The sequence below is a fragment of the Deltaproteobacteria bacterium genome (assembly GCA_003696105.1).
In the GTDB taxonomy this organism is placed as follows: Bacteria; Myxococcota_A; Polyangia; order Haliangiales; family J016; genus J016.
Genome location: RFGE01000190.1, coordinates 1 through 47,540 on the forward strand (window position 1 = coordinate 1; position 47,540 = coordinate 47,540).

The following is a 47,540-nucleotide window of genomic DNA, read 5'->3' on the forward strand; positions in this document are numbered from 1 at the left end:
ACGACTTCCACTGCATCGCGCCCGATCTGATGGGTCTGGGCGACACCGAGGTCGATCCGAAGACCACGCGGTTCGACATGGCGAGCCAGGCCGAGATGCTGATCGAGGTGATGGCCACGCTCGGCTACGACGAGTTCGCGATCGTGTGTCACGACCAGGGCGGCGCGGCGGCGCAGCACATCGCCGCCAACGTGCCGCAGCGGATCACTGCGCTCGTGCTCACCGACTGCGTGTGTTACGACAACTGGCCGGTGCCGGTGATCCGCAGGCTGCAGAGCCGGATGCGCAGCCGGTTCGTGTCCGAGTTGATCGCGCGAGGTCATCTCGGGGAGTGGGTCGAGACGCGCACGCGACTGTCGGCGTTCCGGCGCGGCGTATACGAACCCCGCAAGCTCTCCGACGACGCGATCCGCGAGTACCTGCGGCCGCTGCGCACGCACGCCGGACGCGAGCGATTCCGCCAGTTCCTCCTCGCCGGCGACTCCCGCTATACGCAGCTCGCCGTCGACGGGTTGCGCCGGTTCGAAAAGCCCACGTTCGTGATCTGGGCCGCCGAAGACCGATACCTGTCGCCGTCGTGGGGGCAGACGCTGGCCGACGACATCCCCGGGGCCGTCGGAGTGCGCCTGGTGCCGTTTTGCGGCCACTTCTGGCAGGAGGAGCGCCCGGCCGAGTTCGCGTCGCACATCGGCGCGTTCTTGACCGAGCACCTCGCCGACCGAGTCGTCGAAGGCGACGGCGCCGTGCGTCGAGGCAAACCGGTGTGCGCCGGCGCCACCGGCTACAAGAAACCGCCGGTGACGGTCTGACGGAGGACGCGATGCTCGCCAACCAGATCCTGTTCACGACGCCCGCGTACCCGTACCCGACGCTGCCGGCCAACGACTCGCTCACCGACGCGACACGCGATCGACCGCGACGCGGCCAACGGCGTCATGCGCCGGCGCGCGTGCTCGAGTGAAGCCGGAGACACCGGCGATGGGACGCGACCGGCGCGCGCCCGCGCGCGGAGGACCGGCGCCGGCGATCGGCTGGTGGATGTCCCCGGCGCGGCGATGTGGGTCGGCGAGGACGGCGATGCCGCGGTCGGGCCGCCGGCCGCCGCGCCGATTGCTTCCGGCGCGCCCGGGCCGACGTCGCTGCCACCGCGGGCGCGCGCGGTCGTCCCGATGGGGCCCCACGGCGGCGCGCCGGAAGCGCGCCCTGGGGAGGCCATCTGCTGATACAGTGGCGTGCGCCGTGCTCGACCGGGCGATATCGCGCAAATCCGAGCAGCGCCGCATGCTCCCAGCGACGGCGCGTGCGACCGAGGCGCAACGTGGCGACCGAACGCGAGCGCGCGCGGTCGACACGAACCGTGCACCTCGTGGGGATCGACGGGCGAAGCGATGAGGCTCACGCGGTGGCCGGTCGCGGTGCTGGTCGGCGCGGCGGTCGCCGGGGGGACGGCGACCGCCGACATCGACGGCGACCGGTTCTCGGCGGACCGCTACGGTCAGACGATCGAAGTCACGGCACCGCGCAACTGGACGCCGAGCCAACGGCGCGGGTACCCGAGCGTACTGCTGTGGCTCACCCGGCGCGATCCGCCCGGCCGCATGTTGCTGTCCGCCGAACGGCTCGCGCGCCGCACCGATGCCGCGCGCTACGCGGCGCGCGCGAAAACCGCGCTCGAAGCGCTGGGCTTCGCGGTGCGGCCGCCGCAGCTGCACGCCCAGACGGGCGCGTACTGGTTCGACTTCGACAACGGCAAGACGTTCCTCCGGCAAGCGGTGCTCGTCGTCGGCGACGTCGGCTACGCGCTGACCCTGGCGGCGCCCGACAGCCGCACCCGCGGCCAGCATTTACGCGCATTCGATGCCGCGTTGCGCAGCGTGCGGGTGCGCCGCAGTTCGACCGCGTCGGCCGGGGCCGGGCCGGTCGACCGCGACGCCGGCGTGCCGCCGCGCGACGCCGGCGCGCCGCCGTGATCGCCCTCCCCCTCGGTCGCCGCGTGCGCGTCGCCGGCGCGTTGTGTACGGTAGCGGCATGTTCGACAGCATCGACGCGGTCACCCACGCACTTCGCCAGACCGGCTACATCGCTGACCGGGCGCTGGCGACGACCGTGTTCCTCGCCGGGCGGCTCGGCAAGCCGATCCTGGCGGAAGGTCCGGCGGGTGTCGGCAAGACCGAGTTGGCCAAAGCCGTCGCATCGGCGCTGGGGACCGACCTGATTCGCCTCCAGTGCTACGAGGGGCTGGACGAAGCCAAGACCTTGTACGAGTGGAAGTACGCGAAGCAGCTACTGTATACGCAACTTCTTCGCGACCACATCGACGCCGTCATCGGCGGGGCGACTTCCCTTGCCGACGCGGTGGAGCGGATCGCCAGCGAGCAAGACGCATTCTTTTCCGACCGCTTTCTCCAGGAGCGCCCGCTGCTGCAGGCGATCCGAGCCGATCGCCAGACCGTGCTGCTCATCGACGAGGTCGACCGTGCCGAGGACGAACTCGAGGCATTCTTCTTGGAGGTGTTGGCCGAGTTCCAGGTGACCGTGCCCGAACTCGGCACGCTACGCGCGCGCCACCGCCCGTTCGTCGTGCTCACGTCGAACAACACGCGCGAGCTGTCGGACGCGCTGCGGCGGCGCTGCCTGCACCTGTGGATGGACTATCCGTCGGCCGCGCGCGAAGCGGAGATCCTGCAGGCGCGCGTTCCCGAGATCGGCGCTCAGCTCGCCGGCCAGGTCGCCGACTTCGTTCACAAGCTGCGCGCGCTCGATCTGAAGAAGGCGCCGAGCATCTCGGAGACGATCGACTGGGCGCGGGCCTTGACCGTCCTCGCGACCGAGCAACTCGGCGAGGACGTCGTACGCGACACGCTCAACGTGCTGCTGAAGTACGAGGGGGACCGGGAAGCGGCGGAGGAAAAGCTAGGCTCCATGCTCGAGTGAGCCGGCCGAACGCAAATCCGACCGGGGCGCCGGCCGCCGGGCGCCGGACCGCGCGGCCGTGCGCGCCGGCGGGCGCGGGCTCGGCGGCGACGAGTTCATACTTGTACAGCTTCTTCTTCCACCGCAGCGGACCGCGGTCCGAACAGCCCAGCGGCCGATCCGACGGCGCGCAATAGATCCGCACGTGAAAGTGATCGTCGTGGGGCGCGGCGTCGCTCGGTTGGCGCAGCAGCGCGGCGGCGCGCGCCACGCGGTCGGGCGGTTCGCCGGCCGCGCGAGCGTGGTCCAACAGCAGCAGCCTCAACGGCTCGGCGACGAAGATGTATTGCACGTCGGCGGCGGGGTCGTCGATCAGCGCGCGAACGAGCGCCCAGTTGCGCGCGGTGTCGAACCGCAGGCCGTCGCGCGTGTGGCCGTCGGCGTCGACGGGACGCATCTCGCCGTTGCGGACGGGGCGACCGGTCGCATCGACCAGATAGAACAACAGGTCGATGTCGCGGCCGCTCTGGTGGGACCGGTGGAACCGGCTCGGCCCGCCGCCGCGCGGCGACAGGTCGGCGACTCCGAGCGGCGGCCCGTTCGGCTGCTCGCGACGGAGCCGCCTGGCCACCCGCACGACGAGCGCGACCGCCTCGTCGGTGCCGTACAGCGCGCCGCGGTCGACCCAGCGCGGCGGCACCCAGTAGCCGTCGCCGCGCGGCGGCAGCCGGACCCCGCGCGTGAGCATACCGGCGTTGCCGCGGCCGAACGACACCGACGTCCCGTCGTCGACGAGGCCGTACTGCGCACAGCCCATGGCCGCCGCGCACACGAGGCACCACGCGCGCACGTCGTCGATTGTACCGCACGCGCGCGCCGAGGCCGAAACCGCACCGAGGGTGCGGCGGTGTGCCACACCCTCGGTGGGACGGCGCGCCTGGCGCCGCGGCCTGGTTCGGCGTCAGTTGGTCTCCTCGAACTCCGCGTCGATGACGTCGCCGTCGCCGGAACTCGACGCCGAATCCGCAGGCGGCTGATCCTGGGGCGCGTGGCCGTTGCCGCCGTCACCGGCCTGACTGCTCCGGTACATCGCCTCGGCCACCTTGTGTGCCGCCTGCTGCAGCGACTCGAGCGCCGCCTTCAGCTCGGTCGGGTCCGTCGGCTCCTTGTTGCGCTCGAGCACCGCCTCCGCGTTCTTGAACTCCTCCTCGACGCGGAGCTTGTCCTCGGCCGGGATCTTGTCGGAGTTTTCGTCGACCAGCTTGCGCGTGTTGTACAGCAGCGAGTCGAGTTGGTTGCGCGCCTCGATCGCCTCGCGCCGCGCCTTGTCCTCGGCCTCGTGCTGCTCGGCCTCCTTGACCATCCGCTCGATCTCGGCCTCGGACAGGCCGGACGACGCCGTGATCGTGATGTGCTGCTCCTTGCCGGTCGCCTTGTCCTTGGCGCTCACGTTGAGGATGCCGTTGGCGTCGATGTCGAACGTGACCTCGATCTGAGGCACGCCGCGCGGCGCCGGCGGAATGCCGTCGAGATGGAACTTGCCGAGCATGCGGTTGTCCTTCGCCAGCGGCCGCTCGCCCTGCAGCACGTGCACCTCGACGGACGTCTGGTTGTCGGCCGCGGTCGAGAAGATCTCGGACTTGCGGGTCGGAATGGTCGTATTGCGCGGGATCAGCACCGTGCTCACGCCGCCGAGCGTCTCGATCGACAAAGACAGCGGGGTGACGTCGAGCAGCAGGATGTCCTTGACGTCGCCGGCGAGCACGCCGCCCTGCACCGCCGCGCCGAGCGCGACGACCTCGTCCGGGTTGACGCCCTTGTGCGGCTCGCGGCCGAAGAACTCGGCGACCTTGCGCTGCACCAGCGGCATGCGCGTCATCCCGCCGACGAGCACGACCTCGCCGATGTCCGACGGCTTCTTGCCCGCGTCAGCGAGCGCCTTCTTGCACGGCTCGATCGTCCGCTCGACGAGGTGCGCGACCATCTGCTCGAGCTTCGACCGCGACAGCTTCATGACCAGGTGCTTGGGCCCGGAGGCGTCCGCGGTGAGGAACGGCAGGTTGATCTCCGTCTCCTGCGCGGTGGACAGCTCGATCTTGGCCTTCTCCGCGGCCTCCTTGAGCCGCTGGAGCACCATCTTGTCGTTGGACACGTCGATGCCGGTGTCCTTGCGGAACTCGTCGATCAGCCACTTCATCACCACCTGGTCGAAGTCGTCGCCGCCCAGGTGGGTGTCGCCGTTGGTCGACACGACCTCCACGACCTTGTCGCCCACCTCGAGAATCGAAATGTCGAAGGTACCGCCACCGAGGTCGTACACCGCGACGAGGTGATCCTTGGACTTGTCGAGCCCGTACGCCAGAGCGGCAGCCGTTGGCTCGTTGACGATGCGCTTGACGTCCAGTCCGGCGATGCGCCCCGCGTCCTTCGTCGCCTGTCGCTGCGAGTCGTTGAAGTACGCCGGGACGGTGATCACCGCCTCCTTCACCTCCTCGCCGAGGTATTCCTCGGCCGCCCGCTTGAGCTTCATCAGCACCCGCGCCGAGATCTCCTGCGGCGAGTACTTTTTGCCTCGCACCTCGATCGCGCAGTCTCCGTTGGGCGCGCGAACCACCTTGTAGGGCAGCCGCTTGATCTCGTCTTGCGTCTCGGGCTCGTCGAAGCGGCGCCCGATGAGCCGTTTGACCGAGAAGATCGTGTTCTCGGGGTTGGTGATCGCCTGCCGGCGCGCAATCTGGCCGACGAGCACGTCGCCCTTGTCGTCGAACGCGACGACGGACGGCGTGAGGCGGCCGCCCTCCTCGTTGGTAATGATCTTGGGCTCTTTGCCCTCCATCACCGCGACGGCACTGTTGGTGGTACCGAGGTCGATGCCGATGATCTTGCCCATGGCGGAATTCCCTCTCTCTCTTGCGTGGTCTCGGGGGTAGGTCGCGAAAATCGCGAGGATGTGATTACGGTTTGTAACGGACGCCACAGAACGTAATCACGCCCCCCCGCACCGTCAATAGCGCGCGGCGCCGCTACGCCGGAGGTTGCGTGGTCGGCTCCGACCCGCCGGGGCCGCGGGCCTTGCCCGATGCGTCGATCACGACCGGCGACGGCGCCTTGTCCGCCAGCCCCTTGAGCGCGTCGGGCAGTTCCGTGAGCGCCAGCGGCAGCACCTCGTCCATGTGCTTGATCGGGATGATCTCCAGCTCCTCCCGCGCCTGTTCCGGGACGTCGACCAGGTCCTTGACGTTGCGCTCCGGGATGAGCACGCGCTTGATCCCCGCCCGGTGTGCGGCGAGCAGCTTCTCCTTGATGCCGCCGACCTGAAGCACGTTGCCGCGCAGCGTGATCTCGCCCGTCATCGCGGTGTCCGGGCGCACCGTCTTGCCCGTGAGCAGAGACACCAGCGCGGTGTACATGGTCACGCCCGCCGACGGACCGTCCTTCGGCACGCTGCCCGCGGGCACGTGGACGTGCAGGTCGGTCTTCTCGAGGAAATTGCCGTCCCCGAGGCCGAGCTCCTTGGCGCGGCTGCGGATGAACGACAGCGCCGCGGTCGCGGACTCCTTCATCACCTCGCCGAGCTGTCCGGTCAACGTGAGCTTGCCGGTGCCCGGCATCCGCGTGGCCTCGATGAACAGGATGTCGCCGCCGACGGCCGTCCAGGCCAGTCCGGTGGCGACGCCCGGCGTGGACGTTCGGTCCGCGACCTCGCTCACGAACTTGATCGGGCCGAGGTACTCCTCGACGGCCGCCGCATCGATCACCTGTTTGCCGGTGACGGTCCCGTCGGCCACCTTGACGGCGACGCCGCGGCACACGTTCGCGATCTCGCGCGACAGGTTGCGCACGCCGGCCTCGCGCGTGTAGTTGTCGATGATCCGGTCGATCGCTTCGTCGGTGAACTCGACCTGGTCCGGCGACAGCCCGTGCTCCTCGAGCTGCTTGGGCACGAGGAACGACCGCGCGATGTGCAGCTTCTCCACCGGCGTGTAGCCGGGCAACTCGATGATCTCGAGCCGGTCGCGCAGCGCCCAGGGGATCGGGTCGAGCTGGTTCGCCGTCGCGATGAACATCACCTTCGACAGATCGAACGTGACCTCGAGGTAGTGGTCGCTGAACGTGCTGTTCTGTTCGGGGTCGAGCACCTCGAGCAGCGCCGACGCCGGGTCGCCGCGGAAGTCGTGCCCGAGCTTGTCGATTTCGTCGAGCACGAACACCGGGTTGTTCGTGCCGGCCTTCTTGATGCCCTGGATGATCCGGCCCGGCAACGAGCCGACGTACGTGCGCCGGTGACCGCGAATCTCGGCCTCGTCGCGGACGCCGCCGAGCGACACGCGCACGAATTCGCGCCCGATCGCGCGCGCGATCGACCGGCCGAGCGAGGTCTTGCCGACGCCGGGCGGACCGGACAGGCACAGGATGGGGCCCTTCTTGTCCGCCTTGAGCTTGCGCACCGCCATGTACTCGACGATGCGCTTTTTGACCTTGTCGAGATCGTAGTGGTCCTCGTCGAGCACCTGGCGGACCGTCGCCAGGTCGATGCGATCCTCGGTGCTCTTGGACCACGGCAACTCGACCAGCCACTCGAGGTACGTGCGCGTGACCGTGTACTCGGCCGACGACGGCTGCATGCCCTTGAGCCGGTCGAGCTGCTTGAGCGCCATCTTCTCGGCTTCCTCGGGCATCTTGGCGGCGGCGATCTTCTCGCGGAAGTCGTCGATGTCGCCGCCGGCGTCGTCGAGTTCGCCGAGTTCCTCCTTGATCGCCTTGAGCTGTTGCCGCAGCACGTACTCGCGCTGATTGCGGCCCATCTCCTCCTGGACCTGGGTGTTGATGCGCTCGCGGACCTTCAGCACCTCGAGCTGCCGCGACAGGAACTGCAGCACGGCGCGCATGCGGTCCTTGAGGTCGAACGTCTCGAGGATCTGCTGCTTCTCGGCGACCTCGAGTTCGAGGTTCGACGTGATGAGGTCCGCGAGGTGGCCGGGCTCCGTGACGCTGTCGACCAGCGCGCCCGCCTCCTTGGGCAGCTCGGGCATCAGCTTGACGACCCGCTTGGCGATGTCCTTGAGGTTCATCACCAGCGCGTCGAGTTCGACGTCGGAGGTCTGCGGGTCGGGAACCGGCTTCACCCGCGCCGTGATGAACGGCTCGGTGCTCTCGAGGCGCTCGACCTGGACGCGCGCGACCCCCTGCAGGATCACGCTGAAGTTGTCCTTGGCGAGCTTGATGACCTTCAGGATGCGGGCGGCGCAGCCGACGCCGTACAGGTCGTCCTCCCCGGGGTCTTCCGTGCGCGCGTCCTTCTGCGTGAGGATGCCGATGACCGGGCGCTCCCGCGAGATCGCGTCCTCGATGAGCCGGACCGATTTGCGGCGGCCCACGTCGATCGGAATGATGGACCCGGGGAACAGAACCGAGTTCCGCAGCGGGAGGACCGGAATGACCTCCGGGATTTCCACGGAGGATTCGCCACCGGATTTCGCAGTCTTCGTCATGTCGGGTCAACGTATTGCGCGCCCGAGCCGCCGTCAACGTCACCCGCCACGTTCGATGGGGCTTGACAGCGAGGACGGAGCGCGATAGTAATCGGTCAGACCAGTTGGTAAGACCAATGCCTCCGGTTGCCGCCGAGTCCGCCGCCCCCGCCGAGTCCGCCGCCGACGCCGTGTTCGAGGCGATCCTGGCCGGCATCGTACGCGGCGACTACCCGCCGCGATCGCGCTTGCCGGCCGAGCGCGACCTGGCGCGCCAGCTCGGCGCGAGTCGACCGACGTTGCGCGAGGCGCTCGGCCGGCTCGCCGAGTGGAACCTCGTCGAGGCGCGGCGCGGGTCCGGCGTGGTCGTGCGCGACCGCAGCGACTGGTCGATCGAGGTGCTGCCGGCATTTTTGCGCTACGGCGGCGGCTCGGTGCCGCCGCGCGAGCTGGTGCAGATGATCGACGACCTGCTGGCCCTGCGCCGCGCGCTCGTCGTCGAGGTGGTCGCGCTCGTCGCGCCGCGCGTCGACGCGGCGCGACTGGCAGCGGCGCGCGATGCCGCCGAACGCGCGTGGCGAGCGAGGGATGACGCCGCGGCGTTCGCGCGCGACGACTTTGCGCTCATCCGCGCAATCGTCGATGCGGCCGGGTTCTTGCCCGGCGTGTGGTTGATCAACCGCCTCGCCGGGGTCTACCTGGACCTCGCCCGCACCATCACCGGCGCCGCGCCGCCGCCGGACGACTATCTCGACACGGCCACATCACTGATCGACGCGCTCGCCCGCGGCGACGCGACCGGCGCCGTCGCGATCGAACGCGCCTATCTCGAACGCCACGACGCGCGCCTGCTCGCGCGCATCCGAGGAGACAGCCGATGAGCGACCTCGCCGACTACCGCCATGGCCCCGCCACCCGCCGCCTGCTGCGCTCGCTGATCGCGGTCGTGTGCCCGCCCGAAGCCGAATCGCTCGGCGTCGTCGACCAGGTCATCGACGAGAGCGAGCTGAGCATGCGGTCGATGCCGCCGGTCGTGCGCGCCATGCTGCGCGCCGGCATGACGACCTACGACCTCGCCGCGGTCGCGCGCTACGGGCGCCGCGCATCGGCGCTGCCGGCGGACGCGGCGCACGCGTGGTTCGACTGGTGGGCCCATGGGTTGCCGCTGCAACGACAGTTCGCCAAGGGCATCAAGGCGCTGCTGGCGATGAGCTACTACGAGCTGCCCGCGGTGCGCGCGACGCTCGACTACACGCCGGAGCAATGGATCGAAAAGGTCAAGCGCCGCCGGCTCGAGCAGTATCGCGACGACATCGCCGCGCACGAGCGCACCATCTTCGAACCGGACCCGATCCCGCTGCCGTCCGAGGTCGCGCGGCGCACCGAGGCGTCCGTCCAGCTCGCCGATCGCAAGGAGGCGTCCCGATGACCGCCGCCGCCGCGCCGGATCCGCGCATTCACGGCTATACGCACGCGCGCCGCCCGCCCGGCGTGTTCGGCCGCGAGGACTTCTACGGCGACACGGTCCTCGGCTGCGACGTCGTCGTCGTCGGCTCGGGCGCCGGCGGCGCGACGGCCGCCGCCGAACTCGCCGAAGCCGGCTTCGACGTGATCGTGCTCGAGGAAGGCAGCTACTACGGCACGGGCGACTTCACGCCCAACGCGCTCGACATGATCCGCAAGATGTACCGCGACGGCGGCGCGAGCGCGGCGATCGGACGGCCGCCGATCCTGTTTCAGGAGGGCCGCACCGTCGGCGGCTCGGCGGTCGTCAACGGCGGCATGTCCTGGCGCACGCCGCCGCGGGTGCTCGACCACTGGCGGCGCGAGTTCGGCCTCGACGGCGTGAGCCCGGCCGCGCTCGAGCCCTACTTCGAGCGCGTCGAGCGCCGCATCCACGTCGCCTACCAGGATCCGGAGACGATCGGCCGCGACAACCAGCTGCTCAAACAGGGCGCCGACAAACTCGGCTGGCGGATCGAGCCGAACTTGCGCAATCAACTTCATTGTGCCGGGAGCAACAACTGCGCGTTCGGCTGCCCGACCGGCGCCAAGCAATCCACGCTCGTCACGTACATCCCGCGGGCTCTCCACTTTGGCGCGCGCGTCTACTCCAACGTCCGCGTCGACCGGATCGCCCACCGCGGAAAGCGCGCGACCGGCGTCGTCGGCCACGTCGTGCGCGAGAACGGCACGCGCGGGTTCCGCGTCGTCGTGCGCGCCAAACTGGTGATCGCCGCGTGCGGCTCCATCCACACGCCGGCGCTGCTCGCGCGCAGCGGCGTCCGGTCGCCGTCCGGCCAGCTCGGCCGCAATCTGAGCATGCACCCGAACGTGAAGGTGGTCGCGCTGTTCGACGAGGAAATGCGCGGCTGGGAGGGCGTGCACCAGGCCTACCAGATCCGAGAATTCGCGCCGTACGGCATCCAGACGCTGGCCGCCGTCAACGTGCCGCCGAGCATCCTCGCGATGGGAATGCACGGCTACGGCGCCGAACTCGGCGACATCATGCGCGACTACAAGCGCTGCGTCGTCGCCGGGCTATTGTGCGAAGACAGCCGCTACGGCCACGTCAAGGTCGTGGCGGGGCGGCCGGTGGCGTTTTACGACCTCGCGCCCGCCGACTTCGACCGCATCAAGATGGGCGCGGCGCGCCTGTGCGAGCTGCTGTTCGAGGTGGGGGCCCACACGATCTACACGCCGTTTTCCGGCATGGAAGTGGTCCGCTCGTCCGACGACGCGCGGCGCATCGAGTCGGCGCCGATCCCGCGCGAGCGCACCGAGGTCGTGACCGTCCACATGATGGGCACGGCGCGCATGGGCGCTCGCCGCTCCGCGGCGGTGACCGACGAATTCGGCCGCGTCTACGACACCGAGGGCCTGTTCGTGTGCGACGCGAGCCTGTTTCCGAGCGCGGTCGGAGTCAATCCCTGCGAGACGATTCAGACCCTGTCGACCCGCAACGCGGCGCACATCATCGAGAATCGCGGGAGGTACCTGCAATGAGACACGAAGCCCCATCGGCCGGCGCCACGACCAACCGCCCGAGCGCGCGCGTCCTCGAACTCGAGCGCATGTCGCCGGCCGACCTCGAGCGCCTGTTCGTCGACGGCGCGACGCCCGACCCGGACGCCCTCGCCGGGTGGGAGTTCCGCGGCCTCAACACGCCGAGTTACTTCAAGCTGCTCGGCATCAAGAAGTTCATCAAGGGCTTCTTCCGCAAAAACGGCGACCTGTACGGCTACAACTGTCCGGTCGTGCAAAACGCGATCGACGGGCCGTGGATCGCCAAGCCGAGCGACGATCAGCCCAAGCGGTTCGGCTTCTATCGCGTCGACCGGGTCGACCCGACGGCGCGCGACAACGCCTACCTGCACGCGTTGCTGCTCGACTACGGCCGCGGCGACAACCCGCGGCTCGACCCGTCGCGCGGGCTGCGCGACTACCTCGTCCAGCCCGACCGCGACAACCCGGACCTGTACCTCGGCAAGGCGTACTACGCGGTCGGCCGGCTGCGCGTCCCGACGCGCAGCTTCTTCATCCTCGAGCGCCACCGGCCCGGCCTCGGCGACGTCGTCTACCGGTGACCGCACCGCGGCCGCTGCCGCCATGTCGCCCCCGGGTCGCCCGCCGCCTCGCTACACGTCCCGACCGCTGCCGCCGTACGCGTTCTTGCCGGGCCGCGCGCCCCACCCGACTCGCGATCCGCGCGGGCACAGCTACGGCGTCGCCGCGCGCGCCGACTACCTGCCGGCGGATCGTTGGCGCGACAACGACATGTACCTGTGGGGCATCGACCTGCTGAACGCCGGCTATCCGTGGGAGGCGCACGAGGCGTGGGAGGCGGTGTGGACCGCGTGCCGCGCCGCGGGCGACGCCGACCAGGCGGCGTTCGTCCAGGGGTTGATCCAGCTCGCCGCGGCGGAGGTGCACGAGCGCCTCGGCGAGCCCGACCGCGCCGCGCGCATCCGCGCGCGCGCCCGCGCCAAGCTCGCCGCCGCGCCCGCCGGCTACCTGGGACTCGCGTCGCGCACGCCGCCGCTGCTGCTCGCCGAGTGACCGGCCGACATCACCGATCGCGGACGAGATCCTGCGCGCGCCCGAGCACCGCGGCGGCGATGTCGTCGCGCTCGCTGCGGACGACGACGGCGATCGCGTCGCCGGTGTCGACGACCTCGACGGCGACCGACGGCAACACGGCCGGGCAGTACGGCATGAAGTCGGTCGGGTAGCCGAGCGCGGCCGCGCGCGCCATGTGGCAGGCGAGCGCCTTGCGCATCCATGCCACCGTGAGCCCCGGCACGCGCCGAAACAGCACCCGCGCGCCGCGCAGCGCGCCGCCTTCGCGGTACGGCTCGACCCGCAGGATGTCCGAGCGATGGTAGAACGGAGAGTGGCTGCGCTCGTCCGCGCCGAGGCCGGCGCAGTGGTCGCGCTCGGCCTCCTGCAGGGCGCGCGCGCGGGCTCGGTGGGCGGCGGCGATCTCTCGGTGGCGCATCGCCTCGCGGCGCTCGCGAGCGCTCGGACTGGTCAGCGCGGTCCAGCACGGGCGCAGAAGCTCGTAGCGCTCGCCGCCGGACTCCGCGACGCCCTCGAGCGGCTGGTCGAAGCAGCGCGTATCGGCGTTCGGATCCTGCTGCTCGCGCGACAGCGCGGCGGCCTCGTGCTGTTCCGCCGCGCGGTCGTGCGCGCGCGCCGCCTGGCGGTGCTCCGTCGCGCTCATCGGACGAGGAGCGAGGGCCGGGTCGCGCGGCGGCCGGCCGCAACCGGCCGCGGCGCCGACGGCCGCCGCGAGGAGGACCGTGCGAAGTGGGTGCATACAGCCGCAATGTGTGCACGATCGCGACCAACGCACAACCGCCGGCACCGCGTTCATCCACGCACGAGTTGCGCCGCGCGCCGGCCGCCGCGCACCGCGTGCGCGACCGCGGCGGCCGGCGGCCCGGACGATCGCGCGCCGCGCTCGCTCAGATCTCGACGATGCGCCACGGCGCACAGTCGAAGTGAAAGTGGTTCTTGTGGCCGGGCCACGCCGGGCCGAGCAGCACGCGGAAGACGTCGTCGCGGCCGACGAGTCGGTCGGTGAGCCGGCGCAGGAACTCGGCGTGGATCGCGTCGACGCCGCGGGTGCGGCCCCAGTGGTCGGCGACCCGCACGCGGAACGCACGGCGCAGGCGGCGGTGCGGCGCGGCGGCCCGCTCGCCGCGACCGCGCGCCGGGCCGAAGTCGAAGCCCGCGATGTCGATGCCGTTGCCGAGCGCGTGCTCCGACAGGTACGTCGGATAGCGGCGAATGCGGCGACAGTTGTACGTACCGATGTGGACGATCCGGCGCGGTGCCCGCCCGTAGACCTCGATCGCGACCTCGCGCACGATCCGCTCGAATTTCTCGAGCCGCTCGCGGAAGCCGACGTACACCCGCACCGGCTTGTGGTAGCGGATGACCGCGCCGCGATAGCGCACCATCGGCACCTTCGGGCAGATCACGCGCCCCGTCGGCGGCACGTACCGGGGCACGTCGTCGAGCCCGTAGCGGTCGTCCGCACCGCCCGCGCGCGCGTCCGCCGTCGCGCCGCCGCCGGCCGCCGCGACGGCCGGTGCCACGACCGCGATGGCCGCGACGACCGCGATGATTCCGCCGGGTGCGCGCATCGCCACGATCCGTTCAACGCGCGGCGGCGCGATTCGATTCACGGCGGCGAATTTCTGCGCCGCCGGCCGGCGCGGTACAATCTCTTCGTGCGCACGGCGGCGCTCTGTCTGGCTGCGGCGGCCTGCGCGGCCGATCCGGTCGTGATCGCGGTCACGCCGCTCGGTGCGACGCACGACACGGCGGGTCCGTACGGGGTGGACGCCGTCGTGGTCGGCGCCGCCGGCGCGCGCGTCGACCTTCGGTGGGGCACCGGCGACGGCGACCCGGCCGGGATGGCCCGCGCGCCGATGCAGGCCCGAGGCGACGACCTGTGGTTCGGCGCGATCCCGGGGCAGCCCGCCGGGACGGCCGTGTTCTACGCGGTCGAGGTCGTGCGCGACGGCGACGTCGTCGCCCGCGCGCCGGACGACGGGCTCGCGCGCGCGTTCGGCTTCCGCGTGCTGCGCCCCGACGGCGCGTGCGACGTCGACAGCGAGTGCGCGCTCGGCGCCGAGGTGTGCGCCGGCGGCCGATGCACGCCCCTGCCCGGCGTGTGCGCCGCGGACGCGGACTGCCCCGGCGGCTACGCGTGCGACGCAGCGACCGGCACGTGCGCCCTGCCCCCGCGGAGCTGCGCGACGGACGCCGACTGCCCGGCCAGCGACCGCTGCGACGCCGGCGCGTGCGTCCCGCGGCACCTGTGCGGCGACGCGGTCCCCTGCCCCGCCGGGTTTACCTGCAACCCGGCGCTGGGACGGTGTTTTTCGGAGTAGGCTGGCGGTATGGCTCTGTCGCGGCTGGTCGTCATCGAGGGCCCCGACGCGGGCGTCGAGTTCCCGATTCCCGCCCGCGGCGGCGGCATCGGCCGCGGCGACGACAACGCGATCCAGCTGTCGGACCTGTCGGTGTCGCGGTCGCACTGCACGATCGAGTTGATCGACGGCCGCCTCGCCCTCGTCGACAACAAGAGCACGAATCGCACGCTGGTCAACGGCAAGCCGATCACCGTGCACCTGCTCGAACAGGGCGACGAGATCGCAATCGGCAAGACACGGCTCGCGTTCATCCCGGGCGACGGCCCGAAATCGAAGCAGCGCACGATCAAGCCGAGCCGCGTGACGATGGAGATCGGCTCGGGCGAGCTGCTGCAGGTCGCGCGCGAGCAGGTGCTCGGACCCGACGGGCGCGCGCAGCGGCACCTCGCGGCGCTCGCGCGGCTCGGCGACGCGCTGCGCGCGGCGGGCGACCGGACGAGCGTGGCGCACGCGGCGTGCGACGTCGCCGCCGAGGCGCTCGCGGGCGACCGCGCGTTCGTGCTCGTGCGCGATGCGGCCGGCCGCATGATGCCGATCGGTTCGGCGGTGGCCGCGCGCGATCCGGACGGGACGAGCTACGACCTGGCGCCGGACGCGCTCGACAAAGTGATGTCCGAGCGCAAGGCGATCGCGCTCGAGCCGCGCGACGACGGCGGCCGCCGCGCGGTCGCCGCGCCGCTGATGTCGCGCAACGACGAGGCGCCGTTCGGCCTGCTGCTCGTCGACCGCCGGCCCGATTCGCCGCTGCCGGCGTGGGACGCGATCGACCTGATGGCGTGCGGCTGCATCGCGCAGCTCGTGTCGGCCGCGGTCGCCGGCGTCGAGGCGCGCGCCGCGCTCGCGAGCGAGAACCAGCGCGTCGTCGAGCGCTTTGGCGGGGGGTGGCACTTCATCGGCGACTCTCCGCCCGCCCGCCAGGTTCTCGAGTTCGTCGGCAAGGTCGGCCCGAGCGACGCGACGGTCCTGCTCGGCGGCGAGTCCGGCAGCGGCAAGGAGATGGTCGCTCGCGCGATTCATCAGGCGAGCCGCCGGCGCGACCAGGCGTTCATCGCGGTCAACTGCGCCGCGCTGACCGAGACGCTGCTCGAGTCCGAGCTCTTCGGCCACGAAAAAGGCGCGTTCACCGGCGCGACGGATCGCAAGCTCGGCCGATTCGAGCTGGCCGACAAGGGGACCCTGTTTCTCGACGAGGTCGGCGAGCTGAACCTCAATTGCCAGACCAAGTTCCTGCGCGTGCTCGAGGAGCAGGTGTTCGAGCGCGTCGGCGGCACCCGACCGATCCGCGTCGACGTGCGCGTCATCGCGGCGACCAACCGCGACCTCACCGACATGGTCCGGCGCGGCGCGTTTCGCGAGGATCTGTTTTACCGGCTCAGCGTCATCCACACGGTGGTGCCGCCGCTGCGCGCCCGGCGGGACGACATCCCGCTCCTCGCGGAGCACTTTCTGCAGATGCTCAGCGCGCAGGTGCCGCGGCGCATCGCCGGCTTCACCCCCGCGGCGCTCGCCGCGCTGCAGGCCCACCCGTGGCCCGGCAACGTGCGCGAGCTGCGCAACGCGGTCGAGTACGCGATCGTGCTCGGCACCGGCGAGTGGATCGACGCTTCCGACCTACCGCCCCACATCGCGGCGGCCGCGGCCGGAGCGCCCGCGCCGACGCCCGCCGTGGGCGTGCCGCCCGTTTCGGCCGCGGGCGTGCCGCCCGTCCCGGCCATGGGCGTGCCGCCCGTCCCGCCGGCCGCCGGCGCCCCGACTGCGGCGGCCGCGCCGCCGGTGGCCCCCATCGCGCCCGCCCCGCCGCCGGTGCGACCGAAATCCCTGCGCGAACTCGAGCGCGAGGGAATCATCGCCGCCCTGCGATCGACCGGCGGCAACAAGGCGCAGGCCGCTCAGCTGCTCGAGATCGACCGGTCCACCTTATATAAGAAGATAAAGGATTACGGCATCGACGTGTGAGCGCACCGGGTTCGCGCGCGCCTCGCACAAAAAAAAAACGGCGGAGCGTGCGCTCCGCCGTCTCCACGGCGCACCGAAGGGTGCGCGCTCGGACTACCAGCGACCGCGACCGCCGCCGCCGCGCTGCTTCGCGGTGGCGTGATCGCAGCGGATGGTGCGGCCGTCGAGGCTCGCCCCGTTCATCGCCTCGATCGCGCGATCGGCGTCCGCCGGCGCGTCGTAGGTGACGAACCCGAACCCGCGCGAGCGGCCCGTGTCGCGATCCGAGATCACCTTCGCCTCGAGAACCTGACCGTACGACGCGAATGCGTCCGCGAGGCCGCGATCGTCGGTGTCCCAGCTGAGGCCGCCTACAAATACCTTACTCGACATGAACTCTCCTGCTCCAGGTCCGCCTCGACGGGCGGACTCTCTCGATGGATGCGCGCTTGAACGGTAACGAATCGACTCGGCGCGCACCAACGAGGCAGAGCAGTTTGCTCAGCCGGCGAGACCCTTCGCTCGTCCTCTCTCAGGACGGCTCCCTTCTACCACTGCCGCGGCCCGCGACCAAGCGCTTTGTCGCGTTTTCTCGTTTGGGGCGTCATTTCAACGGACTGCGCGGACAGCCGCGCCGGCGAAACTGCCGATCAGCCGGCGAAACTACCGATCAGATCAAGATCGACAGCCTGCGGCGCGCATCGCGCACGAGGTCGTCGTCCTCGCACACGGCAAACAGCGCGACGAGCGCCCGGCGCGCGGCGGCGTCGCGCCAGTGACGCTCCGACTCCACCAGCGCGAGCAGCTCATCGAACGCGCCGCGAAAGTCGCCGCGCACCGCGCGGCAGCCGGCGCGCGCGTAGCGCGCCTCCGGGGCGTCGCCCGCGGGCTCGGCGCCGCCCGCGTCGCGGCACGCGCGCACGAGGTCGACCGCCGCGAGCAGCGCCTGCGCCGCGTCGTACTCGTCGGCCGCGGCGGACACCGCGCTCGCGTGGTGTTCGACGGCCTCGACGTCGCCGCGGTGAAACGCCACGCGGGCGGCCTCGAGTCGAACGGCCGGCCGATCCGGGTAGCGATCGGCGAGGGCGGCGAGCCGCGCGGCCGCGCCGTCCAGGTCGCCAGCGCGGCGAGCCGCGCGCGCGGCATCGAGTTCGGCTTCCCACTCGCTGCGCACGTGGCGCGCGAGAAACGCGCGGACGGCCGACTCCGGCAGCGCCCCAACGAACTCGTCGACCACGCGCCCGTCGACGAACAGCTTGCACGCCGGGATACCGCGGATGCCGAACCGAGACGCCAACCCCGGGTGCGCCTCCGTATCGACCTTGGCGACGATCAGCGCGCCGGCATAGTCGTCCGCGACGCGCTCGAGCACCGGGGCGAGCATGCGGCACGGCCCGCACCAGGCGGCCCAGAAGTCGACCAACACCGGCGTGTCGCGCGACGCGGCGACGACCGCCTGGTCGAAGTCGGCCTCGCCGACCTCTCGAACCCACCTCGATGCGCTCATGCCGACATCCTTTCGGCGCCGGCGGCCGCGTCGACCCACTGCGCCATCTGCCGGGCATCCACGAGACCGGAATGACGATGGACCACGTCGCCGCCGCGAAATACCGCGAACGTCGGAATGCCGCGGATCTGATAGCGAGCGGCCATCTCCGGGTGCGCCTCGGTGTTTACCTTGAGGACGATCGCGCGGCCGGCGCGGTCGCGCGCGAGCTGGTCGACGTGCGGCGCGGCCATGCGGCACGGCCCGCACCACGGAGCCCAGAAGTCGACGAACACCGGCACGCGCGCGGCGCGCACGATCGCGTCGAACTCCTCGGGGCCGACGTCGATCGGCGCCGCGAGCGGCGGCAGCGCCGCCTTGCAGGCGCCGCACCGGCCGCGGTCGGCGAGACGTTCGGGGGGGATGCGGTTGCGGCGACCGCAGGCGGGACAGGTCCGGATCATGCCGACAACGTGACCACGGCCGCGCCGGCGCGCAACCCGGGGCCGGGGCGGCACACGCGAATCTTGGCGTAGCCGACCGGCGATGCCGACGGGGCCGGGTCGGCCACGCCAGGCGGCCCCGTGCCGGTACGCGCGGACGCCGCCGGCGCGGGTCACATCCCACGAATCTTCGCGTAGCCGACGAGCGCCGACAGCGCGTGCTGCACGTAGTCGACCCGCACGTGCTGCCAGTCGTCGCCGACGAACCAGCGGCGCAGCGCGCGCCGGAAGCCGCCGCGGTGCGGACCGGCGGCGACCTGGCACGCGAGCGCGAACGCGATGCCGTCTTCGATCGCTTCGGCGAAACGGGCGCGCGCGGGATGATCGGAGCCGACCGCCAGCGCGATCGCCGCCAGGCCCTCGAGCCGCGTCGTCGTCGGCGTCACCCGCGCGTCGGGCGTGAACGCGCCGGCGGCCCCCGGCACGAGCCGCGTCCACCGCTGCTCGCGCCGCATCGCGTCGCCGAGCGCGATGGCGTGCGCGACGAGTTCGTCGCGCGTTACGGGCGGGTCGACCGCATCCGCGACGTGGGGCAACAGTCGCGCGATGGCGATCATGAGCCAGTGGTCGTTCGGCAGCCGCGCCATCTTGCGCTGGCGGTCGATGAGCGCGCGCGCCGCGCGCAGCGCGAGCGACAGCCACCGCGGATCGCGGTCGATCTCGTAGAGCATCGCGACGCCCAGGATCGCTTCGCCCGGGTAGTACAGCGAGTCGAAGTCGCGCGCGAACGCGTCGCGCTCCGAGTACTTGGACCGAAACGAGCCGTCGGGCCGCTGCATGAACTCGACGAACGCGCCGATCTGCCGCAACGTGTCGACGTCGACGACGCTCGGGTCCAGCGCGCGCGCCGCGATCAGCGCGACCAGACCGAGCCCGGCGCCGCCGAGCTTCGCCTCGCGCGCGCCGCCGGCCTCCTCTCCGGGCAGCGAAAACACCGCCGATCGCCCGGGGAGGCCGGCGACCGGCGCGACGTGGCGCGCGCGCAGGGTGCGCGCGGCCCGCACCAGGGTGTCGCGCACCGCGGGCGTCGGCCGCAACTCGTGGTACATCGCGAGGCTGTAGATCGCGCCCGCGTGGCGCAGGACGTTGTAGCGTCCACCGCCCACGGGCGCACCGGCGCCGTCGACCTCATAGACGAACCGGCCGTCGGCGCCGGCGTGCCGGACCAGATAGTCCGCCGCCGCGCGCATCGCCGCGTCGACCCGGGGCGGATCGACCTCCACCCGCGGGTCAAGCGCCGCGCACGTGACCGCATACGCCGCCGCGACCGCAGCGAAGGTCGCCGTCACAGCCGCGCGCCTCGTCTTCCACCACGGCGTGTTGGCCATCTTCGGCGATGATACGGCGGCCGGCCGCGGCGCGGGGCGACACGGCGCGGCGTTACGGCTTCGGGTGAGCCTTCATCCACGTCCACCGCGGCGTGTTGGCCATCGCCGGCGACGATACGCCGGCCGCCCGCGCGGGGCGACGCGGCGCGGCGTTACGGCTTCGGGTGAGCCTTCATCCACGCCCAGAACACGCCGGGCACCGCGTCGGAGAACGACATGACGTGGCCGGAACCGGCCGCCGTCCACAATTCGACCCCGACTCCGGACGGACAGCCGTCGTACGCGCTCGGCGTCGTCTCGGCGTCCGCGGCCAGCAGATCGAGATCGAACGCCGTGCCTGCAGCGGTCGTCGTCGCGCAGCCGTCGTAGCCGGCCCACATCGCCACCGTGTCGGCCGCGCTCGGGTATGCGCGCATGGCCCCGTCCGGAAACTCGATCGCTCCTCCGTCGTACAAGATCGTCTGGTCGGCATCGCCGTGCACCTGCAGCACGCTCACCGGTTCCGCCGGACTGCAGGCGGTCGAATCCGCAAACGTCGCACCGGCGATCGACACGACGGCCGCGAACGTGTCGGCCATGTCGCATGCGAGCCGATACGCCATGAAGCCGCCGTTGGAGTGGCCGATGGCGAAGATGCGCTTGGGATCGACGTTGTAGGCGGCGCGAATGTCGGCGACGATGCCGGCAAGGTAGGCGACGTCATCGACCCCCGAGCCTTCGAAGTCGCAACAGGCGTCGGTGGCGTTCCAGTAGCCCTTGCCGGCGCCATCTTTCAGGCCAGGTGGAGCGATCACGAGCACGCCCTCGGAGTCGACCAGCGTGTCGAACCGCGTGTAGCCGGTGATGAACGTGGGGTCTTCCGAATAGCCGTGCAGCAGGACGACCAACGGCGCGGGCACCGCCGGATCGTAGTTGGCCGGCACGAGCAACTCGGCCGGACGGTCGCCACCGAACGTCGTCGGCAGCCCCGCGTCGGGGGGCGCCGCGTCCGCGCGCGGCGCGGCGTCCGGACGCGGTGCCGCGTCCGCTCCGCCCGTTCCGTCGTCGCCGCAGCCGGCGACGAGCAACCACAACCCAACGGCCCCCCGTGCGACACGACGCATGCGATCGCGCATGTGAGCACGATATCAAATCTGCGGCGCGCGTGCGCGCTCCCGGTCACGGTGGAGACGCGCCGGCGAGCGCCGCGACCGCCGCGCGCACGGCGCGCTCGACGCGCGGCGGCACCGGCGCCTGCCCGCACTGCCGACACGCGGCGAGCGCGGCCCGCAGCGCGTCGCAGCGCGCGCGGCAGGCGGCGCACCGGTCGACGTGCGCCTCCATCTGCGCGCACAGCGCCGGCGCGACGTCGCCCTCGAGGTGCTTCGACAGCAGCGCGACCACGTCGGGGCATGCCGCGGCGGTGTCGGGTGCCTGCGCAACCAACGGCTGGAGCTGCTCGCGCACGAATGCGCGGGCGCGGTGCAACCGCGACTTGACTGCCGGGACCGACACCTCGAGCACAGTTGCCACCTCGCGGGCGCTGAGCCCCTCGACGTCGCGCAAAACGAGCACCTCACGGTAGGGCGGGTCGAGCGCCGCGATCGCTCGCTCGATCGCGGCGCCGAGTTCGCGCGCCGCGACCACGTCCTCTGGACTCGCCGCGCTCGGGTCCGGCAGCGACGCGCTGTCGTCGACGTCCGTGTCCAGCGACTCGACCCGGGCGGGCGCGTACTTGCTCCGGCGACGCCGCTTGATGCAGTGGCTGCGAGCGACCTGGAACAGCCAGGTCGACAGGGACGCGTCGCCGCGAAACGTGCGCACCGAGCGCGCCAGCGTCAGCAGCGTCTCCTGCGCGATCTCCCTCGCTTCCTCGGGATCCCCACACATCTTCATCCCGTACCGGTAGATGCGCGCCTGGTGGCGCGCGACGAGCGCGTCGACGGCCGACCGGTCGCCCGCTCTCGCAGCGGCGACCAGTTCCCGTTCGCTGCGTGAATCCTTTTCCGGCACGGCGGCTCTCACCAACAGCTGTCCCTGCCGGCAGCTAACCACATCCTGCGTCTCTGAACCGTCATGCGACGTCGCGCCTGCGTTTTTTGCCTGGACCCACCCGCCGTCGCCGCGCCGTGCGTGGGGTTCCACGGGCCTGGCGGCCGACGCGCGACATGCCGGGACAGAGCCCGCGGTCGCACACGGAGGCCCGCGTGATCTTTCGCCAACTCTTCGACACCGACAGCTGCACATATACCTACTTATTGGCCAGCGACCGCACCCGGGAGGCGATTGTCATCGATCCCGTGCGGGACGCGCTGGCCAGTTACCTGCGCCTGCTCGACGAACTCGACCTGCGGCTCGTCTACGCCGTGGACACCCACCTGCACGCCGACCACGTGACGGCGCTCGGCCCGCTGCGCAGCGAGACGCGCTGCGTCACGGTGATGGGGCGCGAAACGGCGGCGGACTGCGTGTCCGAGCGCATCGCCGATGGCGACACGATCGAGGTCGGCGGCGTGCGCCTCGAGGCGCGCTACACGCCCGGCCACACCGACGACTCGTACTCGTTCGTGCTCGCCGAGCCGGGCGGGCCACTGCGCGTGTTCACCGGCGATACGCTGCTCATCCGCGGCACCGGTCGGACCGACTTCCAAAACGGCGACCCGCGCCTGCAGTACCAGAGCCTGTTCGGCAAGCTGCTCGCGCTGCCGGACGACACCCTGGTCTACCCCGCGCACGACTACAAGGGATGGACCGTGAGCACGATCGGCGAGGAACGCCGCCACAACCCGCGCCTGCAGGTCGCGTCCATCGACGAGTACGTCGACATCATGAACAACCTGAAGCTGCCACACCCGCGCATGATGGACGTGGCGATCCCCGCCAACCGCGCGTGCGGCGACACGGTGTAGCCGGCGCGCGCGATCCCGGCGGCGGCGCTGGCATCGCACCGGTCGCGCGGGCCCCGCGCGGCGCGGCCCGAACAGCCGTTTTGTCGGTCATCCTCCTGACTGCTTCGGCACGGGTTCCGCGTTAGGGTCGACGGCGTCTGGAGTCCCCCGTGTCCACCATTCGCATCCTACTCGCCGACGACCACGCCCTGTTTCGCTCGAGCCTGCGCCTGCACCTCGAGACCCATCCCGAGCTCGAGGTCGTCGCGGAGGCGGCCGACTGCGAGTCGGTCCTGCAGCATGCCCGGCGCACGCAGCCCGACGTCATTCTGCTCGACCTGGCCATGCCCGGCGGGGACGCGCTGGACGTCATCCCGCGGCTGCGCGAGGCCTGTCCCGCCAGCCGCATCCTGGTGGTGACCGCCTTCGCGTCGCCGACCTATCTGCGGCGCTCGCTGTCCGCCGGCGCCTCCGGCTACGTGTGCAAGGCGACCTCACCGGAGCAGCTGCTCGCGGCCGTGCGGGCGGTGCGCGAAGGCAAGACCTACATCTCGTTGTCCGAGACCGAATCGGGCGCGGCGCTCGGCACCGGGTCGACGCGCGTGCCCGCCGTCGGCCCGGAGCTGTCCGGTCGGGAGCGCCAGGTTCTCGAGCTGATCGCGTACGGCCACACGTACAAGGAGATCGCGTCCGAACTCGGCGTGTCGATCAAGACGGTCGAGACCTATCGGTCGCGCCTGTCCGAGAAGCTCGGCCTGCGCTCGCGCAGCGACATCGTCCGCTACGCGCTCGACCACAACATCCTTCGCGCGTGACGCCGTCCGCGCGCGACGGCCGCCGTGCGTTTTTCCGACCCACGCCGTTGCCCGCCGCCCGCCAGTGTGTAGGATGGCCGCCATGGCCACCTACACGTGCAGCAAGTGCGGAATGAGCGTGAACCTCACCTGCGCCAAGTGCGGCGCCGCCCTCGTCCACGACTCGATCACCAAGGACGACGGCACCGCGGTCGCCATCTCGAAGTGTCCCAACGGAGACGGCAAGGTCAAGTCGCCGCTGTGCTGCGGGCAAGACATGACCTGTCCCGTCTGACGCCCGCGTGACGCTCGCGGGGTCGCGTGCGCACCGCACCTTCGCGCGCCACGATCCGGCCGCCTCGCCGGCAGACACCGCGGCCCCGCGCGATTGCCTGCCCGCGCGCCGGCGTGCCGCGAGGCGCGCGACCGTAAGCGACAGGAAGCGGCGTCTTCCGGCCCGCGCGCGGACGCGCTGCCCGTTCGCGACCGCCGCGCGTCCCCGCTGGCGGGCCGGGGTGCCTGCGTTCAACGCTCGCGCGGCGCCGCGGTGGCGGGGGGCGAGCCGGCCCCATCCCCGTCAGGTAGCGCGTCCGGCTCGGGACACCGAGGGCGGTTCGGGTTCGGCACGTACGGCGCGATCGAAGGCCGGCCGGCACCGGCGTCGGAACGCCGAGCGGCGTCGGCCGGCGCGGGCGCGCACGGCACCTGGCGCGGCCCCGCGTCGCGATCGAGGCGATCGAGGACGTCGGGCGGAACGGCCTCCCCCGACGAGCGCACCTTGTGCGGTCGCTCCGGGTCGGCCTCCTCCGGTCGCTTGCCGGCGAGTTCCGGGTTCATCAACGTGAGCACGGTCGCCGTCGCGGCGGCACCCACGGCGACTTTCTTGGGATCCGCCTTCGGAACCTTGGCGCCGACGGGCGGCCCGCCGCACGCGGCGACGGCGACGATCGTTGCCACGCCACACGCCCGAACGAACCGCGTCATGTCCTCATTGTACCGCTCGGATCGCGCGGCGGTGGCCGCGGTCGCGCACGCTGCCGCCGCCGCGTCCGGGTGTGTGCGCCCGCTGGGCCAGCCCTGCGGGCCAACTCGATCTGTGACGCGTAGCCCCGTTCGGCCGGGCGGCACTCGCGCCGGCGCCTGGGCCCACGCCCGGTGTCGCACCGCGTCATTCGCGGTCGCTTCCCCGTGGTGACGCGGCTCGGCAGGCGCGATCTCGGAGATCACTCCCGAACGAAAGTGACAGAAATGGGGCCCATCGGCGGGGGGTGGAGTCGCAGGGGGTGGGGAGCGATGTCCCGCGCCTGTCCACCCGGGGTCGGGACATCCTCGCGAACCCTGGTTTCCGTGAATTCTTCCTGTCTTAGCCCTAGGGGCCACCCGGCGAGGCCAGCTTGAACCGGCCCGAGCTTGCCGCGAACGCCTTCGATCGCCCGGACCGCCGGTCCCTTCCGGCCGGCATAACCAACGGATTTTCCACGATGCCTACATCGGCACAGGGATTGCGACAGCACGGGCTGCAAGTCATCCCACCAGACCAACGCCGGGTCACAGGAGCTGCCATGACGTCCAGACTGAATCCCTTCTTGATTGCCGCCGCCGTGGGTATCCCGGCCGCGGCGGTCGCGGCCCCGCACGTCGATACGATGCTGGTCCGCGACGGCTACGACGCAGGCGAGACGCGCCGCGACGAAGACGGCCGCGACCGGCCTCGCCGCGCTGTCTACCCGGGCGGCGAGCAAGCCCAGCTCGCCCAGCTCGCGTCGGGCGAGATCTTGATGTTCGGAATGGGCTCGTACCGCCTCAACGGCGAGCTGCCCAACCACCGCAACCAGATGTTCTGCGCTTCGATCAAGATGGACCCGGTCCTCGGGCCGCAGCTGCAGAACCTCAAGTACGTCACCAACAACCAGGGCGACCGCTACCGCAACGCGCACCACCCGCGCGTGACGCCGATCTTCAACGGCGAGGCCGTCGCGGTCACCTACAACTACGCCCCGAACAACCACGCCTACGCCTATCAGTTGGTGTTCGGCCCGAACTGCGAGCAGTTGTCGGAGCGTACGCGCATCGTCGCCAAGAACAACGACAACTGCAGCGAGACCGGCCAACACCCGGAAATCGTGACGTATCAGGACGCCACGACGACGCGCCTGTTCTCGGCGCACGGCTGCAACGGCAACGGCAGCGACGACTCGTGGGCCGCCATCACGGAGATCCGCAAGAATCCCGACGGCACCTACACGGTCGAGAAGATCACGGACGACATCCGCACCGAGCGCGAAGAGGAGCGCAGCCGCCCCGACGTGCTCGCGACCAACATCCCGGATCTCGCCGTCGTGTGCCTCACCGCGGGCAACACGCAGCCGCCGAACCGCGGCGTGTACTGCTCGGGCTACGACACCCAGACCGGCGAGCAGCTGTGGCGCATGGCCGTCGCGAAGAAGGAAGACGGCATCTACCGGACGCAGATTCGCGCCACCCCGATCCTCGACGCGGCCGGCAACCCGACCAACAAGGCGTACGTGACCTGGCAAGAGCTCACCAAGCGCCGCCGCAAGGAGAAGGGCACGGCGAAGATGATGGCGTCGGTCATCAGCTACGACCGCAACGGGATGAGCATCGAAGCCGTCCCGCAGACGGACATCTTCCCGGGCGGCGACGCGACGCACGCGAGCCAGTGCTCGACCCTGTGGGGTGAGGACGGCGCCGCCGAGTCGCGCATGGTGCTCATCAGCGGTTCGATCAACGGCAACGCGTCGGCCCTGTCCACCGCCCACGTCGTGGGCTGGAACGACCTCGAGCGCAAGCTCACGCACGTCCGCAAGATCGGCCTCGCCGCCGCGATCGACACCGGCTGGCTGTCGAACCTGTACGGCGAGAACCCGACGACCCAGGGCCGCAACTACATCCAGTGCATCGGCAACGTCCGCAACCCGGGCTACGGCGTCACCGGCGGCTATCAGCCGGACGTCCGCTCGTTCGTCGCGATCGCCGCGCACACTCGCCGCATCGACCCGACGACCGGCGCCCCTGAGGAGAAGCTGGCGACCGAACTCGTGCTCATCCCGGCCGTGACCGCGCCCGCCGCGACCCTGCCTCCCGACGAGCCGAACAACGACCCGGACCCCGAGCCCGAGCCCGAGCCGAACCCCGAGCCGCAGCCCGACCCGGACCCGGCGCCGACGCCGACCGCCGACATGGCCGGCTGCAGCACCACCGGCACCACGTCGGGCGCCGCGACCGCGCTGCTCGTCGCCCTGGCTCTCGGCCTGCCGCGCCGCCGCCGCCGCTAACCCCGCCACGCCTATACGAAGGAGCATCTGATGTCCTGGCGCACACTCACTCACACACTCGCCTCCGTGGCGCTGCTGGCGACGGCGTGCGCGGGCGAGCTCGAGCCGCTGAACCCCAGCGACCCGGAGCCGCCCACGCCGCCGCCGAGCGGCAGCCCGGACGCGGGCGTCCCTGAGCCCACGGGAGACGATCCGTCGGTCCTGTTCTCCACGAACGTCCAGCCGATCGTCGCCCGCTGCGCCGGCGAAGCCTGCCACACCGGCGTCGGCACGCCGCTGAAGTTCCTCGGCTCGCCGTCCCCGGACGACGACTACGAGAGCATCACGGCGTTCCCGTCGGTGACGGGCAACTTCCAACCGGCGCTCGCGAACATGCTGTTGAAGATCGACGCGGGCGGCCACTACGGGCAGTCGTATACCCAGGCCGAGCGCGATGCGATCGTCGCCTGGCTGCAGGCCGAGAGCAGGGTTCGCGCGGACGCCGACGACGACGGCGAGCCCGACCCGCCGCCCGCGTCCACCAACGCGTTCGCCGAGTGGTCTGGCTGTATGACCAAGGCCAACTGGGATGCCGCGCAGATGGGCGACTGGGCCGACAAGCGGGCCGAGGGCGGTGACACCTGCTCGACCTGTCACGCCGACGGCGCGTTCCGGTTCAACACGAACCCGACCAACGACACGATGTTCACCATGAACCGGACGGAGCTGTACATCATCGGGTTCTTCACGGTGAAGGTGAACGCCGACGGCAGCCAGCAGGTCATCCCGGCCTACGACAAGCTCGAGCGCATGGGCAACGGCTCCACCCTGCACCCGCGCTTCGACTACGGCCCGGACGACCCGTACTTCCAGCGGCTCGCCGAGTTCCATCAGCTCACCGAGCAGACCAAGCTGGCCGGCCAATGCGGCCCGGCTCAGTTCCCCACCCCGTAACCCCTACCGACACGGAACCCCATGCGCTCGCTGGCCCTCCTCGCCGTACTTGTCGCCCCCTCGGCCTGCCTCCAGTCGGAGTTCACTCCGGTGGATCCGGGACCGGACGCCGGCACCGCGCCGCAACCCGACGCCGATGTCGGCGGCGGCGAGCCCGACGCGGAGCCGGTGAACGTCGACCCGCTGGCCGAGTGGTCGGGATGTATGAACCTGACGAACTGGGATGCGTCAGGCATGGCGACGTGGGCCGACAAGCCGACCGAGGGCGGCACGGTGTGCTCCTCGTGTCACGGGGACGGGCTCGCGCGGTTCTTCGCGAACACCGACGACACGTTGATGTTCACCTACAACCGCTACGAGACGTTCATCACGGGGTTCTTCACGATCGGTACCCGCCCCGACGGCACGGTCGACATCGTCCCGGCGTACGCCAAGCTCGACCTCAAGGGCGGCGGCGCCAACAACCACCCCACCTTCGCCGTCGGCGACGCCGACCCGTACTACCAGGCGCTCGAGACGTTCTATCAGCTCACGCTTCAGCGCCGGCAAGCGGGCCTGTGCGACCCCCCGGGGTTCCCCACGCCCACTCCGAACCCGTAGTCTGAGACGTTACACTTCGCGCGGCCGCGCGCCGCCACCTGCCCTCCCCGCCCCGAGCGCTCTGCTCGGGGCGTTTTCTTTTGCCAGGTCGCCGGGGTGGCGCGGCTACAGCGGGTCGGGCTCGTCCGGCGGCGGAGGCGGCGGCTCCGTGAACAGCGCGAGCGCCTGCACGGGCGTGTTCGACGGCCCCAGCACGATCTGGCCCGACGACTGCGGGTTCGCGACAAAGTACGCCTGTTCCAGCGCCGCCCGATCGAGGCGCGCGACCTTGCGCTCGTCGTAGATCAGATCCGCGGCCTGCACGGACGTCACGTCGACGCCCTGTTTGGCCAGATACGGCAGCAGCTTCCAGCGCAGCTCGCCCGCGTCGGTGCGCTCGGCCAGTTTTTCGGCCCCCGCGAGCATCCGCCGCTTGATCCACACCGCGAGCCGGTCGTCCTTGTAGACGCGGATGCCGCCGCGCATCGGCTCGCCGTAGTACGGAATGCCGTCGATGACCTTGCCGTCGAGCAGCGTATCCCCGTTGTCGCTCACGTCCGGCGGACGCTTGTCGATGTACACGCACACGGCCGCGATGTGGTCGAACGTCGTGCTCGTGCGCAGGTCTTCCGGGAAGTACACGAGCGGCTTGCCCGACGTCTCCGAGCCGAAGCCGAAGTACAGCCGGTCGCGCACGCGGCGCAGTTCGGGGCCCGAGATCTCGGCGACGAAGTGGTTGCCGCCGTAGATGTGGACCGCCTTGACCCGAGCCAGGTCGACTCCCGCCGCCTCGAGGTACTCGGCGAGCCGGTACCGCCGCACCTTGATCTTCTCCTCGCGCGGTCCCGGCTGGCCGGCGCGGAAGTCGAGCATGCGCACGTCCTCGAGCCACACCGGCCGAAGCTTGGCCGGCAGCTCGCCGAACCACAGCACGCCGATCGGCACGCCATCGACGTAGACGCCCGCGTCGCGCCACTTGCGCCCGCCGCGCTTGTACTCCGCGGGGACCCACTTTGCGTTGGCGCGGTGGTGCCCGGATACGCCCGCAAACGGCGCAGCGTCGGCGGGTTGCGCCGCAGCGGGAGCCTTGCGCGGCGCGTCGGACTTCCCGGAGCACGCGGCAGCGACCAGACAACACACGGCGAGGGATGGACGACAGCGTGGCATGATTGCTGCTGGAGTATAGAGGCGATGACACGGTTGACCATCTTCGCGCTAGCACTTTCCGTCTTTTCCGGCGGTTGCGGAGAGCTCGGCCAGGTCGATTCGCCGCCGGGCGGGGGGGACCCTGGGGATCAACTCCCCGACGGGGTCGCGTGCCAGGCCGAGCTGTCGATCACGGGCACGCTCACGCCACCGGGGACCCCGCCGGATCCCGCCGAGGGCTGCGTGCCGGTCGGGACCTGGACCCTGCAGGTCGCGGTCGACGATCCGGGCACCTGCGACCAGGTCGATCACGAATCCACCTACGTCTACGAGGTGACCGGCGACATCGACAACGGCTACGACGTGACCTACCAGGGCACCCCCGCCGGCGAGGTCTACCTGAAGATCACATCGGAGGGCGGCGCCTGCCAGGGCAGCTTCGAGCATTACAGCGCCGACGGCAGCGCGCTGCTGCTGCTCAAGCCGTTCGAGGAAAACCTGGCGATCTCCGGCCGCGGTTACTTCGAGCGCTACGCCGAGTGACGCGCTCACCGCCGCCTTGCGGCCGCGCCAGCCGCGCGGCCGGCGAGCGCGAGGCGGCGGGCGACGGCGCCGGCGGTCGGCGGCGCGCGGTGTGCGGGTTACCCGGTCGCGAGTGAGCCGCCGCCGGCCGTTCGTGCGACGGCGTTCCCGTTGCACAAGCAACTGCCGGTCCGGCGTCGCGTTTCGCCTTCCAGGTCGGCGCCGGCGTGGTACGCTCACGGCGAATCGCGAGGCGGTTCGATCCAGAAAGGGGGCGGACGTGAGTGGCCAGGCGGACGGCGCGGCGGCTGGGGTCGATTCATTGCGCGAGCGCGTGCGCAGCCGCAATCCGAAGATGCAGCGACTCGTCGACTACGCGGTCGCCGTCGCCAAGACGCCGTATGCGGTGTTGCTCGAAGGCGAGACCGGCACGGGCAAGGAAGTGTTCGCACGCGGCATCCACGCTGCCTCCGGCCGACCCGGGCCGTTCGTCCCGCTCAACTGCGCCGCCGTCCCCGACACCATGTTCGAGGCGGAACTGTTCGGCGCGCGCCGCGGGGCGTACACGGGGCTCGTCGACGAGCGTCCGGGCCTGTTGTCCGTGGCCGACCGCGGAACGCTGTTTCTCGACGAGATCGCCGACATGCCATTGCCGATGCAGTCCAAGCTGCTGCGCGTGCTCGAAGACGGCGAGATCCGCCCGCTGGGCGGCACGCGCTCGCTCCGCGTCGACGTGCGCGTCATCGCCGCCACGCACCGGTTCCTCAAGCCGCTCGTCGAGTCGGGGCGCTTCCGGCGCGATCTGTACTTCCGGCTGAGCGCCGCGTGCATTCGACTTCCGCCACTTCGCGACCGGCCGGAGGACATCCCGCTTCTGGTCGACGCGGCAGTGGATGCCGCCTGCCGCCTGCAGAACGTTCCGCGCTGTTCGGTGAGCCGGGCGGCGATCAACGCGCTGATGCAGCACCCGTGGCCCGGCAACATTCGCGAACTGAACAACTGCATCGCCGCGGCGGTCCTGCGCGCGCAAGGCGCTCCGATCACGCCGCCCGATCTGCAGCTGTCGCCGAGCGCGCCGGCCATCCGGGCGACGGACGCCGGCGATCGCGGCGACGACGACGACGAGCCGCCGTGGATGCGCGGGCCGTTCTTCGATGCGCTCGAGGCGTTCGAGGCGCGCTACCTGCGCTCGCTGCTGCGCGCGTCGCGCGGCAATCTGTCCGAGGCGTCACGGATCTCCGGATTGTCGCGGTCGGCGATCCGCAGCAAGGCCCGCGCCTACGGCCTTCTCGGCGACGGCGACGGCGCGCCGGGCGTAGCGGCGAGGCAGCGCGTGCGAAAGCCGCCGCGCGAGTGACGGGTACGCGCCACCCCGACGGCGCCTCATCCGTCGCCTTTTCCACAACCTACAGCACGGCCGCAAACCTGCACTGGCCGCTATCCGCCACTCCCGAAACGATCGCGCGTCCGACCCCACCTGGCGGCGCCACTTGCGGTGGCACGGGTGTTGCGTGTGCTTCAGCGCGGGCGAGCAAACTCATTCGAGGGGGAACGACGGCTGTGACGGAACACAATCCGGGCAATGTGTTGGTATTGCGCGCACAGGGAGCGGGGCACGGAACGGTGGAGGCGGCACTGCGCTCGACCGGCTATCGCGTGCTCACGGCAGCGGGAGGGCGGGACGCGCTCCGGTTGTGCGCGTCCACCGACCGTCCGGACCTCGTGATTCTCGACGTCGAGGAAGCGACCGCGGACGCGCTGACATGGCTGACGGAGCTGCGCCGGACCACCCGACGGGCGTGCCTCCCTGCAATCGTCGTGTCCAGGGCACCCACGCGCGACTCCGCGGTCGCTTTCCTCGACGCCGGGGCGACCGACTACGTCTCGCGCCCTGACGACGACGAGCTGCGCGCACGCGCGCGCTGCGCGATCGCCGCCGCGCGCGAGGCGCGCCGGTGGCGGGACGGCTCGACTGTCGACCCGCTCACGGGACTGCTCAACCGCCGCGGCCTGCTGGCGCGCATGGACATCGAGATCGCGCGCGCGGTGCGCGGGAGTGCGCCCCTGTCGGTTGCGTTTCTCGACCTCGACAACTTCGGCTGGGTCAACGAACACCGCGGCCATGCATTCGGCGACGACGTCCTGCGCGCGGTTTCGACTTCGTTGCAATACCAACTTCGGAGATGGGACGTGGCTGCGCGCTGGGGTGGCGACGAGTTCGTCGTCGCGCTTCCCGGCACGGGCCGCCTCGCAGCGGCCCGCGTGATGGCTCGCATCGACGCGGCGATCGCGCGCCTGCGCTGCGACGGCCGAACGCCGGACGGAGTCGGCGCATCCTGGGGCATCGCGAGCCTGTTTCAGGACGTACCGGGCAATGCCGACCGCGCCGCCGAACGCCTCATCGAAGAGGCCGACCGCGCCATGTACCGGCGCAAGCACGCGCGCCGACGACCGCGCGGCGATCCGGAGTCGTCGTGGACGGCCGGCCGCAGCAGGGCAACCTCGTAGACGGGGGCGCGCGATGATGGAGCGACGCAAATCGTACCGGATCCCGTTGCACGCCGACGCAGTGGTCCGCGCGCGCCGCATCGCCTATCGATGCACGGCGGACGATGTGTCCCTCGGCGGCGCTCACCTCACGCACACGCCGCGACTCGACCGCGGCACCCCGATCCAACTCGAGATTCGCCCGGCGGGATTCGATCCGGTGATCGCGACGGGCGAGGCCTGGCGGATCGGCGCCGACTGGATCGGCGTCCGCTTCGGCGCGCTCCACCCGGACGCGGAGGATGCCGTCCACGACCTGTCGATCGCACTGCTCGAGCACGGCCGGCGACCGGGCGCACTCGTCGTCGAGTGCGACCGCCGGCGGCGGGCACGGCTCGCGGAACTGCTTTGTCGAGCTGGATTCGACGTGACCGTGGCCTGCACGCCGCTCGAAACGGTCGCCGCGCTGCAAGATCCGCTGTCGCACATTCGCGCGGCGATCGTCGACCTCGACCTCACGCAGACGTCCGGGTTGGAGGTGCTTCGCTACCTCGCCGTGGAGCACCCCGACATCCGGCGCGTGGCGGTCGCGCGCTGCCGCGGCCGCGGCGACGCGGATCGGCGGGTCGCCGCGCGGTACGCGCACCGGATCGTGTGCGAGCCGCTCTGCGGACGCCACGTCGCCGCCGCTGTTCGCGAGCGCAGGCGGCGCGCACCGGCCGCGGTGCGCGCCGCGTCGCGGCCGCCCGCGCGACTTCGGTGACGGGATCCGCCCGTCGCGCGCACACGTCGCCCCCGCGGCCCGCGACCGGCCGTCCGGCGTGCCCGCGCCGAGCGGGCGGGCTGGCGACGGCAGCCCTACGGCGCGGCGTCGTCGGCGTCGTCGCCGCCGCCGTCGTCCGCCGCGTCGTCGCCGCCGATCTCCATCCACGGCTGGCGCTGCGGCCCGGGCACGATCCCCGCGATGTCCGGGTCGACGTCGCCGTCGGTCCCCGCGCGGCGCTTGTCCTCACGCCGTTCGGCGCGACGCCTCGCTTTTTCTGCGCGCTTGCGCTGGCGCTGCATCTCGCGCTGGCGCTTGGCAAAGGCAGACGGGTTGCGCGCCATCCTACCGGCGCCCCCGGGGCGAGCAGCATGTCCAATCTGCCGCGTTCGTGGTCGTCATACGTCGATCGTGATCCATAAGTCCTCTGCATCGCCGCCGCACACGACGCGGCGGTCGACGCACCGTACCAGGAAATCGACGGGCGTGCCGTGCTTTGGCACAGAAACTGCGTCGCCTTTGCGCGCGCGGCGCACCGTTTTACGATCGGCGGCGTGTCGCGCATCCTCGCCACCGCCGTCCTCCTGCTGTGCGCCTGCGGCAGCGACGCGCCGTCGACCGCCGCCGCGATCCACGTCCCGTTTCGCGTCCTCGGTCGCAGCGCCGACGGCGACGGCACCCTGCGCGATCGCGTCGCGGCGACCGACCTGCCCGACGACGCGTGGCGCGCGTTCGTCGCCGACGCGCGCGCGGCACTCGGCGGCGATCCCGCCGACATCGCCGTCACGGCCGCCGCGATCGCACTGGCTCCGTCGTCCGAAGGCGTGGCGCGCCTGGCCGAGGTGTTCGACGGCCCCGTGACCGTCCGCTGCGAGCTGACCGCGTCCGGCCGCGCGTACCCGCTCGCCGAGGGGCTCATCTACGAGAGGACCGAGCCGGAGCCCGTCGCGCTCGCTCCGCGGTTCGCGCTGGCGGACGTGGAGCCCGACGACGTCGGGCCGCTGCTCGTCGGCGAATTTGACGTCGTGTTCGTGGGACAAGGCGGCGGTGCGTTTCGCGGTAGCGATGCGCGTGCCGACCTGAGCGTCACCCTGGAGATCGCGGCGCGGTAGCCTCACCGCCGCACGCCGCGCGGATGCACGCCGTGGCCGAGCGACGACACGTCGTCAGTCGGGCGGCGGCGGACGACCAACCGCGCCGCGATGTGAGGGCGGCGGCGCGAGAGATGCCTGTGCACGCCGCGACCACGGCGTCGCGCGACGCCGTGCCCCGCACCAGGGCCGCGGGGCACGCGACCGCAGCGACGCGGTCGGAACGTCAGTTCTTTACCGTGCCGTCGCCTTCCGTGAGCGCGCGCCGAACTCCCACGTCGTCCACGACGACGACGGGCGGTGTGCGGGCTCCGGCATCGTCGTCAGCCGCCGCGCGCTGCGCGACCGGCAACAGCACCCGGAAGACCGAGCCGCGGCCGGGTTCGGATTCCACGTCGATGGCGCCGCCGGCCTGCGCGACAATGCCGTAACAGGTCGCCAATCCGAGACCGGTGCCGCCCGCCGCCGACTTCGTCGTGAAAAACGGTTCGAAGATGTGCTCGCGTACGTCGCGCGACATCCCGCAACCGGTGTCGGATACCTCAATCGCGGCGAACCGCGGCGCGAGCCGACGCGCGCGGCGGTCCGTCGACTCGTACACCGAGCGCGTGCGCACGACCAGCGTGCCGCCGTCCGGCATGGTGTCGCGAGCGTTGACGGCCAGATTGAGCACGACTCGGTCGAGTTGGCGCGGATCGATGCACGTGCATCCAGCGGCCGGATCGAGGTCGACGACGACCGCGACATGCGCGCCGACCACTCGGCGCACCAGGGGCTCGATCGCCGAGATCGCCGCGTTGATGTCGACCCGTCTCGGTTGAGCGTCGTCGCGCTGTGCAAACGTCATCAACTGGCGGGTGAGCGCGGCCGCGCGCTCGGCCGCGTCGCGGATCGTGGCGATCTCGGTGCGGCGCGGGTCGTCCGCGGGCGTCTTGACCTCGAGCAGGCGCGCCGACGCCGCGATGCCCGACACGACGTTACCAAAGTCGTGCGCAATGCCGCCGGCGAGTGTGGCGAGCGCGTCGAGGCGCCGGGCGTGCTCCAGTTCGACGGCGAGGCGGTCGCACGTGCCCGCCAGTTGCACGTTCGTCCGCGCCGGAAACCGCGCCGCTGCCAGCAGAAACAACGTGAGGCCGACGACGGAGGTGAACTGCGCGACCGCCTGTTGCGCGGGCGACCACGCGACGACGCCGGCGGGCGCGACGCCCGCGCGGTCCAGCGCGAACCAGGCCGCCACCTCCCCGATGCACAGCAGGGTCCACATCCCGACGACCCAGCGGCGGCTCGCCACCAATACGGCGCACATCGGGATGGTCGCATTCCACACCAGCACCGAGGTGGGGAATCCGCCGCGCGCGGCGGCGAGGGCGCCGATGCCGGCGAAACACGCGGCGGCGAGCACGTTGCCCGCGAGCGCCACCGATCCGGCCTTTTGCAGACAGCGCGGCACGCACAGCGCGACGGCCGCGGCACCGCCGACGAGCGCCGCCCCGAACCACCACGCGTACGCCGCGGCGAACCAGACGGCGTACGCGCCGAACGTGGCGGCGGCCGCGCGCGACACCCACTCGAGTTGGCGAGCCCGCGCCGCCGTGCGCGCGCCGGCCAGGCCCGGGCCCGGCCGCCACGGTGCCGCGCGCCCGAAGCGTTCCCACCGCCCCCGCCCCCTATCGCGCCGTTCGACCCGTTCGCCGCGCCCGGTTTCTTTCACCAAAAAAAAGAGTAAGCAAAATCACTTCAAAAATACAAGAAAATTTTAAACACCTTGTAATTTTGCGGAATCGCATACCCGTCCCCGACCCGTAGCCCGCGACCTGGCGGGTCGCTCGCACGCCGCGCTAGTCGGCGCGACAGCGCCCGATCGACGCGGCCACCGCCGCGTCGATCGGCTCGTGCTGCGGCGCGGGAAAGTCCCGCGGCGTCACCGCGCGCAGGGCCTCGAGCACCCGCGGCCACGCGCCGCACGCGCGGCGCAACCGCGCGAGCGCGGCGAAGCCGGCGTGGTAGGTGCGAAACTGCATCAGGTAGGCGTTGTTGGGCGGCTCGCCCCACCCGAGGTCGGCTGCGAGCGCGCGCAGCAGCCGCCGCTTCCGCCGCCGCTTGACCGCTTCGGGCGCGTCGGACCGATACACCGCGTCGAGGTCGGCGACCGCGCGCCGCAGGCGCTCGCCGGCGCGCCGCTCGTCGGCCAGCTCGCGGCGGTACTGCGCCAGCTCGTCGGACGCGGCGCCGAAGCGCTGCGCGAGATAGTCGGCGGTCATCGCGTCGGCGACGAAGGTCGCGACGCTCTCGTTGAACACTGACTGGTCCGGCACCAACACGTTGGCGTGCACCAGCTCGTGCAACAGCGTGTTGGCGAGCCCGCGCACGCCGCGTCCGGGGTCCAACATGGTCGACAGCACGGGATCGCGCAGCCATCCGCCGGTCGAATACGCCGCCACCGGCCGCACGTACACCTCCCAGCCCGCGCGTTCGAGCCGGCGCGCGAACGCGATCGCGTCGCGCTGATCGAACCAGCCGAGGTACGGAAAGCTGCCGACGAGCGGGAACCGCCACAGCTTCGGCTCGAACGCCAGCGGCCGGCACGCGGTCACGAACCACACCACGCCCTCGCCGGCGATCGGCACGTAGCGATCGTAGTTGCCGCGGGTGGCCAGACCGCTCGCGCGCGCGAACGCGAGCACGCGGTCGACCTCGATCAGCAGGGCCCGGGTCGCGGGATCGGTATCGGGATCCGCGATGACTTCAGCGCGTGGACGCGCTCGCTGCCACAGGTCGAGCTGGCCGAAGCCGGCCTGTACCGCGTAACGCGCGCGCACACAGCCGGACGCGGCCGTTGCGACCGCGAAGGCGACCGCCGAAGCGACCAACAGCGAACGCACGCGCGACATCCTGGCAGCCGACCGGGGGCACCGCCAGGATAGCAGACGGCCGGTCGAGGTCCGCTACACTGCGGCCGTGCCCACCCGAGACGACGAGCTGATCGCGCTGTTTCGCGAACTCGTGGAGCTGGCCACCCTCGATGAGGGCAGCGCACAGTCGTTTCGCGTGCGCGCCTACGAAAACGCGCTGCACGCGATCAAGGCGCACCGCGGCCAGCTCGAGTCGCTGTCGCTCGCCGAACTCATGGCGATCGACGGCATCGGCAAGAGCACGGCGCAGAAGATCCGCGAGTTCTACGAAACGGGCACGATCGCCAAGCTCGAACAGCTCCGGCGCAAATACCCGCCCGAGCTGGTTCAGCTCAGCCACATTCCGGGCCTCGGCCCGAAGATGCTCGCGCGACTGCGCGACGAACTCGGCGTGCGCAACGTCGACGATCTGCGCGCGGCGATCGCGCAACACCGCCTGCGGGAACTCAAAGGGTTCGGCGCCAAGACCGAGGAGAAGCTCCTTCGCGCGATCGAGCGGCTCGGCATGTCCGGCAAGGACCGGCGCACGCCGATCGCCGACGCGCTGCCGGTCGCCGAACAACTCGTCGCCGCGCTGGCCGAGCTTCCCGAGGTGCAGCGCGCGGTCTACTGCGGCAGCCTCCGCCGCCTGCGCGAAACAGTCGCCGACGTCGACGTGGTGGTCGCATCGGAGCGCCCCGCGCCGGTCATGGACCGCGTCGTCGGGCTGCCGTCGGTGCGCGAGGTCCTCGGCCGCGGCGATACCAAGACCAGCGTGGTCACGCAGTCTGGCCTCCAGATCGACGTTCGCGTGGTGGCACCCGCGCACCTGGGCGCCGCCATGCAGTACTTCACCGGGTCGAAGGCGCACAACATCAAGCTGCGCCAGCGCGCGCTCGCGCGCGGTTGGACGCTCAACGAATATGGACTCGCCGACGCCGCGACCGGCCGCGTGATCGCGTCCGCGACCGAGGACGACATCTACGCCGCGCTCGGCCTGCAGGTCGTTCCGCCGCCGATGCGCGAAGACCTCGGCGAGATCGAACTGGCCGAGGCCGGCGCCCTGCCCGCGCCGATCGCGCCGGCCGACCTGCGCGGCGACTTGCACGTCCACACCGACTACTCCGGCGACGGCCGCAGCTCGCTGGACGACGTGGTCGCGGCGGCGGTCGCCCGGGGCTACGCGTATGTCGCCATCACCGACCACGGCGAACAGCTCGCCATAAACGGGGTGAGCCGCGACCGCATCGCCGAACAGCGCGACCACATCGCACGACTGCGCGCGCGGTTCCCGCAAATCGCCATCCTGCACGGCGCCGAACTCAACATCGGCCCGGACGGCGAACTCGACTACGACGCAGAGCTTCGCCAATCGCTGGATTGGTGCATCGCCGCGGTGCACTCGCACTTCGACCTCGACGCGGCCGCACAGACGCGCCGGCTGCTGGCCGCGATGGACGACCCGGCGGTCGACGCGCTCGGCCACCTCACCGGGCGACTGGTCGGCCGGCGCCCCGGGATCGAGTTCGACGTCGACGCCGTGTTCGCCAAGGCCGCGCGCACCGGTGTCGCGATCGAGCTGAACGCCGCCCTGTCGCGGCTCGACGCACCGGCCGAGCTGCTGTGGCGCGCGCGCGGTGAGCCGGGCGGGCCGCGCGCGTACGACCTGGTCTTCACGGTCGACTCGGATGCGCACCACGTCACCGACCTCGACCGCGTGGCCTGGGGGGTGCAGCACGCCATGCGCGGCTGGGTCCCGCGCGACGCCATCCTCAACACGTGGCCGGCCGAGCGCCTGCGGGCGTGGATCGCAAAGCGGCGCGCGCGGGCCGCCGCGCGCTGACCTGTCGCGCGCGCGCCACACGGTGTGGCCCGGCGTCGACACGCCCGCGGCCCCGTCGCGGGCCACCGCGGCGCGCGTCCCGGCGCCCGGCCGGCCCTCCGCTTGCATTCGCCGCGGCCATGCACCGTCGCCTGCCTGGATCGATGCTCCTGTCCGCCGCCGCGCTCGCCGGCGCCTTCACCGCCGCGTGCGGTGCCCTGCCCCGGCCCGCGGAGTCTCCCCAGGTCGACGTCCGCGCCGTCGGCATCACGTCGGTGACGGCCGCGGACGCGACCGGCTACGTCGACTTGTCGATCGCCAACCCGAACGGCTTCGGCGTGCCGCTGCGACACGGCACGTGGACCCTGTCGTTGGGCGGCGCGCGCGCGGTCGCCGGCACCTTCGACCTCGACGCCACCATCCCTCCGCGGGGAACCGCGGCGGTGCGCGCGGCGCTCCACGTCGACCTGGCCGGCGCGGCGACCGTCGCCCGGCAGCTCGCCGGGGGCAACCGCCTGTACGCGCTGCGCGGCACCCTCACGTTTGCGACGCCGGTCGGCCCGATCGACGTGGCGTTCGACCACCGCGGCGAGCTCGCCGACGCGCCCCGGCCGGGCCTGCCGCTGCAGCTCGGCGCGGCGCCGCGGTGACGGCGCCGGCCCCGGCGAACCCATACGGTTGACGGCCATCGCCCCGCTGCGGTAGGCACGCCCCGACGTGTCCGGCGCAGCCCCGAACCACAGCGCGCGCTATCGTGCGCGCCGCCTCGCCAACTGGCTGCCGATGGGCCTCGCGTACGCGTTCCTGTACATGGGGCGCTACAACCTGACGGTCGCCAAGAACGCGCTCGGCGACCAGCTGTCCAAGGAAGCCTTCGGGACGATCTTCGGCGTCGGCTCGCTCGTCTACGGCTTCGCGTTCCTGATCAACGGGCCGCTCATCGATCGCGTGGGCGGCCGGCGCGGCATGTTGATCGGCACCGCCGGAGCGCTCGCGGCCAACGTGTGCATGGGAGTCGCGCTGTACGCGGCGGCGAACTGGGATTGGGCGGTCCCGCTCACGGGCGTGTTCGTCGTGCTGTACGCCGCAAACATGTACTTCCAGTCGTTCGGTGCGGTGTCGATCGTCACCGTCAAGGCGCCGTGGTTTCACGTCCGCGAGCGAGGCACGTTCTCGACGATCTTCGGCGTCCTGATCGCCGCGGGCATCTACTTCGCGTTCGATTGGGGCTCCGCGATCGTCGCCGCGACGCGCGCCGAACCCGGGCACCTCGGGACCACGGCGCGAGCCTTCGCGGCGGTGTTCGGCCTCGGCGGCTCGGGCGTCGACGAAAACTGGATGCTGTTTTTCGTCCCGGCGACCCTGCTCGCGGTGATGTGGGTGATCATGTTCGCCTGGCTGCGCAACACTCCGGGCGAGGCCGGCTTCGACGACTTCGACACGGGGGACGAGTCGCTCAGCGACGACGGCCAGCAGCTGCCCGTGGTCGCCGCCGTGCGGAAGATCCTCACCCATCCGGTGCTGCTGTGGGTCTGCCTGATCGAGTTCTGCAGCGGCGTGCTGCGCAACGGCGTCATGCAGTGGTACCCGATCTACGCGAAGGAGGCGGGGTTCAAACACGACATGTGGATCTCCGCCAACTGGGGCCTCGCGCTGTTGATCGCGGGCGTCGTCGGCGCGAACGCGACCGGCTGGGTGTCCGACAAGCTGTTTCAGTCGCGCCGCGCGCCGATGTGCGGCATCTCCTACGGGATCCTGATCGCGAGCTACGCCGCGCTGGCCGCCACGCTCGGGGCAAACCCGCTTTTCGGCGGCATCGCCGCGGTCTCCGCACAGGCCGCGGTGATCGCGGTGCACGGCATCCTGTCGGGGACGGCGACGGCCGACTTCGGCGGGCGCAAGAACACCGGCATCGTCGTCGGCATCGTCGACGGCTTCGTCTATCTCGGCACCGGATTGCAGGCGTTCCTCGTCGGGGCCCTGGCACCGACCGGCGCCGCGCAGCGCGATCCGAGCAACTGGCTGATCTGGCCGCTGGCGCTGCTGCCGTTCGCGGCGGCGGGGTTGGCGATGGCGCTGCGCATCTGGCATGCGCTGCCGCGGGGAACGCGCGTGGCGCGCGCCGCGGAAGCGGCCGACACGGTGGTGGACGCATGACTCATCCTCCCGAACGCATCTTGCTGGGCCCCGGCCCGAGCGACGTGCCGGCCCGCGTGCTCGCCGCGCTCGCGCGGCCGACCGTCGGCCACCTCGACCCGGCGTTCTTGGCGCTGATGGACGAGTTGCGCGCGCGCTTGCGCGCGCTGTTCCGCACGACCAACGACCTGACCCTCGCGGTGAGCGGCACCGGATCGGCCGGCATGGAGGCGGCGATCGCCAACGTGGTCGAACCGGGCGATCGCGTGCTCGTCGCCGTCCAGGGCGCCTTCGGCGGCCGCCTCGCCGAGGTGGCGCGCCGCTGCGGCGCAAAGGTCGAGACGATCGACGTCGAGTGGGGGCGCGCGTTCGATCCGGCGGACCTGGTGCGCGCGATCCGCGACCGGCGTCCCGCCGTGTTCGCCGTCGTCCACGCCGAGACGTCCACCGGCGTGCGCCAGCCGCTCGACGGCATCGCCGACGCGGTCCACGACGCCGGCGGCCTGCTCGTGGTCGACTGCGTCACGAGTCTCGGCGGCATGCCGGTCGAGGTCGACGCGTGGGGCATCGACGTGGCCTACTCCGGGTCGCAAAAGTGCCTGTCGTGTCCGCCCGGTCTGGCGCCGATCACCCTGTCGCCGCGCGCGGTGGCCAAGCTCGACGCGCGGCGCGCGCCGGTCCAGAGCTGGTACCTCGACCTGTCTTTGGTCCGCAACTACTGGGGCGGCGACCGCGCGTACCACCACACCGCGCCGGTCAACATGCTGTACGCGCTGCACGAGGCCGTCGGCATGGCGCTCGAGGAGGGCCTCGACGAGAGGTTCACGCGCCACGCGCGGATGCACGCGCGGCTCGTGGCCGGCCTCGACGCGCTCGGCCTGTCGCTGCTGCCGCCCGCCGACGTGCGCCTGCCGATGCTCAACGCGGTCTGCGTGCCCGGCAGGCCGGATGCGTTCGACGAGCGTGCCGTCCGCGCCCGGCTGCTCGCCGACTACGGCATCGAAATCGGCGGCGGGCTCGGCGCGCTCGCCGGGCGCGTGTGGCGCGTCGGACTGATGGGACACGCCGCCACCGCGCGAAACGTGGACCTGTTGCTGGCCGCACTCGACCGAACGCTCGCCGCCGCGTAAGCCGTACACTGCGTCGACCGCGCCACACTCTGACAACGCCGTTTCACGCCGGGGCGCGTAACGTCCTGCCCTCCCGTCGCGCGCACCTGGCCCGGAGGTTGCTCCGCCCCGCCGCATGCCCCACCGCCACGCCCTGCGTCGCCGGCGTTTCCCGGCTATCCTCCCCGCCATGCTTCGCCACCTGTCGATTGCGCTCGCGGCGGCCGTCGGCCTCAGCGGCTGCCTGAGCACCACCCACCGCATCCCGCACCAGGAGCTGCAGCGGCTCGCGCAGACGCCGCCGGAACAGCGCGGCCAGCGCGTGCGCGTGATCCAGGGGTTCGTGACGGACGACCAGCCCCCGGCCGCTCCGCGCGTGCAGGGAGGTGCGACCGTCGTCGTCGTCGGCGACGTGCACGTCGGCGGCGGCCACCACCACGTGCACCGCCACCGCCCCAACCCGAAAAAGCTCGCGAAGGCGAAGGCCGACAAGGCGGAGTACTACGTCATCCTCGCCGCGCTCGCGGCCGTCGGGCTCGCCATCACCGAAGGCGCCCGCTACGACGGCTGGGTGCAGGTACACCCAATGCACCCGGTTCACCTGTACGGCCCCAACGGCGAGTATGGCTGGGTGCCGCTGGCCCAGCTCACGCCCGAAACCGCGGCGTGGGCGCGCAAGGCATACATTCGCCCGGAAGAAGGCCCGTGGCGGCCGCTCGGCCGCGCCCCGCTCAACCGGCGCGGATGGACCTACTCGGTGTTGCTCGGCGCCGGGCAAATTCCATCCAGCGGCGACACCAACGACGCGGGCTTCTTGTCCCACATTCAGTTCGGCTACTTCCCGACCGGTCAGCTCGGCCTGCAGGCCGACATCGCCTTCGGCTGGCGCGAAGACGAATTGGCCAACACCGTGCTCGACGCGCGCTACGCGCTCGAGCTGGACGCCATGCTGCTGCGCGCCGGCAAGTTCCACGCGGGCGGCTACGGCCAGATCGGCAGCGCGGCGCTGTTCGACGACGGCCCCGGTCGGGACACCCGCGGCGTGCTGCTGGGCGCGGGCGTGCTGCTGCAGCTCGAACTCACCACGCGGCTGGCGCTCACCGGCCGCGCCGGCATCGCCCAGGCCCACGGCGAGCGCGTCCAGGAGTTCACGGCCGGGCTTTCGATCTACTGATCGCGGATCGCGAGTGACCCCAAGCGACTGCGGTCGCGGTCGCTCCGACCGGACCCGTCGCGCGCCGGCCGGCGACGCGGCGGCGGACGGCCCCGCGCGGTCGCGCCGGGGCCGCGCCGATCTGGCCCTGTGGGCCACTGCCCCCTGCCGGTGAGCCCAGTCCCCAGCCCGTGCCCGGCTATCGTGCGGAAACGACAGGAACCCGGAATGGTCCCGGCGTTGCAATGGGCGGACGTGCCATGCGCAGGCTAGCCACAGTGCTCGTCGCGGCTGGCGCCGTCGGGATGGTGGCGTGCGTCGGCGAACTCACGCCCGTCGATCCGGCCACCGGCGGGCCGGGCGGCGGGCCGGACGCGGGTCGCGGCGGAGGCGCCACGGAAGCGCGCGACTACTTCGACACCGAAGTCCAGCCGCTGCTCGCGCTGCCGCGCCCCAAGGGGGCGTGCACCGTGTGCCACCAGGGGGTCGATCCGGGCAACGGTCCAGACTTCCTCGGCGCCGACGCCGCGGCGAACTACGACGCGCTCACCGCCAACCCGAGGCTCGTGAGCGGCGATCCGGCGACCAGCTTGCTCGTCACCAAGGGCGAGCACGCCGGCGACGCGTTCGCCCCCGCGGAGATCAGCATCATCAACGAGTGGATCCTCATGGAGGCGGGCCGGTAAACTGGCGGTCGGGCGCACAGCCCGCACCTCCCGCCATGACCGCACGTCCGCTTACGCCCGAACAGATCGCGGATCGCATGGCGTCGCTCGACGGCTGGTCGATCGTCGACGGCAAGCTCCACCGCGATTTCGTGTTCGACGACTTCGTCACCGCGTTCGGGTTCATGGCCCGCTGCGCACTCGTCGCCGAGGCGCTCGGCCACCACCCGGAGTGGTGCAACGTCTACGGCCGCGTCACCGTTCGCCTCACGACGCACGACGCAGGCGGCATCACCGACGCCGATTTCGCCCTCGCCGCGCGCATGAACGACCTCGCCGCGCGCCGGTAGCCCTCTTCCCGTGGTTGCCCCGCCTGCTGGCGGGCGGCGAGCCGCCGAGCCACCGCCCCGCGCTCGGCGCCCGCCGCGGCGCGACGAGCCGCCGGCGCCGACCGCCGCGGGCCGCGCGCGCAGTGCCGCAGCGTGCCGACCTCCGGTCCGCGCCCGGCGCCCGCCCGCCGTCAGTACGCCGTGACTCGGCGCCCGTCCTCGAAGTCGATCCAGTCGACCAGCTTGTCGTGGTCGTACACCTCGATCTTCGTCACGTAGCCGCGCTCCGAGCACCGCACCCATCGCCCATCCGGCTTCCCCCGCACGAACGCCCCTTGCCCCGCCAGGTTCCCCGACGGATACCACCACACCCACGGCCCGTCCTCCACGCCATCGCGAAAGTGCAGGTCGGTGGACACCTCGCCGTTTTCGTACCACATGACCCAGCGCCCATCCTTGTTGCCGTGCACGTAGCGCCCCTGCATCTTGCGCTTTCCGTTGCGGTGCCATGCAACCCACAGCCCGTGTGCACGGCCGTCGGCGTCGTACGCGCCATCGCTCACGCGACGCCCCTGCTCGTACCACCACGTCCACCGGCCGTAGCGCGTGCCGTCCGGCTTCTCGCACCACACCTCGTCGCCGAACGGCGGCGGCTGGCCGCGCAGCGTCGTTCCGTCGGGGCACGCTCGCGCGCGATCCGTCCACCAGGCGACGGGAGCCGGTTCCGGAGGCGGCGGTTGCCACGCGCCGACCGGGCACACCTCACGCGCTTCGTCGTCATCGGGCGCCGTCGCCGCCGCCCCGCCGCATGCCGCGGCCACGGCCGCGGCGACCGCCGCTGCTCGCGCGCCGCACACTCCGCTCGCTCTCGTGCCGCTCATCGCGATCAGCGTAGATCGCCGCGCGCGCGGGAGCCACCGCGCGCCGCGCGCGGGGCGCCCCGCCGCCCGTCGCAGCCGACGCCCGCGCGCCGCGTCCATCTCGGCGCTACCCATCGATCGACCTGCCGCGAACCAGGCGCGCGAGGACCTCTCGGCGCGTCCGGCGGCGCACGTCGCGCAACCCGCGCAACAACCGGATCGCCTCGCCACTCGACGGGTTGACGCGGATCGCCTCCTCGAGGTGGATCGCCGCGGCCGCCACATCCCCGCCCGCGAGCGCCGCGCGCGCCAGCGCAATCGCGCGCCACTCGCGGGCCGCTGCGTCCGCCGGGTCGTCTCGGAGCGCAGCCGACAGGTGCCGCGCGGCCTCGTCCCACCGCCCGGCCGCCAACAGCCGCCGCGCCTCCGCATGCGGCACCGCCGCATCGGCCGCAGCGGACGCGAACGCCCGCTCGGCCTGCCGCTTGCGATCGCGCTCCGCGTTGCGGCGCCGCAGCTCGGCGCGCGCCGTCTCGCGCGCGAGCGTATCGCGCGCGCGCTGAATGCGGATGAAAATCTCGGCGACCAACTCGCGCACGGCTTGTGGCTCGTCTCGATACTGTTTCGGATGCCACCGCTTGACTTGCATCAGGTACGCGCGCTCGACGTCGCGCGAGGTCGCGTCGTGCGGCAGTCCGAGCACCTCGAAATCGTCCTTTTCTTTCAGCTCGCCGAGTTCCTCGCGCAGTGCCGCGATGACGTCGACCGGTTCGGCCGCGATCGCCGCCGCCCGATTCGAGCCCTCGGCCGCGACGGCGCGCGCGCGGTCCAGCAGCGCGTCGACCGCCGCCCGCTCGCTATCGCCCAGGTCGAGGAACCGCACGCCGACCCCCGGCGTCGCGCCCGTGGCGGCGGCCCGCTCCGGGCTCACGACGTGGGCCACCTCGGCCGGCAGCGACACCTCGCGCCCGTCGGGCGCGCGGATGACCAGGTCGAGCCGCGTGCCGGGCGCCGGCGGTGCGGTGAGCCGCAAGAACGCGCCGCCGCGGCTGATGTCGCGCGTGTGCAGTTCCTCGAACTGCGCCCAGTTTTCGAGACGAACGCGGACGCGGAGCGCGGCCGGCACTCTCGCCTGTTGCCGTACGACGGTTGTCAAGCACACCGATCGTACGCGTGCGTCGCCGCGTTTTCTGTAGCGGTGCCGACGCGGCGCGCAGTTCGGTGCGCGCGGGCCTCACATCGCAGCGCGGCACCCACATGTCGCCGACCCCGCGCGCCCGCCGTGGCTATGCGTCTTTGGTCGGATCTCGGTCGGGCGACATGATGCCGTGCTCGAGCGCGTAGCGGACGACGTCCGCGCGCGTGCGCAGACCGAGCTTGTCGGCGACGCGCGCGCGGTACGTCTCGATGCTCTTGACGCTCACCGACAGGCGCTCCGCGATCTCGCGGTGAGTATGGCCGTAGGCGACCATCTCCAACACTTGCCGCTCGCGCCCGCTGAGCGCCGCGACCGCCTGGATCTTCGGCTGCGACCCGGCGGCGCACTGCGCGTCGATCGCCACATCGATGTAGGTACGACCACCGTGGACGGTCCGGATCGCGCCGACCAGCTCGGACTCGCCGCTCGTCTTGACCATGTAGCCGGCGGCCCCGCTGGCGAGCGCGGCGCGCAAATAGGACGGATCGTCGTGCATCGTGACCACCAGCACCCGCGTGTGCGGCGACGACGCGCGGATCGCCGGCAGCGCCGACAGCCCGCTGCCACCCGGCATGCTCACGTCGAGCAGCATCACGTCCGGTCGCCACTTCGCGGCCACCTCGATGGCGGCCGCCGCGTCGCCCGCCTCCGCGACGACCTCCATGTCGGGCGCCGCCGCCACCAGGCGGCGAAAGCCAGCGCGCACGAGCGCATGATCGTCGACGATCGCGATGCGAATCGGAGCTCCCGGCATGGCCACCCCCTATTTGTTCAGTGTACCCCCAGGGGTGATGCTTGCGCAAAGGAATCGTATCGG

General features: G+C 71.7%; 46 protein-coding genes and 1 pseudogene. 27 read left to right on the plus strand and 20 right to left on the minus strand.

The window, feature by feature from the left end; all coding sequences use genetic code 11:
• The 4 genes from D6689_12375 to D6689_12390 form a co-directional block, all read left to right on the plus strand.
• Positions 1–809, plus strand: an 809-nt coding sequence (locus tag D6689_12375) for an alpha/beta hydrolase (protein RMH40850.1), incomplete at its 5' end; no start/stop codon positions are given.
• Positions 810–1,034: 225 nt separating this feature from the next.
• Complete coding sequence (locus D6689_12380) at positions 1,035–1,223, plus strand: hypothetical protein (GenBank protein RMH40851.1); 189 nt, start codon at positions 1,035–1,037, stop codon at positions 1,221–1,223.
• Between the two features lie 165 nt (positions 1,224–1,388).
• Entirely contained in the window at positions 1,389–1,970 is a 582-nt protein-coding gene (locus D6689_12385; GenBank protein ID RMH40852.1) for a hypothetical protein, read from the plus strand.
• 58 nt (positions 1,971–2,028) lie between these two features.
• Complete coding sequence (locus D6689_12390; GenBank protein ID RMH40853.1) at positions 2,029–2,934, plus strand: MoxR family ATPase; 906 nt, start codon at positions 2,029–2,031, stop codon at positions 2,932–2,934.
• Here D6689_12390 and D6689_12395 read toward each other — a convergent pair.
• From D6689_12395 to lon, 3 genes are all read right to left on the minus strand, one after another.
• Positions 2,864–3,763: a hypothetical protein gene (locus D6689_12395; protein RMH40854.1), complete on the minus strand. Its 900-nt coding sequence runs from the start codon at positions 3,761–3,763 to the stop codon at positions 2,864–2,866. The genes D6689_12390 and D6689_12395 overlap by 71 nt on opposite strands.
• A gap of 111 nt (positions 3,764–3,874) precedes the next feature.
• On the minus strand, positions 3,875–5,803 hold the full coding sequence (gene dnaK, locus D6689_12400) for a molecular chaperone DnaK (protein ID RMH40855.1): 1,929 nt from the start codon (positions 5,801–5,803) through the stop codon (positions 3,875–3,877).
• 133 nt (positions 5,804–5,936) lie between these two features.
• Positions 5,937–8,405: an endopeptidase La gene (lon, locus tag D6689_12405; protein RMH40856.1), complete on the minus strand. Its 2,469-nt coding sequence runs from the start codon at positions 8,403–8,405 to the stop codon at positions 5,937–5,939.
• Between the two features lie 116 nt (positions 8,406–8,521).
• Here lon and D6689_12410 point away from each other — a divergent pair, with 116 nt between their 5' ends.
• From D6689_12410 to D6689_12425, 4 genes are all read left to right on the plus strand, one after another.
• Complete coding sequence (locus tag D6689_12410; GenBank protein ID RMH40857.1) at positions 8,522–9,265, plus strand: FadR family transcriptional regulator; 744 nt, start codon at positions 8,522–8,524, stop codon at positions 9,263–9,265.
• Between the two features lie 382 nt (positions 9,266–9,647).
• Entirely contained in the window at positions 9,648–11,390 is a 1,743-nt protein-coding gene (locus D6689_12415) for an FAD-dependent oxidoreductase (GenBank protein RMH40858.1), read from the plus strand.
• A complete protein-coding gene (locus D6689_12420) occupies positions 11,387–11,971 on the plus strand; it encodes a hypothetical protein (GenBank protein RMH40859.1) in 585 nt (194 codons plus the stop codon). Before D6689_12415 ends, D6689_12420 begins: the two co-directional genes overlap by 4 nt.
• A gap of 22 nt (positions 11,972–11,993) precedes the next feature.
• Positions 11,994–12,443 (plus strand): DUF309 domain-containing protein, encoded by a 450-nt coding sequence (locus D6689_12425; GenBank protein ID RMH40860.1) that lies wholly within the window; start codon positions 11,994–11,996, stop codon positions 12,441–12,443.
• Positions 12,444–12,453: 10 nt separating this feature from the next.
• On the opposite strand, the gene D6689_12430 is transcribed toward D6689_12425, so the two are convergent.
• Together D6689_12430 and D6689_12435 are read right to left on the minus strand one after the other, a co-directional pair.
• Positions 12,454–13,203 carry a hypothetical protein gene (locus tag D6689_12430; GenBank protein ID RMH40861.1) on the minus strand — a complete coding sequence of 250 codons (750 nt, stop codon included), beginning with the start codon at positions 13,201–13,203 and terminating at the stop codon, positions 12,454–12,456.
• A 148-nt stretch (positions 13,204–13,351) separates the two neighbouring features.
• Positions 13,352–14,077, minus strand: coding sequence for a hypothetical protein (locus tag D6689_12435; protein ID RMH40862.1), 726 nt, complete (start codon positions 14,075–14,077; stop codon positions 13,352–13,354).
• 45 nt (positions 14,078–14,122) lie between these two features.
• Here D6689_12435 and D6689_12440 point away from each other — a divergent pair, with 45 nt between their 5' ends.
• A complete protein-coding gene (locus tag D6689_12440) occupies positions 14,123–14,788 on the plus strand; it encodes a hypothetical protein (GenBank protein RMH40863.1) in 666 nt (221 codons plus the stop codon).
• A gap of 9 nt (positions 14,789–14,797) precedes the next feature.
• Entirely contained in the window at positions 14,798–16,786 is a 1,989-nt protein-coding gene (locus D6689_12445; protein ID RMH40864.1) for an FHA domain-containing protein, read from the plus strand.
• A 93-nt stretch (positions 16,787–16,879) separates the two neighbouring features.
• Here the strand turns inward: D6689_12445 and D6689_12450 are convergent, their stop codons facing one another.
• The 6 genes from D6689_12450 to D6689_12475 form a co-directional block, all read right to left on the minus strand.
• Complete coding sequence (locus D6689_12450; protein ID RMH40865.1) at positions 16,880–17,158, minus strand: RNA-binding protein; 279 nt, start codon at positions 17,156–17,158, stop codon at positions 16,880–16,882.
• A 277-nt stretch (positions 17,159–17,435) separates the two neighbouring features.
• A complete protein-coding gene (gene trxA / locus D6689_12455; GenBank protein RMH40866.1) occupies positions 17,436–18,272 on the minus strand; it encodes a thioredoxin in 837 nt (278 codons plus the stop codon).
• Positions 18,269–18,715: a thioredoxin TrxC gene (gene trxC / locus D6689_12460; protein RMH40867.1), complete on the minus strand. Its 447-nt coding sequence runs from the start codon at positions 18,713–18,715 to the stop codon at positions 18,269–18,271. Before trxC ends, trxA begins: the two co-directional genes overlap by 4 nt.
• 152 nt (positions 18,716–18,867) lie before the next feature.
• On the minus strand, positions 18,868–20,082 hold the full coding sequence (locus D6689_12465) for a hypothetical protein (GenBank protein ID RMH40868.1): 1,215 nt from the start codon (positions 20,080–20,082) through the stop codon (positions 18,868–18,870).
• Positions 20,083–20,234: 152 nt separating this feature from the next.
• On the minus strand, positions 20,235–21,197 hold the full coding sequence (locus tag D6689_12470) for a hypothetical protein (GenBank protein ID RMH40869.1): 963 nt from the start codon (positions 21,195–21,197) through the stop codon (positions 20,235–20,237).
• Between the two features lie 43 nt (positions 21,198–21,240).
• The gene (locus D6689_12475; protein ID RMH40892.1) at positions 21,241–22,308 is read right to left on the minus strand and encodes a sigma-70 family RNA polymerase sigma factor; all 1,068 of its coding nucleotides are present in this window, start codon (positions 22,306–22,308) and stop codon (positions 21,241–21,243) included.
• On the opposite strand from D6689_12475, the gene D6689_12480 reads away from it, so the two are divergent.
• The 3 genes from D6689_12480 (at position 22,269) to D6689_12490 (ending at position 24,038) form a co-directional block, all read left to right on the plus strand.
• A complete protein-coding gene (locus D6689_12480) occupies positions 22,269–22,970 on the plus strand; it encodes an MBL fold metallo-hydrolase (GenBank protein RMH40893.1) in 702 nt (233 codons plus the stop codon). The genes D6689_12475 and D6689_12480 overlap by 40 nt on opposite strands.
• A gap of 158 nt (positions 22,971–23,128) precedes the next feature.
• Entirely contained in the window at positions 23,129–23,764 is a 636-nt protein-coding gene (locus D6689_12485) for a DNA-binding response regulator (protein ID RMH40894.1), read from the plus strand.
• Between the two features lie 82 nt (positions 23,765–23,846).
• Entirely contained in the window at positions 23,847–24,038 is a 192-nt protein-coding gene (locus D6689_12490; protein ID RMH40870.1) for a hypothetical protein, read from the plus strand.
• Between the two features lie 230 nt (positions 24,039–24,268).
• Here the strand turns inward: D6689_12490 and D6689_12495 are convergent, their stop codons facing one another.
• Together D6689_12495 and D6689_12500 are read right to left on the minus strand one after the other, a co-directional pair.
• A complete protein-coding gene (locus D6689_12495; GenBank protein ID RMH40871.1) occupies positions 24,269–24,727 on the minus strand; it encodes a hypothetical protein in 459 nt (152 codons plus the stop codon).
• Positions 24,728–26,846: 2,119 nt separating this feature from the next.
• Positions 26,847–26,933, minus strand: a pseudogene (locus D6689_12500) (endoglucanase).
• A 172-nt stretch (positions 26,934–27,105) separates the two neighbouring features.
• Here D6689_12500 and D6689_12505 point away from each other — a divergent pair.
• Both D6689_12505 and D6689_12510 read left to right on the plus strand, forming a co-directional pair.
• Complete coding sequence (locus tag D6689_12505; GenBank protein ID RMH40872.1) at positions 27,106–27,972, plus strand: hypothetical protein; 867 nt, start codon at positions 27,106–27,108, stop codon at positions 27,970–27,972.
• 90 nt (positions 27,973–28,062) lie between these two features.
• Positions 28,063–28,572: a hypothetical protein gene (locus D6689_12510; GenBank protein ID RMH40873.1), complete on the plus strand. Its 510-nt coding sequence runs from the start codon at positions 28,063–28,065 to the stop codon at positions 28,570–28,572.
• Between the two features lie 105 nt (positions 28,573–28,677).
• Here D6689_12510 and D6689_12515 read toward each other — a convergent pair whose 3' ends face one another.
• The gene (locus D6689_12515; protein RMH40874.1) at positions 28,678–29,691 is read right to left on the minus strand and encodes a hypothetical protein; all 1,014 of its coding nucleotides are present in this window, start codon (positions 29,689–29,691) and stop codon (positions 28,678–28,680) included.
• A 60-nt stretch (positions 29,692–29,751) separates the two neighbouring features.
• On the opposite strand from D6689_12515, the gene D6689_12520 reads away from it, so the two are divergent.
• From D6689_12520 to D6689_12535, 4 genes are all read left to right on the plus strand, one after another.
• Entirely contained in the window at positions 29,752–30,240 is a 489-nt protein-coding gene (locus tag D6689_12520; protein ID RMH40875.1) for a hypothetical protein, read from the plus strand.
• A gap of 259 nt (positions 30,241–30,499) precedes the next feature.
• The gene (locus D6689_12525) at positions 30,500–31,576 is read left to right on the plus strand and encodes a sigma-54-dependent Fis family transcriptional regulator (protein RMH40876.1); all 1,077 of its coding nucleotides are present in this window, start codon (positions 30,500–30,502) and stop codon (positions 31,574–31,576) included.
• Complete coding sequence (locus tag D6689_12530; GenBank protein ID RMH40877.1) at positions 31,351–32,727, plus strand: diguanylate cyclase; 1,377 nt, start codon at positions 31,351–31,353, stop codon at positions 32,725–32,727. Before D6689_12525 ends, D6689_12530 begins: the two co-directional genes overlap by 226 nt.
• On the plus strand, positions 32,594–33,469 hold the full coding sequence (locus D6689_12535) for a hypothetical protein (protein RMH40878.1): 876 nt from the start codon (positions 32,594–32,596) through the stop codon (positions 33,467–33,469). Before D6689_12530 ends, D6689_12535 begins: the two co-directional genes overlap by 134 nt.
• Positions 33,470–33,564: 95 nt before the next feature.
• Here the strand turns inward: D6689_12535 and D6689_12540 are convergent, their stop codons facing one another.
• Positions 33,565–33,813, minus strand: a complete 249-nt coding sequence (locus D6689_12540; GenBank protein ID RMH40879.1) for a hypothetical protein — start codon at positions 33,811–33,813, stop codon at positions 33,565–33,567.
• 210 nt (positions 33,814–34,023) lie between these two features.
• On the opposite strand from D6689_12540, the gene D6689_12545 reads away from it, so the two are divergent.
• On the plus strand, positions 34,024–34,581 hold the full coding sequence (locus tag D6689_12545; GenBank protein RMH40880.1) for a hypothetical protein: 558 nt from the start codon (positions 34,024–34,026) through the stop codon (positions 34,579–34,581).
• A gap of 205 nt (positions 34,582–34,786) precedes the next feature.
• Here the strand turns inward: D6689_12545 and D6689_12550 are convergent, their stop codons facing one another.
• Both D6689_12550 and D6689_12555 read right to left on the minus strand, forming a co-directional pair.
• Positions 34,787–36,271 (minus strand): hypothetical protein, encoded by a 1,485-nt coding sequence (locus D6689_12550; GenBank protein ID RMH40881.1) that lies wholly within the window; start codon positions 36,269–36,271, stop codon positions 34,787–34,789.
• Positions 36,272–36,398: 127 nt separating this feature from the next.
• On the minus strand, positions 36,399–37,451 hold the full coding sequence (locus D6689_12555; GenBank protein RMH40882.1) for a hypothetical protein: 1,053 nt from the start codon (positions 37,449–37,451) through the stop codon (positions 36,399–36,401).
• Here D6689_12555 and polX point away from each other — a divergent pair.
• From polX to D6689_12590, 7 genes are all read left to right on the plus strand, one after another.
• Entirely contained in the window at positions 37,450–39,294 is a 1,845-nt protein-coding gene (gene polX / locus D6689_12560; GenBank protein RMH40883.1) for a DNA polymerase/3'-5' exonuclease PolX, read from the plus strand. The genes D6689_12555 and polX overlap by 2 nt on opposite strands.
• Positions 39,295–39,437: 143 nt before the next feature.
• Positions 39,438–39,923: a hypothetical protein gene (locus D6689_12565; protein ID RMH40884.1), complete on the plus strand. Its 486-nt coding sequence runs from the start codon at positions 39,438–39,440 to the stop codon at positions 39,921–39,923.
• 133 nt (positions 39,924–40,056) lie between these two features.
• Positions 40,057–41,430 (plus strand): MFS transporter, encoded by a 1,374-nt coding sequence (locus tag D6689_12570; GenBank protein ID RMH40885.1) that lies wholly within the window; start codon positions 40,057–40,059, stop codon positions 41,428–41,430.
• The gene (locus D6689_12575; GenBank protein ID RMH40886.1) at positions 41,427–42,539 is read left to right on the plus strand and encodes an alanine--glyoxylate aminotransferase family protein; all 1,113 of its coding nucleotides are present in this window, start codon (positions 41,427–41,429) and stop codon (positions 42,537–42,539) included. Before D6689_12570 ends, D6689_12575 begins: the two co-directional genes overlap by 4 nt.
• A 169-nt stretch (positions 42,540–42,708) precedes the next feature.
• Positions 42,709–43,692, plus strand: coding sequence for a hypothetical protein (locus tag D6689_12580; GenBank protein RMH40887.1), 984 nt, complete (start codon positions 42,709–42,711; stop codon positions 43,690–43,692).
• 257 nt (positions 43,693–43,949) lie between these two features.
• Entirely contained in the window at positions 43,950–44,357 is a 408-nt protein-coding gene (locus D6689_12585) for a hypothetical protein (protein RMH40888.1), read from the plus strand.
• A gap of 35 nt (positions 44,358–44,392) precedes the next feature.
• The gene (locus tag D6689_12590; GenBank protein RMH40889.1) at positions 44,393–44,686 is read left to right on the plus strand and encodes a 4a-hydroxytetrahydrobiopterin dehydratase; all 294 of its coding nucleotides are present in this window, start codon (positions 44,393–44,395) and stop codon (positions 44,684–44,686) included.
• Positions 44,687–44,856: 170 nt separating this feature from the next.
• Here the strand turns inward: D6689_12590 and D6689_12595 are convergent, their stop codons facing one another.
• The 3 genes from D6689_12595 to D6689_12605 all read right to left on the minus strand — a co-directional run bounded on the left by D6689_12595 (position 44,857) and on the right by D6689_12605 (position 47,477).
• A complete protein-coding gene (locus D6689_12595) occupies positions 44,857–45,972 on the minus strand; it encodes a toxin-antitoxin system YwqK family antitoxin (protein RMH40890.1) in 1,116 nt (371 codons plus the stop codon).
• Positions 45,653–46,687 (minus strand): hypothetical protein, encoded by a 1,035-nt coding sequence (locus D6689_12600; protein RMH40891.1) that lies wholly within the window; start codon positions 46,685–46,687, stop codon positions 45,653–45,655. Before D6689_12600 ends, D6689_12595 begins: the two co-directional genes overlap by 320 nt.
• A 124-nt stretch (positions 46,688–46,811) precedes the next feature.
• Positions 46,812–47,477 carry a DNA-binding response regulator gene (locus tag D6689_12605; protein RMH40895.1) on the minus strand — a complete coding sequence of 222 codons (666 nt, stop codon included), beginning with the start codon at positions 47,475–47,477 and terminating at the stop codon, positions 46,812–46,814.
• Between the last annotated feature and the right edge of the window lie 63 nt (positions 47,478–47,540).

Excerpts from the sequence above, each read along its gene's own strand:
- D6689_12385 (RMH40852.1), top strand. The coding sequence starts at position 1,389 with ATGAGGCTCACGCGGTGGCCGGTCGCGGTGCTGGTCGGCGCGGCGGTC.
- D6689_12390 (RMH40853.1), top strand. The coding sequence starts at position 2,029 with ATGTTCGACAGCATCGACGCGGTCACCCACGCACTTCGCCAGACCGGC.
- dnaK (RMH40855.1), bottom strand. The coding sequence starts at position 5,803 with ATGGGCAAGATCATCGGCATCGACCTCGGTACCACCAACAGTGCCGTC.
- lon (RMH40856.1), bottom strand. The coding sequence starts at position 8,405 with ATGACGAAGACTGCGAAATCCGGTGGCGAATCCTCCGTGGAAATCCCG.
- D6689_12410 (RMH40857.1), top strand. The coding sequence starts at position 8,522 with ATGCCTCCGGTTGCCGCCGAGTCCGCCGCCCCCGCCGAGTCCGCCGCC.
- D6689_12415 (RMH40858.1), top strand. The coding sequence starts at position 9,648 with ATGGATCGAAAAGGTCAAGCGCCGCCGGCTCGAGCAGTATCGCGACGA.
- D6689_12420 (RMH40859.1), top strand. The coding sequence starts at position 11,387 with ATGAGACACGAAGCCCCATCGGCCGGCGCCACGACCAACCGCCCGAGC.
- D6689_12425 (RMH40860.1), top strand. The coding sequence starts at position 11,994 with ATGTCGCCCCCGGGTCGCCCGCCGCCTCGCTACACGTCCCGACCGCTG.
- D6689_12430 (RMH40861.1), bottom strand. The coding sequence starts at position 13,203 with ATGCACCCACTTCGCACGGTCCTCCTCGCGGCGGCCGTCGGCGCCGCG.
- D6689_12445 (RMH40864.1), top strand. The coding sequence starts at position 14,798 with ATGGCTCTGTCGCGGCTGGTCGTCATCGAGGGCCCCGACGCGGGCGTC.
- D6689_12450 (RMH40865.1), bottom strand. The coding sequence starts at position 17,158 with ATGTCGAGTAAGGTATTTGTAGGCGGCCTCAGCTGGGACACCGACGAT.
- trxA (RMH40866.1), bottom strand. The coding sequence starts at position 18,272 with ATGAGCGCATCGAGGTGGGTTCGAGAGGTCGGCGAGGCCGACTTCGAC.
- trxC (RMH40867.1), bottom strand. The coding sequence starts at position 18,715 with ATGATCCGGACCTGTCCCGCCTGCGGTCGCCGCAACCGCATCCCCCCC.
- D6689_12465 (RMH40868.1), bottom strand. The coding sequence starts at position 20,082 with ATGGCCAACACGCCGTGGTGGAAGACGAGGCGCGCGGCTGTGACGGCG.
- D6689_12470 (RMH40869.1), bottom strand. The coding sequence starts at position 21,197 with ATGCGCGATCGCATGCGTCGTGTCGCACGGGGGGCCGTTGGGTTGTGG.
- D6689_12475 (RMH40892.1), bottom strand. The coding sequence starts at position 22,308 with ATGTGCAGCTGTCGGTGTCGAAGAGTTGGCGAAAGATCACGCGGGCCT.
- D6689_12490 (RMH40870.1), top strand. The coding sequence starts at position 23,847 with ATGGCCACCTACACGTGCAGCAAGTGCGGAATGAGCGTGAACCTCACC.
- D6689_12495 (RMH40871.1), bottom strand. The coding sequence starts at position 24,727 with ATGACGCGGTTCGTTCGGGCGTGTGGCGTGGCAACGATCGTCGCCGTC.
- D6689_12535 (RMH40878.1), top strand. The coding sequence starts at position 32,594 with ATGCCGACCGCGCCGCCGAACGCCTCATCGAAGAGGCCGACCGCGCCA.
- D6689_12540 (RMH40879.1), bottom strand. The coding sequence starts at position 33,813 with ATGGCGCGCAACCCGTCTGCCTTTGCCAAGCGCCAGCGCGAGATGCAG.
- D6689_12555 (RMH40882.1), bottom strand. The coding sequence starts at position 37,451 with ATGTCGCGCGTGCGTTCGCTGTTGGTCGCTTCGGCGGTCGCCTTCGCG.
- D6689_12565 (RMH40884.1), top strand. The coding sequence starts at position 39,438 with ATGCTCCTGTCCGCCGCCGCGCTCGCCGGCGCCTTCACCGCCGCGTGC.
- D6689_12570 (RMH40885.1), top strand. The coding sequence starts at position 40,057 with ATGGGCCTCGCGTACGCGTTCCTGTACATGGGGCGCTACAACCTGACG.
- D6689_12575 (RMH40886.1), top strand. The coding sequence starts at position 41,427 with ATGACTCATCCTCCCGAACGCATCTTGCTGGGCCCCGGCCCGAGCGAC.
- D6689_12580 (RMH40887.1), top strand. The coding sequence starts at position 42,709 with ATGCTTCGCCACCTGTCGATTGCGCTCGCGGCGGCCGTCGGCCTCAGC.
- D6689_12590 (RMH40889.1), top strand. The coding sequence starts at position 44,393 with ATGACCGCACGTCCGCTTACGCCCGAACAGATCGCGGATCGCATGGCG.
- D6689_12595 (RMH40890.1), bottom strand. The coding sequence starts at position 45,972 with ATGCGGCGGTGCCGCATGCGGAGGCGCGGCGGCTGTTGGCGGCCGGGC.
- D6689_12605 (RMH40895.1), bottom strand. The coding sequence starts at position 47,477 with ATGCCGGGAGCTCCGATTCGCATCGCGATCGTCGACGATCATGCGCTC.